At 70.0% G+C, this 57,671-nt stretch carries 45 protein-coding genes (2 of these 45 running past the window's edge); 39 read left to right on the forward strand and 6 right to left on the reverse strand.

Going from position 1 to position 57,671, the window contains the following annotated elements:
* From KGA65_RS03595 to KGA65_RS03735, 29 genes are all read left to right on the forward strand, one after another.
* On the forward strand, positions 1-255 hold the 3' end of the coding sequence (locus tag KGA65_RS03595; protein WP_225861779.1) for a ferritin family protein. It extends 741 nt beyond the left edge of the window; 255 of the gene's 996 nt are visible here — the last part of the coding sequence; its start codon lies beyond the left edge, outside the window; the stop codon is at positions 253-255.
* 28 nt (positions 256-283) lie between these two features.
* Positions 284-553 (forward strand): MmoB/DmpM family protein, encoded by a 270-nt coding sequence (locus KGA65_RS03600; protein ID WP_022979342.1) that lies wholly within the window; start codon positions 284-286, stop codon positions 551-553.
* Between the two features lie 38 nt (positions 554-591).
* Complete coding sequence (locus KGA65_RS03605; RefSeq protein ID WP_225861780.1) at positions 592-2,172, forward strand: aromatic/alkene/methane monooxygenase hydroxylase/oxygenase subunit alpha; 1,581 nt, start codon at positions 592-594, stop codon at positions 2,170-2,172.
* Positions 2,169-2,525 (forward strand): phenol hydroxylase subunit P4, encoded by a 357-nt coding sequence (locus tag KGA65_RS03610; RefSeq protein WP_225861781.1) that lies wholly within the window; start codon positions 2,169-2,171, stop codon positions 2,523-2,525. Before KGA65_RS03605 ends, KGA65_RS03610 begins: the two co-directional genes overlap by 4 nt.
* 8 nt (positions 2,526-2,533) lie before the next feature.
* Positions 2,534-3,595: an NADH:ubiquinone reductase (Na(+)-transporting) subunit F gene (locus KGA65_RS03615; protein WP_225861782.1), complete on the forward strand. Its 1,062-nt coding sequence runs from the start codon at positions 2,534-2,536 to the stop codon at positions 3,593-3,595.
* A gap of 13 nt (positions 3,596-3,608) precedes the next feature.
* Positions 3,609-3,980: a 2Fe-2S iron-sulfur cluster binding domain-containing protein gene (locus tag KGA65_RS03620; RefSeq protein ID WP_225861783.1), complete on the forward strand. Its 372-nt coding sequence runs from the start codon at positions 3,609-3,611 to the stop codon at positions 3,978-3,980.
* A gap of 20 nt (positions 3,981-4,000) precedes the next feature.
* Positions 4,001-4,945 carry a catechol 2,3-dioxygenase gene (locus KGA65_RS03625; protein ID WP_225861784.1) on the forward strand — a complete coding sequence of 315 codons (945 nt, stop codon included), beginning with the start codon at positions 4,001-4,003 and terminating at the stop codon, positions 4,943-4,945.
* Between the two features lie 77 nt (positions 4,946-5,022).
* Positions 5,023-5,919: a SphA family protein gene (locus KGA65_RS03630; protein WP_225861785.1), complete on the forward strand. Its 897-nt coding sequence runs from the start codon at positions 5,023-5,025 to the stop codon at positions 5,917-5,919.
* Between the two features lie 20 nt (positions 5,920-5,939).
* Entirely contained in the window at positions 5,940-6,407 is a 468-nt protein-coding gene (locus KGA65_RS03635) for a GlcG/HbpS family heme-binding protein (protein ID WP_225861786.1), read from the forward strand.
* A 42-nt stretch (positions 6,408-6,449) separates the two neighbouring features.
* Positions 6,450-7,904 (forward strand): 2-hydroxymuconic semialdehyde dehydrogenase, encoded by a 1,455-nt coding sequence (locus tag KGA65_RS03640; RefSeq protein ID WP_225861787.1) that lies wholly within the window; start codon positions 6,450-6,452, stop codon positions 7,902-7,904.
* Entirely contained in the window at positions 7,901-8,761 is an 861-nt protein-coding gene (locus KGA65_RS03645; RefSeq protein ID WP_225861788.1) for an alpha/beta fold hydrolase, read from the forward strand. Before KGA65_RS03640 ends, KGA65_RS03645 begins: the two co-directional genes overlap by 4 nt.
* A 42-nt stretch (positions 8,762-8,803) precedes the next feature.
* Positions 8,804-9,589, forward strand: a complete 786-nt coding sequence (gene dmpE / locus KGA65_RS03650) for a 2-oxopent-4-enoate hydratase (protein WP_225861789.1) — start codon at positions 8,804-8,806, stop codon at positions 9,587-9,589.
* A gap of 11 nt (positions 9,590-9,600) precedes the next feature.
* Positions 9,601-10,389 carry a 2-oxo-3-hexenedioate decarboxylase gene (gene dmpH, locus KGA65_RS03655; RefSeq protein WP_225861790.1) on the forward strand — a complete coding sequence of 263 codons (789 nt, stop codon included), beginning with the start codon at positions 9,601-9,603 and terminating at the stop codon, positions 10,387-10,389.
* A gap of 42 nt (positions 10,390-10,431) precedes the next feature.
* Entirely contained in the window at positions 10,432-11,361 is a 930-nt protein-coding gene (locus tag KGA65_RS03660) for an acetaldehyde dehydrogenase (acetylating) (RefSeq protein WP_225861791.1), read from the forward strand.
* Positions 11,362-11,377: 16 nt separating this feature from the next.
* Positions 11,378-12,418 carry a 4-hydroxy-2-oxovalerate aldolase gene (gene dmpG / locus KGA65_RS03665; RefSeq protein ID WP_225861792.1) on the forward strand — a complete coding sequence of 347 codons (1,041 nt, stop codon included), beginning with the start codon at positions 11,378-11,380 and terminating at the stop codon, positions 12,416-12,418.
* An 18-nt stretch (positions 12,419-12,436) separates the two neighbouring features.
* Positions 12,437-12,628, forward strand: coding sequence for a 2-hydroxymuconate tautomerase (gene thmT, locus KGA65_RS03670; protein ID WP_022979328.1), 192 nt, complete (start codon positions 12,437-12,439; stop codon positions 12,626-12,628).
* Between the two features lie 183 nt (positions 12,629-12,811).
* Positions 12,812-13,252, forward strand: a complete 441-nt coding sequence (locus KGA65_RS03675) for a hypothetical protein (RefSeq protein ID WP_225861793.1) — start codon at positions 12,812-12,814, stop codon at positions 13,250-13,252.
* 102 nt (positions 13,253-13,354) lie between these two features.
* Complete coding sequence (locus tag KGA65_RS03680) at positions 13,355-13,720, forward strand: hypothetical protein (protein WP_225861794.1); 366 nt, start codon at positions 13,355-13,357, stop codon at positions 13,718-13,720.
* Entirely contained in the window at positions 13,717-15,066 is a 1,350-nt protein-coding gene (locus KGA65_RS03685) for a TolC family protein (RefSeq protein ID WP_225861795.1), read from the forward strand. Before KGA65_RS03680 ends, KGA65_RS03685 begins: the two co-directional genes overlap by 4 nt.
* Positions 15,067-15,079: 13 nt before the next feature.
* Entirely contained in the window at positions 15,080-16,447 is a 1,368-nt protein-coding gene (locus tag KGA65_RS03690; protein WP_225861796.1) for a multicopper oxidase family protein, read from the forward strand.
* Positions 16,448-16,459: 12 nt separating this feature from the next.
* Positions 16,460-16,954: a cupredoxin domain-containing protein gene (locus KGA65_RS03695; RefSeq protein WP_225861797.1), complete on the forward strand. Its 495-nt coding sequence runs from the start codon at positions 16,460-16,462 to the stop codon at positions 16,952-16,954.
* On the forward strand, positions 16,951-17,424 hold the full coding sequence (locus tag KGA65_RS03700) for a DUF411 domain-containing protein (protein ID WP_225861798.1): 474 nt from the start codon (positions 16,951-16,953) through the stop codon (positions 17,422-17,424). The genes KGA65_RS03695 and KGA65_RS03700 overlap by 4 nt, the downstream gene beginning before the upstream one ends.
* 226 nt (positions 17,425-17,650) lie before the next feature.
* Positions 17,651-17,788 carry a copper-binding protein gene (locus KGA65_RS03705; RefSeq protein WP_255650427.1) on the forward strand — a complete coding sequence of 46 codons (138 nt, stop codon included), beginning with the start codon at positions 17,651-17,653 and terminating at the stop codon, positions 17,786-17,788.
* A gap of 156 nt (positions 17,789-17,944) precedes the next feature.
* Positions 17,945-18,580, forward strand: coding sequence for a class II glutamine amidotransferase (locus KGA65_RS03710; RefSeq protein WP_225861799.1), 636 nt, complete (start codon positions 17,945-17,947; stop codon positions 18,578-18,580).
* Positions 18,581-18,704: 124 nt separating this feature from the next.
* Positions 18,705-19,673, forward strand: a complete 969-nt coding sequence (locus KGA65_RS03715; RefSeq protein ID WP_225861800.1) for a helix-turn-helix domain-containing protein — start codon at positions 18,705-18,707, stop codon at positions 19,671-19,673.
* 150 nt (positions 19,674-19,823) lie between these two features.
* Positions 19,824-20,798 carry a SphA family protein gene (locus KGA65_RS03720; protein WP_225861801.1) on the forward strand — a complete coding sequence of 325 codons (975 nt, stop codon included), beginning with the start codon at positions 19,824-19,826 and terminating at the stop codon, positions 20,796-20,798.
* Positions 20,799-20,815: 17 nt separating this feature from the next.
* Complete coding sequence (locus KGA65_RS03725) at positions 20,816-22,270, forward strand: aldehyde dehydrogenase family protein (protein WP_225861802.1); 1,455 nt, start codon at positions 20,816-20,818, stop codon at positions 22,268-22,270.
* Between the two features lie 37 nt (positions 22,271-22,307).
* Positions 22,308-24,443: a PQQ-dependent dehydrogenase, methanol/ethanol family gene (locus KGA65_RS03730; protein ID WP_225861803.1), complete on the forward strand. Its 2,136-nt coding sequence runs from the start codon at positions 22,308-22,310 to the stop codon at positions 24,441-24,443.
* A 55-nt stretch (positions 24,444-24,498) separates the two neighbouring features.
* Complete coding sequence (locus KGA65_RS03735) at positions 24,499-26,658, forward strand: TonB-dependent receptor domain-containing protein (RefSeq protein WP_375142604.1); 2,160 nt, start codon at positions 24,499-24,501, stop codon at positions 26,656-26,658.
* A gap of 21 nt (positions 26,659-26,679) precedes the next feature.
* Here the strand turns inward: KGA65_RS03735 and KGA65_RS21015 are convergent, their stop codons facing one another.
* From KGA65_RS21015 to KGA65_RS03760, 3 genes are all read right to left on the reverse strand, one after another.
* The gene (locus tag KGA65_RS21015) at positions 26,680-28,563 is read right to left on the reverse strand and encodes a bifunctional diguanylate cyclase/phosphodiesterase (protein WP_225861805.1); all 1,884 of its coding nucleotides are present in this window, start codon (positions 28,561-28,563) and stop codon (positions 26,680-26,682) included.
* Between the two features lie 378 nt (positions 28,564-28,941).
* On the reverse strand, positions 28,942-34,476 hold the full coding sequence (locus KGA65_RS03755) for a YDG domain-containing protein (RefSeq protein ID WP_255650428.1): 5,535 nt from the start codon (positions 34,474-34,476) through the stop codon (positions 28,942-28,944).
* A gap of 59 nt (positions 34,477-34,535) precedes the next feature.
* Entirely contained in the window at positions 34,536-36,260 is a 1,725-nt protein-coding gene (locus tag KGA65_RS03760; RefSeq protein WP_225861806.1) for a ShlB/FhaC/HecB family hemolysin secretion/activation protein, read from the reverse strand.
* Between the two features lie 359 nt (positions 36,261-36,619).
* Between KGA65_RS03760 and KGA65_RS03765 the strand changes: the two genes are divergently transcribed.
* Positions 36,620-37,375, forward strand: a complete 756-nt coding sequence (locus KGA65_RS03765) for a helix-turn-helix domain-containing protein (protein WP_310740933.1) — start codon at positions 36,620-36,622, stop codon at positions 37,373-37,375.
* Positions 37,375-39,732, forward strand: a complete 2,358-nt coding sequence (locus KGA65_RS03770) for a sensor histidine kinase (RefSeq protein WP_225861808.1) — start codon at positions 37,375-37,377, stop codon at positions 39,730-39,732. The genes KGA65_RS03765 and KGA65_RS03770 overlap by 1 nt, the downstream gene beginning before the upstream one ends.
* Positions 39,733-39,769: 37 nt before the next feature.
* Here KGA65_RS03770 and KGA65_RS03775 read toward each other — a convergent pair whose 3' ends face one another.
* From KGA65_RS03775 to KGA65_RS03785, 3 genes are all read right to left on the reverse strand, one after another.
* Positions 39,770-41,698 (reverse strand): B12-binding domain-containing radical SAM protein, encoded by a 1,929-nt coding sequence (locus tag KGA65_RS03775; RefSeq protein ID WP_225861809.1) that lies wholly within the window; start codon positions 41,696-41,698, stop codon positions 39,770-39,772.
* A gap of 46 nt (positions 41,699-41,744) precedes the next feature.
* A complete protein-coding gene (locus KGA65_RS03780; protein ID WP_225861810.1) occupies positions 41,745-44,081 on the reverse strand; it encodes an ATP-binding response regulator in 2,337 nt (778 codons plus the stop codon).
* A gap of 122 nt (positions 44,082-44,203) precedes the next feature.
* Entirely contained in the window at positions 44,204-45,208 is a 1,005-nt protein-coding gene (locus KGA65_RS03785) for an LLM class flavin-dependent oxidoreductase (RefSeq protein ID WP_225861811.1), read from the reverse strand.
* Positions 45,209-45,253: 45 nt separating this feature from the next.
* Between KGA65_RS03785 and KGA65_RS03790 the strand changes: the two genes are divergently transcribed.
* The 8 genes from KGA65_RS03790 to KGA65_RS03825 all read left to right on the forward strand — a co-directional run.
* The gene (locus KGA65_RS03790) at positions 45,254-45,538 is read left to right on the forward strand and encodes a hypothetical protein (protein ID WP_225861812.1); all 285 of its coding nucleotides are present in this window, start codon (positions 45,254-45,256) and stop codon (positions 45,536-45,538) included.
* Positions 45,535-45,897, forward strand: a complete 363-nt coding sequence (locus tag KGA65_RS03795; RefSeq protein ID WP_225861813.1) for a hypothetical protein — start codon at positions 45,535-45,537, stop codon at positions 45,895-45,897. Before KGA65_RS03790 ends, KGA65_RS03795 begins: the two co-directional genes overlap by 4 nt.
* A 208-nt stretch (positions 45,898-46,105) precedes the next feature.
* Positions 46,106-49,258, forward strand: coding sequence for a PAS domain-containing sensor histidine kinase (locus KGA65_RS03800; RefSeq protein WP_225861814.1), 3,153 nt, complete (start codon positions 46,106-46,108; stop codon positions 49,256-49,258).
* A complete protein-coding gene (locus tag KGA65_RS03805) occupies positions 49,255-49,902 on the forward strand; it encodes a response regulator (protein ID WP_225861815.1) in 648 nt (215 codons plus the stop codon). The genes KGA65_RS03800 and KGA65_RS03805 overlap by 4 nt, the downstream gene beginning before the upstream one ends.
* Positions 49,903-49,945: 43 nt before the next feature.
* Positions 49,946-51,010 (forward strand): HD-GYP domain-containing protein, encoded by a 1,065-nt coding sequence (locus KGA65_RS03810; RefSeq protein ID WP_225861816.1) that lies wholly within the window; start codon positions 49,946-49,948, stop codon positions 51,008-51,010.
* Between the two features lie 34 nt (positions 51,011-51,044).
* Complete coding sequence (locus tag KGA65_RS03815; protein ID WP_225861817.1) at positions 51,045-54,950, forward strand: PAS domain S-box protein; 3,906 nt, start codon at positions 51,045-51,047, stop codon at positions 54,948-54,950.
* A gap of 149 nt (positions 54,951-55,099) precedes the next feature.
* Positions 55,100-55,924 carry a CheR family methyltransferase gene (locus KGA65_RS03820; protein WP_225861818.1) on the forward strand — a complete coding sequence of 275 codons (825 nt, stop codon included), beginning with the start codon at positions 55,100-55,102 and terminating at the stop codon, positions 55,922-55,924.
* A gap of 82 nt (positions 55,925-56,006) precedes the next feature.
* On the forward strand, positions 56,007-57,671 hold the beginning of the coding sequence (locus KGA65_RS03825) for a patatin-like protein (RefSeq protein ID WP_225861819.1). Its footprint extends 1,776 nt past the window's final position; 1,665 of the gene's 3,441 nt are visible here — the first part of the coding sequence; the start codon lies at positions 56,007-56,009; its stop codon lies off the right edge, out of view.

Below are 57,671 nucleotides of genomic sequence, written 5' to 3' on the forward strand. Positions count from 1 at the left end.
ATGCTCACCGCCTTCATGCCCGAGTGGCACGAGGAAAGTGCCCGCTGGGTCGATGCCGTGGTCAAGACCGCCGCGGCCGCCAGCGAGGACAACCGCCGCCTGCTGTCCGACTGGGCCCGCCAGTGGGGCGAACGCGCCAAGGGCGCGCTGGCGCCGGTGGCCGAGATGGTGCTGGGCGAGACCGCGCAGACCGTGATCGACGAGGTGTGGGAGGCCTGGCAGGCCCGCTGCGCCAAGGCCGGCCTGGCCGTCTGACCTTCGCCCACCCCCGACAGGAGTTCCCATGTCCAACGTGTTCATCGCCTTCCAGGCCAACGAGGAATCCCGTCCCGTCGTGGACGCCATCCTGGCCGACAACCCGCACGCCATCGTCAGCCACCCCACCGGCCTGGTGAAGATCGACGCCCCCGGCCACCTGACGATCCGGCGCGAAACCATCGAATCGCAGACCGGCCGCAGCTACGACCTGCAGCAGATCCAGGTGAACCTGGTGACGCTGTCCGGCCACGTCGACGAGGACGACGACCAGCTCACGCTGAGCTGGAAGCACTGAGTTCTCTTACCCGCGCCACCACACCGGAGACAAGCCCCATGGACACCCGTGTCGCCCGCAAGAAGCTGGGCCTGAAGGAACGCTACGCCGCCATGACCCGCGGTCTGGGCTGGGAAACCAGCTACCAGCCGATGGACAAGGTCTTCCCCTATGACCGCTACGAGGGTCTGAAGATCCACGACTGGGACCAGTGGCAGGACCCCTTCCGCCTGACGATGGACGCCTACTGGAAGTACCAGGGCGAGAAGGAGAAGAAGCTCTACGCGGTGATCGAGGCCTTCGCCCAGAACAACGGCCAGCTGGGCGTGGCGGACGCGCGCTACGTCAACGCGCTCAAGCTCTTCATCCAGGGCGTGACGCCGCTGGAGTATTACGCCCATCGCGGCTTCGCCCATGTGGGGCGTCAGTTCACCGGCGAGGGCGCCCGGGTGGCCGCGCAGATGCAGTCCATCGACGAGCTGCGCCACTACCAGACCGAGACGCATGCCATCTCGCACTACAACAAGTACTTCAACGGCATGCACAGCCCGAACCACTGGTTCGACCGTGTCTGGTACCTGTCCGTGCCCAAGTCCTTCTTCGAGGACGCCTGCACCGCCGGGCCCTTCGAGTTCCTGACCGCGGTCAGCTTCTCCTTCGAGTACGTGCTGACCAACCTGCTGTTCGTGCCCTTCATGTCGGGCGCGGCGCACAACGGCGACATGTCCACCGTGACCTTCGGCTTCTCGGCGCAGAGCGACGAGTCGCGCCACATGACCCTGGGCATCGAGTGCATCAAGTTCATGCTGGAGCAGGACCCGGACAACGTGCCCATCGTCCAGCGCTGGATCGACAAGTGGTTCTGGCGCGGCTGCCGCCTGCTGACCCTGGTGGCCATGATGCAGGACTACATGCTGCCCAAGCGGGTGATGAGCTGGAAGGAAGCCTGGGAGATGTACGCCGAGAGCAACGGCGGCGCGCTCTTCAAGGACCTGGCGCGCTACGGCATCCGCGAGCCCAAGGGTTGGAAGGACGCCTGCGAAGGCAAGGACCACATCAGCCACCAGGCCTGGAACACCTTCTACAACTACGCCGCCGCCGCGCCCTTCCACACCTGGGTGCCCAAGGACGACGAGCTGCAGTGGCTGTCGGAGAAGTACCCCAACACCTTCGACGCCCTGTACCGCCCGCGCCTGGAGTACTACCGCGGCCAGCAGGAGCAGGGCCAGCGCTTCTACAACAAGACGCTGCCGATGCTGTGCCAGACCTGCCAGATCCCCATGCTCTTCACCGAGCCGGGCGATGCCACGCAGATCGCCTACCGCGAGTCCAGCTACCTGGGCGACAAGTTCCACTTCTGCAGCGACCACTGCAAGGAGATCTTCGACCACGAGCCCGAGAAGTACGTCCAGGCCTGGCTGCCGGTGCACCAGATCTACCAGGGCCATTGCTTCAAGCCGGGCGTGGACCCGACGGCCCCGGGCTTCGACCCGCTGGCCGCGGTGCTCGACTACTACGAGCTCAACGTGGGCCGGGACAACTTCGACTTCGAAGGGTCCGAAGACCAGAAGAACTTCGCCGCCTGGCGTGGCGATGGCCGCAACACCACCACCGACACCGCATCCGGAGAACAGGCATGACCGTCGTTGCCGCCGCCCCCTACCGCTTCCCCGTGGCCGACGTGCGGGAGAACTTCCCCGCCCCGCTGCTCTACATCGGCTGGGACCAGCACCTGATGTTCTGCGCGCCGTTCTGCCTGCCGCTGCCGCCGGACCTGCCCTTCGACGCGCTGCTGACCCAGGTGCTGCCGGGCATCTACGGGGCCCACCCGGACTTCGCCCACATCGACTGGGACGAGGCCCTGTGGACCAAGGCCGGCCAGCCCTGGCGGCCGGACCGCGCCAAGAGCCTGGCCGAGAACGGCCTGGGCCACAAGGACGCGATCCACTTCCGCACGCCGGGCCTGAACGGCATCGCGGGCTCCTGCAGCTGAGGCCAGCCATGGGCTACATGCTCACCATCGAACCCCTGGGCGCCACGCTGGAGGTGGAGGAGGGCCAGACCCTGCTCGACGCCGCGCTGCGCCAGGGCATCTACCTGCCGCACGCCTGCGGCCACGGCCTGTGCGGCACCTGCAAGGTGCAGGTCTGCGATGGCGAGGTGGACCACGGCCCGGCCAACCCCTTCGCGCTGATGGAAGACGAGCGCCAGGACGGCAAGACCCTGGCCTGCTGCGCCACGCTGCAGAGCGATGCGGTGATCGAGGCCGACATCGACGAGGAGCCGGACGCCGAGATCATCCCCGTGCGGGACTTCCAGGCCACGGTGCAGGCCATCACCGCGCTCACGCCCACCATCAAGGGGCTGCGGCTGGCGCTGAACCAGCCCCTGCACTTCCAGGCCGGCCAGTACGTGCAGCTGGACATCCCGGGGGTGGGCACGCGGGCCTTCTCGATCGCCAATGCGCCGGCCGACGTGGAGCGCAGCCGCAGCATCGAGCTGCATGTGCGCCAGGTGCCGGGCGGCGCCGGCACCACCTGGCTGCACCAGTCGCTGCAGGTGGGCGATGCGCTCAAGCTCAGTGGGCCCTATGGCCGCTTCTTCGTGCGCAAGTCCTCGCCCGTGCCGATGGTCTTCATGGCCGGCGGCTCGGGCCTGTCGAGTCCGCGCTCGATGATCCTGGACCTGCTCGACGGTGGCTGCACGACGCCCATCACCCTGGTCTACGGCCAGCGCAGCCGCGAGGAGCTGTACGGGCACGAGGAGTTCCTGGCCCTGGCCGCGCAGCACCCCAATCTGCGCTACCTGCCGGTGCTGTCCAACGAGCCCGAGGGCTCCGACTGGACCGGCGCGCGCGGCTATGTGCACGAGGCCGCCAAGGCTGCCTTCCCGCAGGGCTTCGCCGGCCACAAGGCCTATCTGTGCGGCCCGCCGCCGATGGTGGAAGCCTGCATCGGCGCGCTGATGCAGGGCCGGCTGTTCGAGCGCGACATCCACACCGAGAAGTTCCTCTCGGCCGCCGATGCCGGCGCGGTGCGCAGCCCCTTGTTCAAGAACGTCTGAGGAGGTCCTGACCATGATCTTCGACACCCGACCCAAGGTCACGGTGGCCCTGACCCAGACCGGCGAGCACTACCCCTGTGCCCACGACGAGAGCCTGCTGGCGGGCATGTTGAAGCTGGGGCGCAAGGGCATCCCGGTGGGCTGTGCCAGCGGCGGCTGCGGCGTGTGCAAGGTGCGCGTCGTGGAAGGCGCCATCCATGCGCTGGGGCCGGTCAGCCGGGCCCATGTCAGCGCCGACGAGGAATGCCAGGGCGTGACCCTGGCCTGCCGTGTCGCCCCCAGCACCCCCGTGGTGCTGGAGGTGGTGGGCAAGTTCGAGAAGCCGTTTTTCAAGGGCTATACCGCTGCGGTGGCGGCGGGCCCCTCCCTGAACCAACCGCAGTGAACGACAACCAGGAGACAAGCATGGGTGTATTGAGAATCGGGCATGCCAGCCTGCGCGTGATGGACATGGCCGCGGCCCTGCGTCATTACGAGAAGGTGATCGGCATGAAGGTCACGATGCAGGACAAGGCCGGCAACGTGTACCTCAAGTGCTGGGACGAGTGGGACAAGTACTCGCTGATCCTGACCCCTTCGGACCAGGCGGGCATGAACCACATCGCCTACAAGGTCGAGAAGGACGCCGATCTCGACCAGCTGCGCGACAAGATCGAGACCTGGGGCATCCACACCGAGATGCTGCCCGAAGGTACCTTGCCGTCCACCGGCCGCATGCTGCAGTTCAAGCTGCCCAGCGGGCATGAGATGCGCCTGTACGCCATGAAGGAGTACGTGGGCACCGACGTCGGCACCGTCAACCCCGACCCTTGGCCGGACGACATCCGCGGTGCCGGCGCGCACTGGCTGGACCACGCGCTGCTGATGTGCGAGATGAACCCCGAGGCCGGCATCAACACGGTGGCGGACAACACCCGCTTCATGATGGAAGTGCTGGACTTCTTCCTGACCGAACAGGTCGTGGTCGGCCCGGGCGGCAGTGTTCAGGCCGCGACCTGGCTGGCGCGCACCACCACGCCGCACGACATCGCTTTCGTGGGTGGCGTGAAGAGTGGCCTGCACCACATCGCCTTCTTCCTGGACAGCTGGCACGACGTGCTGAAGTCGGCCGACGTGATGGCCAAGAACAAGACCAAGATCGATGTGGCGCCCACCCGCCACGGCATCACCCGCGGCGAGACGATCTACTTCTTCGACCCCAGCGGCAACCGCAACGAGACCTTTGCCGGCCTGGGCTACCTGGCCCAGCGCGACCGGCCGGTGACCACCTGGACCGAGGACCAGCTCTGGAACGGGATCTTCTATCACACCGGCGAAGCGGTGCCTTCCTTCACGGACGTCTACACCTGATCGGCCCACGGGGCCGCCTGACAGCGGCCCCGGACCGCATCCACAAGAACACGACCCACCGCGAAGGAACTCCATTCATGCGTTTTCCCACCTTTCTGAAGAACGCTCTGGCCCTGGCGGCCAGCCTGGGCGCGGGCCTGGGCGCCCAGGCCGCTGGCCACTATGTGCCGGGCGTTGAAGGCGTGCAGGCCGCCAGCGTGCCGCCGCCCGGCGTCTACTACCTGGGCTACCTGGCCGACTACAAGGCCGACAAGGTGCGCGCGCCCGGCACCAAGGAGGACCTGCCCGGCGACAACAGCATCCATGTGACGGCCCTGGCCAACCGCCTGGTCTGGATCACCGACCACAAGATCCTGGGCGCCGACTACGGCGTCGAGACCATCATCCCGCTGCAGCGCACCCAGCTGGACCTGGGCGTGGTGCCGCTGCATGACACCGACACCGACCTGGGCGACATCTACCTGGGCCCGGTGGTGCTGGGCTGGCACGGCGCCAACTGGGACGCGGTGGCGGCGGCCGGCTACTGGCTGGACAGTGGCTCGACCAACTCGCCCGCCTCGCCCGGCAAGGGCTACGGCTCCACCATGCTGACGGCCGGCGGCACCTACTACTTCGACGCCGGCAAGACCTGGACCGGTTCGGTGCTGGCGCGCTACGAGTTCAACCGCACGACCAGCAGCGGCTTCAAGCCGGGCCAGACCCTGTCGGTGGAATGGGGCCTGGGCAAGGTACTGGGGCCGGTGGTGGTGGGCCTGGTGGGCTACACCCAGCAGCAGATGACCCAGGACAGCGGCCCCGGCGCGCTGGACCAGAAGGCCTCGCGTTCCGCCGCGGGCGCCGAGCTGATCTACCCGATGCTGTCACAGGGCCTGTTCCTCAAGGGCGCCTTCTACCAGGAGTTTGCCTCCCAGGCCGCGACCAGCGTGGAGCCCAAAGGCCACCTGCTGCGCTTCACCCTGGTCAAGGCTTTCTGACTCCACCGAGGAATGCCGGCATGAACGCCATCGACACGAACCTGGCCACCCGCCCGGTCTGCACCGACCAGGCCGTGGTCAGCGCCGAGGCTGCCGCCCGCATGGTGGCCGCCGCGGTGGCCCATGCCGGCACGCTGGGCATCCGCATCAACGCCGCCGTCACCGATGCCGGGGGCACCCTGGCGGCCTTTCTGCGCATGCCCGGCGCCTTCCTCCATTCGGTCGACATCGCGATCGACAAGGCCTACACCGCCGCCAGCTTCGGCTTCCCGACGAGCCAGTGGATGTCCCTGCTGGCCGGGGACGAGGCGCTGCGCATCGGCATCGTGCAGCGGCCGCGCCTGGTCGTCTTCGGCGGCGGCCTGCCCATCCGGCGGGCTGCCGCCGAGGGCGGCGCGCTGATCGGCGGCATCGGCGTGTCCGGTGGCTCGGCCGAGCAGGACGAGGCCTGTGCCCGGGCCGGCCTGCAGGCCGTCGGCCTGGGCTGAGGCCCGACAACCATTTCTCTTCACTTCCCGCGGGACATCACCATGCACCAGTACCTGAACTTCATCAACGGCGAGTTCGTCGCCACCGGCAAGACCTTTGAGAACCACGCCCCCGTCGACAACCGGGTGCTGGGCCTGGTGCACGAGGCGGGCGAGCGCGAGGTGGACGCCGCGGTGGGCGCCGCACGGGCCGCGCTCAAGGGCGACTGGGGTCGCATGAGCGTGGTCAAGCGCGTGGAGCTGCTCTACGCCGTGGCCGACGAGATCAACCGCCGCTTCGACGACTTCCTGCAGGCTGAGGTGGCCGACACCGGCAAGCCGCTGTCGCTGGCCTCGCACATCGACATCCCGCGTGGCGCGGCCAACTTCAAGGTCTTCGCCGACATCGTCAAGAACGTGCCCACCGAGAGCTTCGAGATGGCCACGCCCGATGGCGGCACCGCGCTGAGCTACGCGCTGCGCTCGCCGCTGGGCGTGGTGGCGGTGGTCTGCCCCTGGAACCTGCCGCTGCTGCTGATGACCTGGAAGGTCGGCCCGGCCCTGGCCTGCGGCAACACCGTGATCGTCAAGCCTTCCGAGGAAACCCCCGCCACCGCCACGCTGCTGGGCGAGGTGATGAATGCGGTGGGCGTGCCCAAGGGCGTCTACAACGTGGTGCACGGCTTCGGCCCCGGCTCGGCCGGCGAGTTCCTGACCCGCCACCCCGGCGTCAACGGCATCACCTTCACCGGCGAAACCCGCACCGGCGAGGCCATCATGGCCGCCGCCGCCAAGGGCGTGCGCCCGGTCAGCTTCGAGCTCGGCGGCAAGAACGCCGGCATCGTGTTCGCCGATGCCGACTTCGACAAGGCGGTGGCCGGCATCACCCGCAGCGCCTTCGAGAACTGCGGCCAGGTCTGCCTGGGCACCGAGCGCGTCTATGTGCAGCGCCCCATCTTCGACCGCTTCGTCCAGGCCCTGAAGGAAAAGGCGCAGGCGCTCAAGGTCGGCCCGTCCGAAGAGCCCGGCGTGGGCCTGGGCCCGCTGATCTCGGCCGAGCACCGGGCCAAGGTGCTGGGCTATTACGAGAAGGCCAAGGCCGAGGGCGCCACCGTGGTGACTGGCGGCGGCGTGCCCGACATGCCCGGTGCGCTGGCCCAGGGCCACTGGGTGCAGCCCACCCTCTGGACGGGGCTGCCCGAGAGCTCGCCCATCGTGCGCGAGGAGATCTTCGGCCCCTGCTGCCACATCGCGCCCTTCGACACCGTGGACGAGGCCATCGCCCTGGCCAATGCCACCCACTACGGCCTGGCCACCACGGTGTGGACGCAGAACCTGGCCACCGCGCACCGCATGGCGCGCGAGGTCGAGGTGGGCCTGTGCTGGATCAACAGCTGGTTCCTGCGCGATCTGCGCACCGCCTTCGGCGGCGCCAAGGCCTCCGGCATCGGCCGCGAGGGCGGGGTGCATTCGCTGGAGTTCTACACCGAGCTGCGCAACGTGATGGTGAAGCTGTGAACGCCCCCGACCTGAAGGCCAATCCCGAGCTGGGCCGGCGCGTGCGCACCGGCGCCTTCGAGACCAATGTCCACGACCTGGGGGCCTCGGCGCCCGGCCAGCCGCCGGTGCTGTTCATCCACGGCTCCGGCCCCGGCGTCAGCGCCTGGGCCAACTGGCGCCTGGTGATGCCGGCGCTGGCCCAGCAGCGCCGCGTCATCGCGCCGGACATGGTGGGCTTCGGCGACAGCGACCGGCCCGCGGGCATCGCCTACAGCATGGACACCTGGGTGCAGCAGGCCCTGGACCTGCTGGACGCGCTGGACCTGCCCCAGGTGGACCTGGTGGGCAACAGCTTCGGCGGTGCGCTGGCGCTGGCCCTGGCCATCCGCGCGCCGCAGCGGGTGCGCCGTCTGGTGCTGATGGGCTCGGTGGGCGTGCCCTTCGCCATCACGCCGGGGCTGGATGCGGTGTGGGGCTACGAGCCTTCCATCCAGACCATGCGCGCGCTGATGGACACCTTCGCCTGGGACCGTTCGCTGGTCAACGACGAGCTGGCCAAGCTGCGCTACGAGGCCAGCATCCGCCCGGGCTTCCAGGAGTCCTTCTCGGCCATGTTCCCCGCCCCGCGCCAGCGCTGGGTGGATGCCATGGCCAGCCCCGAGGCCGCCATCCGCGCGCTGCCGCACGAGACCCTGATCCTGCACGGCCGCGAAGACCAGGTCATCCCGCTGCAGACCTCGCTGACGCTGTCGCAGTGGATTCCCAACAGCCAGTTGCATGTCTTCGGCCATTGCGGCCACTGGACGCAGATCGAGCACGCCGGGCGCTTCGCCCGCCTGGTCGGGGACTTCCTGGCCGAGGCCGACGCGGCCTGAAGCCCCTCTCATTCACCGATTCACCCTCCACACGGAACCGCCATGGACGCTGCACGCATTCAGCACTACGGCGACGAGCTCTACCAGGCGCTGCAAAGCCGCCAGCCCGTCGCCCCGCTCACCGAACGTGAGCCCGCCATCACCGTCGACGACGCCTACCAGATCCAGCTGCGCATGATCCAGCGCCGGCTGGACGCGGGCGAGACGGTGGTGGGCAAGAAGATTGGCGTCACCAGCCAGGTGGTAATGGACATGCTGGGCGTGAACCAGCCCGACTTCGGCCACCTGCTCTCGGGCATGGTCTTCAACGAGGGCGAGCCGGTGCGCGTGTCCTCGCTGATCGCCCCGCGGGCCGAGGCCGAGGTGGCCTTCATCCTGGGCCGCGACCTGACCGGCCCCGGCGTGACGGCGGCCGACGTGCTGCGCGCCACCGACTGCGTGATGCCCTGCTTCGAGATCGTCGATTCGCGCATCAAGGACTGGAAGATCAAGATCCAGGACACGGTGGCGGACAACGCCTCCTGCGGCGTGCTGACCCTGGGCGGCGTGCGCCGCAGCCCGCGCGACCTGGACCTGGCGCTGGCCGGCATGGTGCTGGAGAAGAACGGCGAGATCGTCAGCACCTCCTGCGGGGCCTCGGTGCAGGGCTCGCCGGTCAACGCGGTGGCCTGGCTGGCCAACACGCTGGGCCGCCTGGGCATTTCGCTCAGGGCGGGCGACGTGATCCTTTCGGGCTCGCAATCGCCGCTGGTGCCGGTCAAGGCCGGCGACGGCCTGTACTGCAGCGTCGGCGGCCTGGGCGGCACGTCGGTGCGTTTCGTGGAATGAGGGCAGGGACCATGGCACTCGACAAGAACACCATCCTCGGCCTGGCCGAGCACCTGGAGACCGCGGAGCTGCAGGCCCACGACGTCACCAAGATCACCGACGAGCACCCAGACATGGACTGGGCCGACGCCTACGCCATCCAGGACGAGATCCGCCGCCGCAAGGAAGCGCGCGGCCAGAAGACGGTGGGCCTCAAGTGCGGCCTGACCTCCTTCGCCAAGATGAAGCAGATGGGCGTGGACGTGCCGGTCTTCGGCTTCGTCAGCGACTACATGAGCCGGCCCGAGGGTGCGGCCATCGCGGTGAAGGAGCTGATCCATCCCAAGGTGGAAGCCGAGATCTGCGTGGTCACCAAGGCGCCGCTGCGCGGCCCCGGCTGCCATGTGGGCGCGGTGATGGCGGCCATCGACTTCGTGCTGCCGGGCGTCGAGGTGATCGACAGCCGCTACCGCGACTTCAAGTTCGACCTGAAGAGCGTGATCGCCGACAACACCTCGGCCTCGCGCTTCGTGGTGGGGGGGCGTCCGCGCAACGTCGAGGACGTGGACCTGCGCACCCTGGGCGTGGTGATGGAGAAGAACGGAAAGATCGTCGCCATGGCCGCCGGTGCCGCGGTGCTGGGCCACCCGGCCGCGGCGGTGGCGGCCCTGGCCAACCACCTGGGCGCACGCGGGCAGGAGATCCCGGCCGGCAGCTTCATCATGACCGGCGGGGTGACCGAGGCCATCGCGGTGCAGGCCGGCGACCACATCGCAGTGCGCTTCCAGGACCTGGGCACCGTGTCGCTGCGCTTCGCCTGAGGCGCGGCCGATCCGAATCCTCTTTTTGAAAGAAGGCATCCCATGAAGAAAGTCAAATGCGCCCTGATCGGGCCGGGCAACATCGGCACCGACCTGCTGGCCAAGCTGCAGCGCAGCCCGGTGCTGGAGCCGGTGTGGATGGTGGGCATCGACCCCGAGTCCGATGGCCTCAAGCGCGCCCGCGAGATGGGCCTGAAGACCACCGCCGAGGGTGTGGACGGCATGGTGCCGCACATGCAGGCCGACGGCGTGCAGATCGTCTTCGACGCCACCAGCGCCTATGTGCACGCCGAGAACAGCCGCAAGGTCAACGCCCAGGGCGCGTTGATGATCGACCTCACCCCCGCGGCCATCGGCCCCTACTGCGTGCCGCCGGTCAACCTGAAGCAGCACGTGGGCAAGAAGGAGATGAACGTCAACATGGTCACCTGCGGCGGCCAGGCCACCATCCCGATGGTGGCGGCCGTCAGCCGCGTGCAGCCGGTGGCCTATGGTGAGATCGTCGCCACCGTCTCCAGCCGCTCCGTCGGCCCGGGCACCCGCAAGAACATCGACGAGTTCACCCGCACCACCGCCGGGGCAGTGGAGAAGGTGGGCGGCGCCAAGAAGGGCAAGGCCATCATCATCATCAACCCGGCCGAGCCGCCGCTGATCATGCGCGACACCGTGCACTGCCTGGTCGACGAGAGCGCGGGCGAGCCCGACCGCGACGCCATCACCGCCTCCATCCACCAGATGCTGGCCGAGGTGCAGAAGTACGTGCCCGGCTACCGCCTGGTCAACGGCCCGGTCTTCGACGGCCAGCGCGTCTCGGTCTTCCTGGAGGTGGAAGGCCTGGGCGACTACCTGCCCAAGTACGCCGGCAACCTGGACATCATGACCGCCGCCGCCGCCCGCACCGCCGAGATGTTCGCCGAGGAGATCCTCAAGGGCGAACTGGTGCTGCAAGCCGTGGCCGAAGCCGTGGCCTGAACTCAGGAGAACAACGATGAACCTGCAAGGTAAGCGAATCACCGTCCACGACATGACCCTGCGTGACGGCATGCACCCCAAGCGCCACCAGATGACGCTCGAGCAGATGGCCTCCATCGCCTGCGGCCTGGATGCCGCGGGCGTGCCGCTGATCGAGGTCACCCATGGCGACGGTCTGGGCGGCAGCTCGGTCAACTACGGCTTCCCGGCCCACAGCGACGAGGAATACCTCTCCACCGTGATCCCGAAGATGAAGCAGGCCAAGGTCTCGGCCCTGCTGCTGCCGGGCATCGGCACCGTGGACCACCTGAAGATGGCCAAGGACCTGGGCGTGCACACCATCCGCGTGGCCACCCACTGCACCGAGGCCGATGTCTCCGAGCAGCACATCACCGCCGCGCGCAAGCTGGAGATGGACACCGTGGGCTTTCTGATGATGGCCCACATGGCCAGCCCGGAGAAGCTGGTGATCCAGGCCAGGCTGATGGAGAGCTACGGCGCCAACTGCGTCTACGTGACCGACTCGGCCGGCTACATGCTGCCCGACGACGTGACGGTGCGGCTGCAGGCGGTGCGCGCCGCACTCAAGCCCGAGACCGAGCTGGGTTTCCACGGCCACCACAACCTGGCCATGGGCGTGGCCAACTCGGTGGCCGCGGTGGCCGCCGGGGCCAAGCGCATCGACGCAGCCGCAGCCGGCCTGGGCGCTGGGGCGGGCAACACGCCGATGGAGGTCTTCATCGCCGTGTGCGACCGCATGGGCATCCAGACCGGGGTGGACGTCTTCAAGATCCAGGACGTGGCCGAGGACCTGGTGGTGCCCATCATGGACCACATCATCCGTGTGGACCGCGACTCGCTGACGCTGGGCTACGCCGGCGTGTACAGCAGCTTCCTCTTGTTCGCCAAGCGGGCCGAGAAGAAGTACGGCATCCCGGCGCGCGAGATCCTGGTCGAGCTGGGCCGGCGCGGCATGGTCGGCGGCCAGGAAGACATGATCGAGGACACTGCGTTGACGCTGTCCAAGCAACGCGCCGCCGTCGCCCAGGCGGCCTGAACGAAAGGAAGACCCACCATGCCCTTTGCACAGATCTACCTCATCGAAGGCCGCACCGAAGAACAGCGCGCCGCCGTGATCGAGAAGGTCACCGCCGCCCTGGTCGAGGCCGTGGGCGCGCCCAAGGAGAACGTGCGCGTCTGGATCACCGAGGTGCCCAAGGAGAACTGGGGCATCGCCGGGGTCAGCGCCAAGGCCCTGGGGCGCTAGACGCACCGCTGCCTCCGCCCTGAAACCTTGAAAAAAGGGGGGGCATGGGGCGCAGATTGCGGCCGTGAGGCCGCAATCTTCACTTGACATTCCCATGGGGGGAATCTTTAAAGTACCCCCTGTCCTGCATGCGGCTCTGCCGCCCTGCAGCGCTGTCTGGTGTCTTTTCGCGCCCCCTGTCCCTTGAAAGCCTTTCGCGTCTTCCTCCTGCTGCTGCTCTCGCTGCTGCTCCCCATCCGGGGGGGCTTGGCCGCGACCATGGCGTGCGGGGAGGGGGGCCATGGGCCAGGCGAGGCCGCGATGGCCCATGGCCATCCGGGCTGGCAGCCCGCGGGCCAGCCGCAGGCACCCGATCTGCACGGACAGGCCGCCGATGCACAGGGTGGCGCCACCTTGCACGACCACAGCCACCACGACCACAGCCACGACGACGACGGGCCTTCGGCCTCGGTCGGTGACGCATGCAGTGTCTGTGCCAGTGGCTGCCACGCCGCGGCCCTGGCGGGCCCGTCGCCAGCATTGCTGCAGGCCCGGGTCGTGGCCGTCGTCGCGTTCCCGGCACTGGACGTGCCGGTACCGGGCTTTCTGCCGGACGGGCTGGAGCGCCCTCCCAGAGGCTGCTGAGACCACCGTGCCGGCCCCAGCGTCGGCACCCCGTGGGTCCGCGCGCAATGCGTGCGGAGCAAGGTCCGGCCCCATGCCGGGCGTCTCGAACCTGTCTCGTCCATGAACAAGCAAATCCTGTGCGGGTGGGCCGTTGTCGCGGCCAGCCTGCCGGGGCTGGGCCTGGCCCAGCCCGCTGCGGCGCCGGCCTCGGCACCTGCGCTCGCCTACCACTCGGCGTTCTCCGGCTACACCCCCTATCGGGATGCCAGTCCCGGCGATTGGCGTGCGCTGAACCAGGCCGTGGGGACGGCGGCGCTCAAGCCGCCCCGTCTGCCGCAGCCCCAGCTGGCCGCCGAGCCTGCGCCGCAGGCCGCCTCCCGTCCGATGCCGCACCCCATGTCCCATCCCATGTCGCACCCGATGCCTGGGATGACACCGTCGACAAGCCGGCCACAACCCGGCCCCATGCACGGAGGTCAACCATGATCCGTCTGGCTTGCACGGGCCTCGTGGCCCTGGTCCTGAGCGGCTGCGCCTCGTTTTCCGAGGATGGCGGCTTCACCCCGGTGGCCCAGCTCACCCAGGAGCGCACCGGGCTCTCACCGTCCTATCCGCGCACCGCAGCGCAAGGCGATGCGGCCGCGGCCCGTGTCGCCGCCCTGCTGCAGCAGCCGCTGACGGCGGACAGCGCGGCCGAGATCGCCCTGCTGAACAACCGCGCGCTGCAGGCCAGCTATGCCGAACTGGGCATCGCCGAGGCCGATCGGGTCCGGGCGGGTCGTCTGGCCAACCCGTCTTTCAGCTTCGGACGCCTGAACGGTGCCGGCGCGGTGGAGATCGACCGGGGGGTCATGTTCGACCTGCTGGGCCTGCTCACCCTGCCGGTGGCCAGCCAGGTGGAGCAGGAGCGTCTGGTGCTGACCCAGCTGCAGGCGGCCGACGAGACCGTCGGGCTGGCCGCGCAGGCCCGCCAGGCCTTCTTCGAGGCGGTGGCGGCGCAGCAACTGGCCGGCTACCAGGCCCAGGTGAAGGAAGCGGCCGAGGCCTCCAATGCGCTGGCCCGCAAGATGGTGGCCGCGGGCAACTTCAGCGCGCTCGATCAGATGCGTGAGCAGGCCTTCAGCTCGGAGGCCACGGTGGGCCTGGCCCGGGCGCAGCACCAGGCGGTGGCCGCGCGGGAACAGCTCATCCGGGTGCTGGGCCTGGCGGGCCCGCAGCTGGACTTCACGCTGCCGGAGCGGCTGCCTGACCTGCCGGCGGCGCCGGTTGAGCCGCAGGATGCAGAGCAGACGGCGATGGACCAGCGCCTGGACATCCGGATGGCCCGGCGTTCGACCGAAGCCACGGCCCGCTCGCTGGGGCTCACCCAGGCCACCCGCTTCATCAATGTGCTGAACCTGGGCTACCAGAACAAGAGCACGACAGGTGAGCGGCTGGCCCAGGGCTATCAGGTGGAGCTGGAGCTGCCGTTGTTCGACTTCGGCGCCACCCGCGCGGCCCGGGCCGAAGCCACCTACACCCAGTCCCTGCACCGCACGGCCGCCATCGCCGTGCAGGCCCGCTCCGAGGTGCGCGAGGCCTACTCGGCCTACCGCACTGCCTACGACCTGGCCCGCCACTACCGTGACGAGGTGGTGCCGCTGCGCAAGCGCATCTCCGAGGAGAACCTGCTCCGCTACAACGGCATGCTGATCAGCGTGTTCGACCTGCTGGCCGATGCCAGAGACCAGATCGCCGGCGTGACCGGCGCCGTGGAGGCGCTGCGCGACCACTGGGTGGCCCAGACCCGACTGCAGACCGCCCTCACCGGGCGTTCGCCCAACGGCCTTTGAGGGAGACCCTTCCATGAGCAATCGCAGAACTTTTTTCAAGACCGCTGGCGCCAGCTTCCTGGGCGCCGCCGCGGTGAGCCGGGCCGGTGCGACCCTGCTGCCCGAGGCCGTGATCCAGACCTCGGCCGCCACCCAACCGCCGCCTGCACCGACCAATGGCCGGCCCTTCCAACCCATCGTGACGCTCAACGGCTGGTCGTTGCCCTGGCGCATGAAGGACGGCGTCAAGGAGTTCCACCTGGTGGCCGAACCCGTGGTGCGCGAGATCGCCCCCGGCATGAAAGCCAACCTGTGGGGTTACAACGGCGCCAGCCCCGGCCCGACGATCGAGGCGGTGGAGGGCGACCGGGTGCGCATCTTTGTCACCAACAAGCTGCCTGAGGTGACCACCGTGCACTGGCACGGCATCCTGCTGCCCAGCGGCATGGATGGCGTCTCGGGCCTGACGCAGCCGCCCATCGGCGTGGGCAAGACCTGGGTGTACGAGTTCGTGTTGCAACGCCCCGGCACCTTCATGTACCACCCGCATGCCGACGAGATGGTGCAGATGGCCATGGGCATGATGGGCCTGTTCATCGTCCACCCCAAGGACCCACGCCAGTTCAAGGTGGATCGGGACTTTGGCTTCCTCCTGAACGCCTACGACATCGAGCCCGGCAGCGCGACGCCCCGCATCAACACGATGCTGGATTTCAATCTCTGGACCTGGAACAGCCGGGCCTTTCCCGGCATCGACCCCTTCGTGGCCCGCACCGGGGACCGGGTGCGCATCCGCGTGGGCAACCTGACGATGACCAACCACCCGATCCACATGCACGGGCCCCACTTCGAGGTGACCGGCACCGATGGCGGCTGGGTGCCGAAGTCGGCCCGTTGGCCGGAAGTGACGACCGACATCGGCGTGGGCCAGATGCGGGCCATCGAGTTCGATGCGGTGGCCGGCGATTGGGCCATCCACTGCCACAAGAGCCACCACACCATGAACGCAATGGGCCATGCCGTGCCGACGATGATCGGCGTGGACCACCGCGAGGTGGCCAAGAAGATCACCGGCCTGGTGCCTGACTACATGGTCATGGGCGAGCGTGGCATGCACGACATGGCCGAGATGGAGATGCCCATCCCCGACAACACGCTGCCGATGATGACCGGCACCGGCCCCTTTGGCCCGGTGGGCATGGGCGGCATGTTCAGCGTGGTGAAGGTGCGGGACAACGTGGCCCGCGGCGACCACAAGGACCCGGGCTGGTACCGGCACCCGGCCGGCACGCTGGCCTCGGAGTACACGGCCGAACTGCCAACCGCGCCGCGCACCCAGGCCCCCGCGGCCGATGCCCAGACCCTGAACGTGCGCAAACCCGCCGGCCACGACGGCCATTGAAGGAACACATCCATGAAGCAGATTCTGAAATTGACCGCTCTGATGGTGTCGGTGCTCGGCCCGCTGGCCGCCCAAGCCCATGGCGACGAGGAACGCGCCAAGCCCCACGTCTACGACGCCAGCCAGGTCGAGGACACCGATTTCGGCCGCGAGGGCAACCCGGCCAAGGTGAACCGGACCCTCCATGTCAGCATGGCCGATTCGATGCGATTCACCCCGGACCAGGTGACGCTCCGGCGCGGCCAGACCGTGCGGTTCGTGATTCAGAACCAGGGCCAGGCACTGCACGAACTGGTGCTGGGCACCCCGGCGGCCCTCAAAGCACATGCCGAGCTGATGAAGCGCTTCCCGAACATGGAGCATTCGGACCCCAACATGGCCCACGTGAAGCCGGGCCAGCATGGCGAGATCGTCTGGCAGTTCACCCGGCCCGGCGAGTTCCAGTTCGCCTGCCTGCAACCCGGCCACTACGAGGCCGGCATGACCGGCAAGGTGGTGGTGAAATGAAGCGGCGTCAACTCCTCCGTCTGACCCTGGGCGGCGCGATCCTGCCAGTTCTGGCGGTTCATTCCGCCCGTGCCGCCGCAGCCCTGCCGTCCGTCGAGGTCTTCAAGAGCCCCTACTGTGGCTGCTGCGGCGCCTGGGCGGACCACATGAAGGCTGCCGGCTTTGCGGTGAAGGTGACCCTGGTCGAGGACACCTCGGCCATGCGCCGACGCGTCGGCCTGCCGGATCGCTTCGCCAGCTGCCACACCGCGCTGGTGGCTGGCTACGCGGTGGAAGGCCATGTGCCCGCCGACGAGGTCAAGCGTCTGCTGGCCCTGCGACCCCGGGCCATCGGCCTGGCGGTGCCCAGCATGCCGCCAGGCTCGCCCGGCATGGAGATGGGCAACCGGCACGACCCCTACCAGGTGTTCCTGATCAACCAGCAGGGGCGTGAAACCGTTTTCGCGTCCTACCCCAAGGCCCAGGCCTGAACCCCAGCCCGAGACCAACCATGAAGATCGCTCCGTTCCTTGCAGCCAGCCTCCTGGCCCTGCCCCTGCTGGCGCAGGCACAGGCCGTTCCCGAGACCGACCATGCGGCCCACCATGCGCCGGCCGCCGCCAGCGCCCCCGTACCGAACGCTGACGGCGAGGTGCGCAGATCGACCCCGCCCTGGGCAAGATCACGCTGCGCCACGGCCCCATCGCCAACCTCGACATGCCGGCCATGACGATGGTCTTCCGGGTCGCTGAGCCGAGCCTGCTCGAGGGCCTGAAGGTGGGCGACAAGGTGCAGTTCGCTGCCATGGATGCCAACGGGGTGCTGACGGTCACGACCATCAAGGTCCTGAGGTAAGGCCAGGCGGGGCCCCGGCCCGTGTTCTGAGGCATTGCACCGTTCGTCGGGATTGCCACCTTCGATCCCCGCAGTTCGACTCTTCACCCGCGGTGATGGCATGGATCATCAAGGCATCCAACTTGCTTGCACGATGGGTGGAGCCCGGTTCCGAACATGTGCCTGATCATCAAGAAACCCGCGGGGCGGCAGATCGCCGCCGATTTCCTGGAGAACGTCTGGCAGCGCAACAGCCACGGCTGGGGCGCCTTCCACCGCGACGGCGGTCAGCTCCGCTGGGTCAAGGGCATGGCGTTTGACGAGCTGCTGGCCTACAACCGCGCATTGCCGCTGGAGGCCGAGGCCTTCCTGCACCTGCGCAAGGCCACCTATGGCCGCATTTGCCATGAGCTGGCCCACCCCTATCTGGTGCGCGAGGGCCTGCTGCTGATGCACAACGGCAGCATCCACCATCTGGCGCCGCAGGACCCGGCCCTCAGCGACACGGCCGAGCTGGCCCATGCGTTGCGCGACATGCTGGCCGGTCTGGACGACACCCAGGCCCAGGCCCTGGTGCGCAGCGAAGGTTTTGCCCGCCTGATGGCGCCGCTGGTGCAGGGCTCCATGGTGGTGCTGTTCGACGCCCAGGGCGCGGTGCGCCTGGGGCGGGACTGGCACACGGTGCAGGCCCATGAATGGGACGGCGAGATGCCGGGCATCCAGGTGTCCAACACCCACGCCTGGGCGCCCAAGCCCGGGCTGCAGCGCCCGGGCGGCAACCGCTGGCGCTGGTTGTCCTGGGCATTGGGCTGAGCGTCGGTCGCGTGGGGTGTGCCCAGCAGGCATGTTAAATGCTTGAATTTTCCTATATCAAGACCGCCTGAAGTCCCGAGGGCTCCCTCGGAGGGCGGTCAGGGCCGTTCTGTCGGGGGTTGCCATGTCCATCGCTGCCACATTTCTTGGCGCACCGCGGCCCGCCGACCCGGTGCCGGCGCCGCTGTCCTGGGCGCGGCAGATCCACCAGGGCTTCTTCCCACTGGCGCTGGAAATGTCTCGCCCGGTGGAGCCCTGGGCCATCCAGACGGTGGCCAAGGTACGGCACGGCTGCCGCCTGGCCCGCATCCAGGCGCCGGCCCATGTGGCGCGCATGACCGAGCCGGCCTGCCTGAGCCTGCCGCGCCGCCAGGTCAAGGTGCTGTGGCTGCGCCAGGGCAGTGCGCAGTTCAGCCAGGGCCGGCAGGTGATCGATCTGCAGGCCGGCGAGTGGCTGCTCTACGAGGCCTCCCGCCCGTACGAGCTGGCCATGAGCGAAGGGGTGGATTTTTCCGTGATGTTTCACGCAGTGGATGAGGGCGATGCCTGGCTGCAAGCCTGTCAGCGCCTGCCCCAGTCGCCCCGCAGCACCACCGAGGCGGCCAAGCTGGCGCTGGACATGGTCAGCGCGGCCCTGGCCGAGGATGTGCACCTGGGCTCGGCCACCTGTTCGGCCTTTTCGCTGAGTGTGCGGGCGCTGCTGGACATCGCGATGCAGTTGCAGGGCCGCGAAGCCACCGAGCGGCGCGGCCAGGATGCCTGGATGAGCCTGCTCAACCAAGCCAAGGCCTATTTGCTGGCCCACCTGACCGAGCCAGACCTGACACCGGATCGGCTGGCCGCGGAGCTGGGGGTGTCGCGCCGTTCGCTCTACAAGGCCTTCGAGCAGGCCCAGGAGAAGCCGCAGGCCTTTCTGCTCCGGGCCCGGCTGCAACGCTGCCGCGAGCTGCTGATGGGGAACCTGGGGACGCACCGCAACCTGGCCGACCTGGCGCTGAGTTATGGCTTCAGCGATGCGGCCCATTTCAGCCGCACCTACAAGAAGGTCTTTGGCGAATCGCCCTCGCAGGCCCGCCAGCGTCGTTCGGCCTGAGGGTGCGGCGCACGCCTGGACAAGCGGTGTGCACGCAGGATCAAGCCGCCGCCGGCCCCGGTTCCTAGCATCGTTCCGTGCCCCTGCGGCTGCGCCGTCACCACGGTCAGCCCAGGCTCCAGCGATCCGCTTTGCGACACGGGACCCACGATGCCATCCACCTTTTCCTTGCGCCTGACCGCGGGCGTGCTGGCCGCGCTGATCAGCGCCGGTGCTGCCCAGGCTTATGAGTTGCCCTCCATCAACCTGGGCCTCACCGGCTTTGTCGATGGCGCGCCGCCCCCGGCCGGGCCGGGCCTGTACTGGATGAGCTACGTGCAGCCTTACCAGGCCAGCCACTTCAAGGACGCCAAGGGCCAGGACCTGCCTCTGCCCAACAGCGACATCAGCGTCACCCCCTGGGTGAACCAGTTCGTCTACCAGAGCGATGCGCGCTGGCTGGGCGGCAAGCTGGGCGGCATGCTGCTGCTGCCGTCCCTCCTGTCGGCCAGCCTGGACGACGGCGCGGGCGGCACCATCCTGGGCCAGACCCAGACCGGCATGGGCGACCCGGTGCTGGGCGCCTTCCTGCAATGGGACCCGGTGATGGGTGCCCAGGGGCCGGTTTTCGCCCATCGCGCGGAACTGGACCTGACCCTGCCCTGGGGCAGCTACGACAAGAGCAAGGGCCTGACGCCCGGCGCCCATGCCACCTCGGTCGAGGCCTACTGGAGCGGCACCTGGTGGGTGAAGCCCGAGTGGACCGTCTCCAGCCGGGTCTTCTACCTGTGGAACGGCGTGAATGGCGATCCGTCGCCCACCCGCTTCGCCAGCAGCGGCATCACCGAGGCGCACAGCTTCCAGGCTGGCCAGGCGGTGCACATGAACCTGGCCACCGACTACGCCATCACGCCCCAGCTGCGCCTGGGCCTGGCGGCCTACTGGCTGCAGCAGACCACCGACACCAAGGTCAACGGCCAGTCGCTGGCGGACACGAAGGAACGCGTCATCGGCTACGGACCGGGCGTGATGTACAGCTTCAGCGCCGACGACCACCTGAGCTTCAACTACTACACCGAGACCGGCGCGCGCAACCGCACCGAAGGCGAGCGCGCCACGCTGCGCTTCATCCACCACTTCCGCTGATCCCCAGGAGCTTTGCGATGAGCGACAACTTTTTCCGACTCAACCTGATCGACGGCGAGTGGCAGGCCTCGGCCGCGGGTCAATGGTTCGACAAGGCCGAGCCCGCCACCGGCGAGCGCCTGTGCCAGGTGACGGCCAGCACCCCGGCCGATGTGGACGCGGCAGTGGCCGCGGCGCGCCGCCAGTTCGACGGTGGCGCCTGGTCCCAGCTGCCCGGCGCGGCCCGGGGCCGCCTGCTCAACCGCCTGGCCGACCTGCTGGAAGCCAAGGCCGAGGACTTCGCCCAGTTGCTGGCCCGTGAGCAGGGCCGTGCGCTGATGGAGATGCGCATGCTGGACGTGCCGATGGCCATCGACACCTTGCGCTACTTCGCCGGTTGGGCCGACAAGCTCGAAGGCCGGCAGATCCCGACCGCCGGCTTCATGGGCCGGCCCACCTTCAACTACACCGTGCGCGAGGCGGTGGGCGTGGCCGCGCTGATCGTGCCCTGGAACGCGCCGCTGATGATCGGCGCCTGGAAGCTGGGCCCCGCGCTGGCGGCCGGCTGCACCGTGGTGGTGAAGCCCTCGGAGGACGCGCCGCTGGCGCTGTCCGCCCTGGCGGCGCTGGCGGCCGAGGCGGGCTTCCCGCCCGGGGTCATCAACGTGGTGCAGGGCCTGGGCCCGGCGGTGGGCCGGGCGCTCACCACCCACCCGGGCGTGGACAAGATCAGCTTCACCGGCAGCACCGTGGTGGGCCGGCAGATCGCGGCCGAGGCCGGTCCGCTGTTCAAGCGGCTGACGCTGGAGCTGGGTGGCAAGGCGCCGCAGATCATCCTGGAAGACGCGGTGCTGGAACAGGCCATCGGCGGCTGCGCCATGGGCCTGTTCGTGGACCAGGGCCAGACCTGTGCCGCGGGCACCCGCATCCTGGTGCACCGCTCGCGCTATGAGGCCGTGCTGCAGGCGCTGGCCGGCGCGGCGCGTTCGCTGCAGCTGGGCGACCCCTTCAACCCGGCCACTCAGATGGGCGCGCTGATCAGCGAGCGCCATGCGCAGCGGGTGCGGTCGCACATCGACGCGGCCCGCCAGGCCGGCGCGCAGATGCTGGCCGGCGACGAGGCCGTGCCCGAGCGCGGCTTCTTCGTGCGGCCCACCATCTTCGGTGGCGTCACGCCGGACATGGCGATCGCCCGCGAAGAGGTCTTCGGCCCGGTGGGCGTGGTCATCCCCTTCGACAGCGACGACGAGGCGGTGGCGCTGGCCAACGACTCGGCCTACGGCCTGTCGGCCACGCTGTGGACCCAGAACCTCACCAAGGCGCACAGCCTGGCGGCGCGTCTGAAGGTGGGGGCCGTGGCCATCAACGGCTGGAGCCCGCTGGACGCCCGCCTGCCCTGGGGCGGCGGCAAGGACAGCGGCGTGGGCCGTGATCTGTCGCGTGCCGCGCTCGACGGCTACCTCGAGGAAAAGGTCGTCACCGTCGTGATGTGAGCCGGCTCTGCAGACCCACTTTGATCTTGGAATTCGCATGAACACCTTCTTGCAACCCGCCCGGCGCGGCCTGGCCCTGGTGCTGGCCGCCAGCCTGGCCGCCCCGACGCTGGCCCGCCTGCCGGCCGATGTGAACGGCGCGCGCATCGTCCACGCCAACCAGGAACCCGGCAACTGGATGAGCCACGGCCGGACCTACGACGAGCAGCGCTACAGCCCGCTCACGCAGGTCAACGACCGCAACGTCCAGCAGCTCGGCGTGGCCTGGACCCAGAAGCTCGATTGGGACTTCGGCGTCGAGGCCACCCCGATCGTGGTCGATGGCGTGATGTACACGACGGGCGCCTACAGCATCGTCTACGCCTACGACGCCCGCACCGGCCAGCCGCTGTGGAAGTACGACCCCGAGGTGCCGCGCGACAAGGGCGGCGAGGGCTGCTGCAGCGTGGTCAACCGCGGCGTGGCGGTCTGGGAGGGCAAGGTCTATGTGGGCGCTTTCGACGGCCGGCTGATCGCGCTGGACGCACGCAACGGCAAGCCCGTCTGGTCGGTGGACACCCGGTTGGACAAGGCCAAGAGCTACACCATCACCGGCGCGCCGCGCATCGTGCACGGCAAGGTGCTGATCGGCAACGGCGGCGCCGAGTTCGGCGTGCGCGGCTACATCACCGCCTACGACGCCAAGACCGGGAAGCAGGCCTGGCGCTTCTTCACCGTGCCGGGCGACCCGGCCAAGCCGCCCGAGGACGAGGCCATGGCGATGGCCCTGCGCACCTGGTACGGCAACGGCTGGGTCAAGTGGGGCGGCGGCGGCACCGTGTGGGACTCGATGGCCTACGACCCCGAGCTGAACCTGCTCTACATCGGCGTGGGCAACGGCTCGCCCTTCAACTACAAGTTCCGCAGCGACGGCAAGGGCGACAACCTGTTCCTGTCGTCCATCGTGGCGTTGGACGCGGACACCGGCAAGTACCGCTGGCACTACCAGACCACGCCGGCCGAGATGTGGGACTACACCGCCACCCAGCACATCATCCTGGCCGAGTTGGAGATCGAGGGCAAGAAGCGCAAGGTGCTGATGCAGGCGCCCAAGAACGGCTTCTTCTACGTGCTGGACCGCAGCAACGGCCAGCTGCTGTCGGCCGAGAAGTTCGTGCCGGTCAACTGGGCCTCGCACATCGACATGAGCTCGGGCCGGCCGGTCAAGACCGGCGCGGCCGACTACCTGGACGGCAAGGGCATGAAGATCGTCGTGCCCAGCTTCCTGGGCGGGCACAACTGGCAGCCCATGTCCTTCCACCCTGGCACCGGCCTGGTCTACCTGCCGGCACAGGAGACGGCCGCCGGGCTGGAGCCGCAGCAGGAACCGATGTTCATGCCCATCCGCAATGTGGTGAACATCGGCCTGGATGTGCCGCAGCTGCCGGAGGATCCGAAGGTGGTCAAGCAGATCGCCGAGAGCTGGAAGGGCCGTCTGCTGGCTTGGGACCCGGTGGCGCAGAAGGCGCGCTGGTCGGTGGAGTACCCGACCGCCTGGAACGGCGGCACGCTGGCCACGGCCGGCAACCTGGTGTTCCAGGGCACGGCCGATGGCCGGGCCGTGGCCTACGCCGCCGACACCGGCAAGCTGCTGTGGCAGGCCCCGGTCAACTCCGGCGCGATGGCAGGGCCGGTGACCTACACCGTGGGTGGCGAGCAGTACGTGACCTTCATGGTGGGCTGGGGCGGTTCCTTCCCCAACATCACCGGGCCGCTGTCGCTCAACGCCAAGGTCAAGCCCGAGTCGCGCGTGGTGACCTTCAAGCTGGGCGGCAGCGCCCAACTGCCGCCGCCCAGGCATGAGGCCGCTGTGCTGCCGCCCCTGCCGCCGCTCAAGGCCAGCGAGGCAGAGCTGAAGATCGGCCGCACGATGTTCAACGGCCTGTGCGCCAACTGCCACGGCCTGAACGCGGTCAGCGGTGGCGTGGTGCCGGACCTGCGCTACCTCTCGCCCGAGAAGCACGGCTACTTCCTGGGCATCGTCTATGGCGGGCGCACCGAGCGGGGCATGCCGTCCTTCGCCAAAGGCATTGGCCCCGAGCAGGTCGAGCTGATCCGCCAGTACATCATCTCGCGCTCGCACGCGCTGAAGGCCGAGCTGGCGGCCGCCGCCGCGTCCGCCCCGGCCCCCTGAGTCTTTTCTTTGATCCTTTCACTGCCGCGGGCTGGGGCCTGCGGCCTTTTGCATCATGCGTTTTGACCGCGCTGTTTCTGTGGGGTGGTCCCTGCTGCCCGGGTGCCTCCCCTTGCTGTGGTTTGGCTTGGCCCGGGCCGCGGACGACCCGGCCACTGCGGTGACCCTGCCCGTGGTCCGGGTGACGGCCGAGCCGCTGGCCGCGCCGGTGCTGGCGCTGCCGGCCGCCGACGACACGGTGGGCGGGGAGGACCTGCGCCGGGACCGGCCGCAGGTCAGTGTCTCGGAGGGGCTGGGCTTCGTGCCCGGCCTGCAACTGCGTGAGCGGCAGAACTACGCGCAGGATCTGCAGATCTCGGTGCGCGGTTTTGGCGCCCGGGCCTCGTTCGGCATCCGGGGCATCCGGCTGGTGGTGGACGGCATTCCCGCCACGCTGCCGGATGGCCAGGGCCAGATCAGCCATGTCGAGCTGGGTTCGGTCGATCGGATCGAGGTGTTGCGCGGGCCCTTCTCGGCGCTGGACGGCAACGCCGCGGGCGGGGTCATCCGCGTCTTCACCGAGGACGGGCCCGACCGTCCCGAGATCAGCGTCGACGCCGGCGCGGGCAGCCACGATGCCGCCCGCGTGGGTGTGCAGGCCGGCGGTCGGGTGGGCGCATGGCGCTACCGCGTCGGCGCCAGCCACTTCCAGACCAACGGCTTTCGCGACCACAGCGCGGCCGAGCGCGACCTGGGCAATGCCAAGTTCAGCTGGCAGCCCGATGACGACCGGCGCCTGAGCCTGGTGCTCAACCACCTGGACCTGCCCGAGGCCCAGGACCCGCTGGGCCTGACCCGGGCCCAGATGACGGCCGATCCCTCCGGCGTGGACCCGGTGGCCGAGACCTTCAACACCCGCAAGCGCGTGGGCCAGACGCAGGGCGGGCTGACCTACCTGCAGCGCCTGGGGCCGCAGGACACGCTGCAGGCCCAGGCCTACCTGGGCCACCGCAGCACCACGCAGTACCAGTCCATCCCGGTGGCCACCCAGACCAACCCGCTGCACCCGGGCGGCGTGATCGACCTGGACCGCGACTACCAGGGCCTGGACCTGCGCTGGGTGCGCCAGACCACGCTGCTGGACCAGCCGCTGGCCTGGACGGCCGGCCTGGCCTGGGATGTGCTGATGGAGCAGCGCCGCGGCGCGCAGAACTTCACCGGCAGCGGCGACACCTGGGTCACGGGCGTGCGGGGCGCGCTGCGCCGCGACGAGGACAACCGCGTGGCCAACCTGGACCCGTACCTGCAGCTCAACTGGCGCTGGGCGCCGCAGTGGCTGCTGCAGGCCGGGCTGCGCTACAGCAACGTGCGCTTCACCTCCCGCGACCACTACATCGTGGGCAGCAACCCCGATGACAGCGGCCAGGTGCGCCAGGCGGCCTGGCTGCCGATGCTGGGGCTGTCCTACCAGATGGCCCCGGGCTGGAAGGCCTACGCTTCGCTGGGGCGCGGCGAGGAGACGCCCACGCTCAACGAGCTGGCCTACCGCGCGGGCGGGCAGACCGGGCTGAACTTCGCCCTGCGGTCGGCCAGCAGCACCAGCGCCGAGCTGGGGCTGCAGTGGGCCACGGCCGACTGGGGGCAGGGTGAGCTGGCGCTGTTCGAGACCCGCACCGCGCACGAGATCGTCACCCAGACCAATGCCGGCGGCCGGGCCACCTACCAGAACGCCGGCGGCACGCTGCGCCGCGGGCTGGAGCTGGGCTGGTCCGCGGCCTGGGCGTCGGCCGGGCGGGTGCGCCTGAACAGCAGCTTCCTGGACGCCCATTACCGCGACAGCTTCCTGGCCTGCAGCGGCACGCCCTGCACCGCGCCCAGCACCGTGATCCCGTCAGGGAACCGGTTGCCGGGACTGGCCCGCAGCACCGTGGCCCTGGGGCTGGACTGGCAACCGCCCACCGGCTGGCATGCCGGGGCCGAGTGGCGCTACGTGGGGCGCATCTTCGTCAACGACACCAACAGCGACGCGGCTGCGGCGGCCACCACCGTCGCGCTGAGCAGCGGCTACCAGTGGCGCGGCGAGGACTGGTCGGTCGACGCCTTCGCCCGGGTGGACAACCTGCTGGACCGTCGCTATGTCGGCTCGGTGATCGTCAACGATGGCAACGGCCGCTACTTTGAGCCCGCGCCGGGTCGCAGCTGGTGGGCCGGCATCCGCAGCCGCTGGCAGTTCTGAGGCCGGCGAGCCGCAGCGGGCTCAGGCCGCGTCGGCCGTTGCCCGGCCGGGCGCAAAGACAATGCGGCCCTTGCCGGCCCGCTTGGCCGCGTACATCGCGGCATCCGCCGCCGCCAGCAGTCCGTGGGGCGTGTCGGCCCGGGTCGTGCCAAAGGCCACCCCGACGCTGCTGCCGATCTGGACCGGCGTGCCGTCGGGCAGGGGGAAGGCCGCATGGAGCGCCTCCAGACAGCGCTGCAGGATGGGCTCCACTTCGGCCGGCTCGGCCGCGCCGGCCAGCACCAGTGCGAACTCGTCCCCCCCCAGGCGGGCCACCAGGTCGCTGGCGCGCACCTGGGCGGCCAGGCGTTCACCCACCTGGTACAGCACGGCATCGCCGGCGTCATGGCCGAAGCGGTCGTTGATGGCCTTGAAGCCATCCAGATCCATGTAGCAGACGGCCAGCCCCTGGCCTGTCTGGCCGGCGCGCTCCAGGGCGTGGCGCAGCTGGTCGTCGAAGGAGCGCCGGTTCGCCAGCCCGGTCAGCGCGTCGTGCAGGGCCAGGTGGTGGGCATGGGCTTCGCTGTGCTTCAGACCGTCGATGTCGACCAGCATCCAGACCGATTCATCCTCCGACAGCGCGGTGCCGCTGAGGTCCACCCAGATCCGTGCATCGTTCCCTGTGCGCATCAGCACCTGGGTGTGGAAGCCACCCCGCTCGCGCAGGGCGCGGTAGCCCTCCTCGCCGATGGCCTCGAAGGCCTGCTGATCGGGGTAGAGCACCCGGGTGCTGGCTTCCAGCAACACCGTGCGGTTGTGGCCGAGGATCCTGGCGGCCGCCTGGTTCAGCCACTCGATGCGGCGCTGGCGCACGCGCAGCATGCCCACCCACTCGTTCTCGATCATCAGGGCCTGCTGCCGGGCCAGGCGGGCGGTGTACTGGGCGGCCTCCCGTGCCCGAACGTGCTGGACATGGACGTAGACCGAGCCCCCCAGCACCAGCAGCATGACCAGGGCCGTGAAGCCCCAGTGGCGCCAGGCGGCCGCTTTCCAGGGGGCAACGACGTATTGCTCGCTGCTCAGACCGGCCACCAGCACCAGCGGAAAGCCCGGCACCGCGCGGTAGGCGTAGAGACGCTCCACCTTGTCCTGGCCCTCCTTGCTGGTGTAGCGGCCGAAGGCCGGGTACTGGCGCGAGGCGGCCCGCAGTTCGGGCGAGACATGGCTCTGCCCCATGCCATCGGTGGACGGCGGGCTGCCCACCGCATGCCGGGCGACCAGCTTGAAGTCTTGGGTGCGCAGCGCGATGACGCCACCGTCGCCCAACGCCAGTTTGGAGAACAGCGTGCTGAAATGACGGGCGACCAGCACGGCATACACCACGCCCCGGACCTGCCCATCGGGGCCGACCACCCGACGGGCCAGGATCACGCACCACTCGCTCAACACCCGGCTGACCAGTGGATCGGACAGCACCGGCCCATCGCTTTGGAGCACGCGCTGGAAGTAGGCCCGGTCGCCGATGCGGATTGGCGGCCCCCCGGTGCTGTCGGCGCCAACGGCACCGTCCACGCTGGCGAAGCGGATGGCGGCCACGAACGGCACCAGCGGGGCCTGTTCGCGGATGGCCGTGTTCAGCAGGGCCGCGGCGCTGTGGGGGTCGGCCCCGGCGTTGACCGGCAGGCGCTGGCCGACGCTCACCAGCGCGTTGTCCACCAACCGCAGTTCAGCCGCGAGCTCGATGCTGACACTGTGCGCCAGGTTGTCGGCCACCTCGGCCGCCCGGGCGTGGTCGGTGTCCCAGGTGGCATCCAGGTTCAAGAAGGTGGCGGTGCAGAGCAGCACGGCCACCAGGGCATTGCCCATGCCCAGCCACCAGCCCACCCGCGCCAGCGGCTGGGACGCCATCTTGGCGATGCGATCCACGAACCCTTGCTCCTGCAACAACAACCACGCCACCAGCCACCCGAACCAAGCTTGGAACACGCTGGCGTGTTCCGGTCCGGGCGACTGCTTCCCTCAAGGGCTTGGTCATGATGTTAGGGGGGTCTGCGGGGTCAGGCTTGATGGTGGTCAAGCGCGGATCGGCGACCGGGCCGTCGCGCTTCGCGCCGGAGGTCGCCTGGTTTTGTCAGGCCTTCGCCTCCCGACGTCCCCGGGACACCGCCCAAGGCCACTCCGGCGGGTTGGCAGAACCTGGCGCCCGCTGCGCCTTCGGAGCATGGCTGGTTGGCCTGCCGCAGGCGCGCGACCTGCGGCAGGAATGGGAGGATGCAGGCAAGGGACAGGCGACGGTCCCAGGCCTCAGCCCCGCGGCTGAAGCGCCTTGGCGTCCTCTCCCTTGAAGCGCAGCACCACGGCTTTCACCTTGTTGACGCTGACGTGCGCGCTGCGCTTGAGTGCGCTCAGCGCATAGGCGCTCAGGGTGTCGGGCGTCAGGGTCTTCAGACCGTCGTCGCCTTCCACGAGCAGGGTGCCATCGGCCAGCAGCGTGAGCTGCATCAGGGCGCTGCCACCATGGCTCAGCGCCAGTCTGGCCTGGCTGCGCGCGCTGATGTCACCGTCCAGGCGGGGTTCCGTGACCTCGTCGGTGCTGACCAGGGGCTTCAGCTCCAGGCTGCTGCCTTGGTCGATCACGTGGTTCCAGCCCTTGAAGTCGAGGCTGGTGCTCGCGGCCACGAAAACCGGCAGGTTGACCTCGGCGATGCCTTCGTCGACGCCGGTGCCTTCGGTGGCGATGCTGACACCGCCATCGGCCCGGACTTCCCCGTCGGTCGACAGCTGCATGATCGACGTGCCCGCGACCGCGCCGCTGACGCCCAGGCTGTAGAGCGTGGCCTGACCGGCCGCACCCGGCAGCAGCGCGACGGCGGCGCTGGCGCTGCCGGTGCTGTTGGCGCCCGGGTTGCCCTTGGCCTGCAGGCCGACCACGGCCGCCGAGGTGGCGGCGGTGATGTCGCCGCTGACCGTCGTCTGCGCCGGGTCGAGCTGATAGTTCGCCGCGTCGCTGCCGGTCAGGCCCAGCGTCACGGTCACAGCCTTGCCGGTGCCTGCCGTCGCGCTGTCGTAGGTGCCCGACAGCGTGACGTCCACCGTGTCGCCATCCACCAGGCCGGACACCGTGCCACCACTGACGTGGGCGGTGGTGTTGCCGTCATAGGTCTTGGTGGCGACGGTGACCGTGCCGGCCGAGACGGTTTTGGGGGTGATGTCGGCGGTGGTGCTGGCCGTGTTGCTGGCCAGTACGTAGTTGGTGGCATCCGCGCCCGTCAGGCCCAGGTCGACGCTGACCGTCTTGCCGGTGCCGGCATTCTTGGTGTCGAAGCTGCCGGCCAGGGTGGTGGACACGTTGTCGCCGGCGGCGATGCCGGACAGCGCACCGCCGCTGACGCTCGCCACGGTGTTGCCGTCATAGACCTTGTCCGCGGCGCTGACCGCACCGGCCGAAATCGTCTTGGCGGTGATGTCGGCCTGCGCCGTGGTGGAGGTCGTGGCCAGCGCGTAGTTGCCGGCTTCGGCCCCCGTCAGGGTCAGGCCATTGACCGTCACGGTCTTGCCGGTGCCGGCGTTCTTGTCGGCGAAGCTGGCGCTGGCCTCGTTCACGGCCACCTGGTCCGCATCGCTGGCCAGCACGCCGTCCAGGCTCAGACCCGACAGCGTGGCCGCCGTCGTGCCGTCGTAGACCTTGCCGTTGGCCGTGACGCTGGCCGTCACGGTCTTGGGCGTGATGTCGGCGGTGGTGCTGGCGGTGCTGCTGGCGAGCACGTAGTTGGCGGCATCGGCGCCGCTCAGGCCCAGGCCGACGTTGACCGTCTTGCCGGTACCGGCATTCTTGTCGTCGAACTGGCCGGCCAGCGTGGTGGACACCGTGTCGCCCGCCATCAGGCCGGACAGCGCACCGCCGCTGACGGCGGCGGCCGTCGTGCCGTCATAGACCTTGTTGGCCGCGCTCACCGCGCCGGCCGTCACGGTCTTGGCGGTGATGTCGGCGGTGGTGCTGGCGGTGCTGCTGGCGAGCACGTAGTTGGCCGCATCGGCGCCGGTCAGGCCCAGGTCGACGCTGACCGTCTTGCCGGTGCCGGCGTTCTTGTTGTCGAACTGGCCGGTCAGGCGAGTGGCCACGCTGTCGCCGCTGACCACGCCGGCCAGCAGGCCGCCGCCGACGCTGGCAGTGGTGGTGCCGTCGTAGACCTTGTTATCGGCCGTCACCGTGCCGGCCGAGATGGTCTTGGCGGTCACGGTGCCGATGTCGCCGCTGACGGTGTCGCTGCTCAGCCGGTAGCCGTAGACGTGCACGGTCTTGCTGTTGTCCGGGTTGGTGTTGTCACCCGGCACCGTGTCGGTGGTGCCACCGTTGGTGGCCACCCCCAGCCGCACGCCGGTGGCGGACACCGTCTTGCCGCTGCCGACGTTCTTGCTGTCGTATTGCGCCGCGCCGATGTTGGCCGCGTCAATGGACAGCTGCACGTTGTCGCCATCGATGCCGTTGGACAGCAGCCTGATGTTGTCCGCCGTCAGCGAGGTGCCACCGCTGGTGCCCGGGTTGTTCGGGTTGGTCGCCACGGTGCTCGTGGTGCTGGTGGCCGTGGTGCCGTCGTAGGTCTTGGTGACGGTACCGACCAGCGTCGCATCCACGAAGGCCGTGCGCTTGTACAGGTAGCCGTTGTTGCCCGCCTCGTCCACGTTGAGCACCTGGACCAGATCGGCCTTGGTGCCCACCGGGTTGGTGACCACGCCGTTGATGTTCTTTTGGCCGCGGTCATCGTAGGCGGCGATGTCGTTGCCGGTGCACACGCCGGCGGTGCAGGTGTAGCTGCCGTCGGATTCGCCGTAGGTGGCTTCGTAGATCTTGAAGTCCACGTCCAGGTTGCGGCCCTCGTCCTTGGACGGATCGGTGGAATAGACCAGCCAGCGGCCTCCCGCCTGGAGGGCGTCGCTGCCGCTGTCGTTGACGAAGTTGCCCTCGGCGGCGGCCACGATGTTGTTGTGGGCCGCGATCGTGCCATTGGCGGTGATGACGAGGTTGCCGGTGCCGATGCTCGTGCCCGTCTGGTCAACCGTCTGCGTGTTGGCGGCCTGCACAAAGACCGAGCCACTGTTGTTGGTCAGCGTGCCGTTGACGACGGCGTTGCCACCGATCAGGCCCAGGTTGCCGGGGGTGTTGAAGGTGAAGGTGTTGGGCGTGCCATCGGTGTTGCCCACCTCGACGGTGCCGGTGCTGTCCGTGCGGCCGATGATCAGGCCCTTGACACCCTGGGCTTCCAGATAGGCCAGGTCGCTCTGGGAGATGAAGGTGCTGGTGGTGGTCAGGCCGCTGACGCTGCCGTCACGAGCCACCGTGCCGTCACCCAGCATGGCGCCTTGCGTGTCATTGACGAACAGGTTGCTGCCCGCGTCGGCCGGCTTGAGCTGCAGCGAGACCGTGCCCAGGCTGGTGGCCAGGGTGCTGTCACTCTGGTTGATGGCGATGCTGCCGGCCTGCAGGCCGATCGGGCCGGTGGTGGTGGTGGTCGCGCCCGTGCGGTCGAGCACGTAAGGCTTCAGCGTCGTGCCGGTGTCCAGCGTGATGGTGCTGTCCTTGTCGGTCTCGATGCTGGCACCACCGTTGATGGTGTAGTCCCTCAGGTCGAGGTTGCCGCCGACGATCAGGGTGCCGCCCAGGATCACCTTGCCGGTCGATTCCCCCATCGATTGGCTTTCCGAGCCGCCGGCAGCGGTGATGTCCTTGCCGGTGTAGAGGTGGCCGCTGTCCGTGCAGGTGTTGCTGTTGTTGCAGGACAGGTCGACAGTGCTGCCATAGGTCAGCGTCGCGGTCGCACCGGTGCTGCCGAAGCTCATGTAGAAATTGCCGCCGTTGGTCGACACCGTCTTGCTGAGGACCAGGTTGCCCACGCCACCGCTGTCGGCGTCACCCGAGATGTGGATGTAGCCGCCGTTGGTGATCAGGTTCCCCGAGACGGCCAGGCCGTCTGCCCCCAGCACCGTGATGCTGCCGGCGCCCGGCAGGGTGCTGCCACCGGTCTGGTTCAGGACCTGGCCGAGGGTGTAGCCGCCGCCCACGTGGGCCGGCATCTGGCTCGGCGTCTTGTCCTCCGCGCCTTCGGCCAGCGTGCCATGGGCAACGAGGTTGAAGGTGCCCTGGTTGGTGTTGGCATCGGTGCCAACGTTGCTGCCATTGCTGAGGGCCTTGCCCACCGTGCCCGTGGCCGAGCCACCGGACTCGATGAAGATGTAGCCGGTCCCGAACACCTCCAGCGTGTTGTTGCGGTTCACGAAGGTGATCTGGGTTCTGTTCCCGACCGCCTCGGCGTAGAAACTCACATTGGGCTGCAGGGTGATGGTGCCGTCGCCGCCGTTCTTCGACAGGTCTTCGAAGACGATGCTGTTCGTCGCCAGCAGCGCGATGGTGCCGCTGGACTGGGCTTCCAGCGTGGCCTCGTTGATCACCGAGTAGCCGGTGGTTGACACGTCGCAGCCGCTGGCGCCGCCGCAGACCATGATGTCGGCCGGATCGAGCAGGAGCGTGCCACCGGTGCCCTGGGGCGCCAGCGTGTCGGTGTGCCCGCGGTAGTTCAAGGTCCCCTTGCCGGACACCTCGACGAAGCCGCCATCGCCACCGTTCGCGCCACCCCGGGCGGCGATGCTGCCCGCGAAGTCATTGCGGTGGTCGGCCCAGAACACGACCGCGCCGCCGTCACCGCGGTTGGTGGCGTTGGCGCTGACCGTCACATCGCCCGCGACCTGCACGTCCTGGGCATTGGCCAGGCTGCTGTCTTCACCACGCAGGCCGCCGCCCACGCGGATGGTGCCGCCGCCGGTGGCGCCATTGGCGTTCAGCGTGGCGCCACCGCCCAGCGCCAGGGTATGCCCGGTGACGGTGATGTCGCCGCCCTGGGCCTGGGCCGAGCTGGCGTCCAGCGTGCCGGCCACGTGCACCGCGCCGTTGTCGCCGCCGTCCAGCACGATGTGGCCCCCGTTCAGGCTCAGGCCGGTGGCTTCGATCACGCCCGCGTTGTTGACCACGGTGGCCACCGCCGCGTTGGCGCTGCGCGCGCTCAGGCTGACGGTGTCGCCGCTGAGGCGGCCGTCATTCTCGACCAGCGCGTCGAGGGCGGCCTTGTCGATGGTGTAGCCCAGCAGGCCATCGCCGCCGAAGTCCAGCGTCACCTGGTCGCCTGCGGCCAGCGCGATGCTGCCCGCGGCGATGCTGCCGGTGTTGCGCACCACCGGGGCCACCAGCGCGACCACGCTGCCGGCGGTGATGCTGCCGGCGTTGCTCACCGCGCCCGCGGCGCCGCTGTTCGTGAAGCTGTAGTTGCCGGCCAGGAAGTCGCTGTCAGACAGGTTCAGCGAGCTGGCCACCAGCCCACCGACGTTGACCTGTGCGGTCTTGCCGAAAGTCACGCCCGCGCTGTTCAGGATCCAGACGTTGCCGTTGGCCGTCAGCGCGCCGTCGATCTGGCTGGCCACGCCGCTGCCCACGCGGTTGAGCGCGATGGCGTTGTTGTTGGCCTGGTTGAAGTTCACGCTGGCGGAGGCTCCAACGTCGAAGCTGCCCCAGTTGATCACCAGCTTCTGCGAGGACTGCGTGACGTTGAGCGTGTTGCCGCTCTGCGTGAGCGTGGCGGTGCCGGTGGCGATGTGGCCGTTCCTGGGCAAGGTGCTGGCATCCAGCGCCGAGGCGGCGGGAGCGGTCAGCGCAAGTGCCAGGCCGGCCGCGGCCAGCACAGCGCCGGAGGCGCGTTTGCCGCGTGCGCGGGCGGTTTCCGCCACGGCCACATAGGCGCCGATGGCTTCGTTCCAGACCAGGCGGTAGGCGTGGTTGAGGGAATGGTTCATGGTGAGTGTCCTTGCGAATTCGGTCGGTGACGGCGGCGTCTCTGGGGACTCGGCCGGGCTCAGTAGGCGACGTTCAGCTGCACCCAGGCGCGTGATCGCGCGGCGCGGCCATCGGCGTCCAGCCCGGTGGCGCTGCGGCCGGGGTTGCGGCCGATCACGTGGGCCCAGGCGCTGCGCAGGTTCCAGCGCTCGCCCGCGAGGTTGAAGCCCAGGCCCGCGCCCGTCAGCGTGTAGCGGTTGGCCTGTCCTTCGGGCAGCGCGCCGCTCCACAGGTTGTGGTGCTGGGTGACCCAGCCGGCATCGAAGAAGACCAGGGCCTGGCCGCGCAGGTCGAAGGCGCGCACGTCACGCCGCAGTTCGAGGTTCAGCAACGTGCCTTCGTCGCCCGAGGCTTCGCCCACGGGGTAGGCGCGCACGCCGGACGGGCCGCCCAGGATGAATTTCTCGGAGGAGTCGAGGTTGGCGGTGGCGAACTGGCCGTTGGCCGCGAGCAGCACCGACCAGTCCGCCAGCCCCGGCAGGGTCTGGGTGCGGGCCAGGCGCCAGCTCAGCTTTTGATAGCTGCCTTGCGTGCCGGCCCCGAGGCGATCGGCCTCGTTGTCGTCGGCGTTGCCCGACAGGCCCACGGTGCCGGAGGTGATGCCGGCGCCGAAGTCGAAGGAGCCACCACCGCCCAGCTCGTCGTAGTGGTTGCCGGAAAGGCCCAGCGTCGCGCTGTCGACCACGCGGCGGTGCAGCGCCACGCCCAGCGTGTCGTCGTCCAGCCGGGTGTCGGCGGCGTCGAGCGTGGCCCACAGGTTGCGCTCACGGCCGCGTATCAGCGGGTAGCTCAGGCCGGCGCCGAGCGTGCGCGCGGTTCCGGTGAGGTCCAGCGGCGCCAGATCGAGGCCGACGCGGTAATGCATGTAGGACGCATTGACGTTGGCGCGCAGGCCTTCGGGCAGCACGCCCCAGGCATAGCTCAGCGCGGCCTGGTGGGTGCGGCTGGTCTCGCTGAGCGAGAGGTCGGCCACGTCCTCGTGCTCGAGCGGACGGAACCAGCTGCCATGGACGCCGACCCGCACGGAGCCGGTGTAGCGGTTGGTGAAGTTGTCGACCGAGGCCCCCAGACCCCAGGGCCGTTGCGTCTGCACCTGCGTCTGGATGCGGCTGGTGCCGGGCTGCTCTCCCTTGTCCAGCGCGGAGCGCACGCTGATGCCGGGCACGTCGCGCATCAGCAGCAGCGCGCGCTCCACGTCCTCGGCGCGGGCCGGCCCGTCGTGCAGGTTGGCATCGGCGATCGCGCGCAGACGCGCCTGCAGGGCTTCGTCACCACCGTTCAGGGTCAGCCGGCCGGGGCCCTCCTGCAGCCGTCCGGCGAGCACGGCGATCTGCAGCTCGCCGCCGCTCAGGTCCTGGCGCGGCAGGTAGGCGCGTGCCAGCAGGTAGCCCTTGGCCTGCAGCCGCGCGGTGACGCGCGCCGCCAGGGCCTGCAACTGGCCGTGGTTCAGGCGCTGGCCCAGCGCATCGGCCACCCAGGATTGCAGTTCGGCCTCGGTGGCCAGGTCCTCGGCGCCGGTGAAGCGCACGCGCGACACCAGGGCGCTCAGACCGGGGCCTGCCGGGGTGGCGGCCGGTGCGGCCTCCAGCCCGGGCTCGGCGGCGTGCTGACGCGGCGGCGTCTCGACGCGCTGGCGTTCATTGAGCAGCTGACCGGCATCCGGCGGTGCCGCCAGCACCAGCAGCGGTGACAGGCCCAGGAGCGCCGACGCCATGCGCAGGCGCTTGATTCGTTGCAACTTCATTGGTTCCCTTTTCTGCTCGTTCGTTCATCCATGGCGGACCCGCGGCTTGGTGGCGGATCCGTCGGTCCTGGCGCTTTATCGGTGAGTGGGTTGCACCGGGCTTTTGCGGAAACGGACGAAGCTTTTGGGGAACGGAATTAGGGGGGCGCGGCGTTTGGATTTCCGTGGATCAATCACAGCTGCGTTGGCGAACTGCAACGATTTGTGAACGGGCGGCGCTGCACAATGAAATCCACTTCAACCAATGCCAGCCCCACCGATTCGTGACGAGCGTCCCGTCGTTGGCAAGTGCCATGTCGACCCACTCGTTTGTTGAACCACTGCCGGAGTCCCTTTCCTCCCGCCCTCTGCTGCTGCTCGTGGACGATCAGCTCGCCGAGGTGCGCGAGCTCACGGAGTTGTTGCGTCCTCTCTACCGTCTGGCGCTGGTGGCCGAGGCCCGGTCGGCCCTGTACCGGGCCCAGGCCCTGCAGCCGTCGCTGGTGCTGCTGGACGTGGGCATGCCCGGACTGGACGGCTTCGCGCTGTGTCGGCTGCTGAAGACCGATCCGCTGACCCGCCACATCCCGGTGCTGTTCGTCAGCGCGTACGGTGCGCCGACGGAGCGCGTCCGGGGGCTCAGCCTGGGGGCGGTGGATTTCATCAGCAAGCCCATCTGCCCCGAGGAGGTGCTGGCGCGTATCCGCGTGCACCTGCGCCTGGCCGAACAGGCCCGTCACGGCCCCGAGGCGGCTGGGGAGGAGGCATCGCCAGCGGCCCTGAGCCGTGACCCGGAGGCGGTGCTGGTGCACAGCGCGGTCGCCTTCATCCGCGAGCACCTGGGCGAGGAGCTGTCGGTCAGCCAGATTGCGCGGGAGGTCGGGACCTACGAAAAACGCCTGCTGGCCTTGTTCAGTGCGCATGTCGGCCAGACGGTTTCCGGGTTTCTGCGCAGCGAGCGTTTGAACACGGGCTTGCGGCTGCTCACGGAGACCGAGATGCCGGTCCAGGAGATTGCGCGGCAGGTGGGCTACGGCAATCCGGGCAACTTCTCGACGGCCTTCCGGGACCGGCATGGCCTGAGCCCGCAGGCCTATCGGCAGGCGCATTGGCAGGGCCGGCGGAACACCTCTTGATGCGCCAGCTGCTCCTTTGTGGCTGCCTGCTGGTGCTGTCGGTGTTGTTCCCGGGGGGCGTGGCAGCCCAGCCGGTCCTGAATCTGAGCTCCAGCGATCAGGCGCCGATCGCCTTGGCTCCGCAGGGGCTGCTGTACGTGGACCCGACGGCCTCGCCCGATCCGCAGACCCTGTTCGCCCAGGGGGGGCCGACCTTCCAACCCGCCACGGCCGCTGCGCTCGCGCCGGGTTACAGCGCCTCCGCATTCTGGTTGCGCTGGGTGCTGCACAACCCGGAGGACCAGCGGCAGGTCCACATCCTGGTGCTGGAGCCGGCGCGCATGGAGTCTGTCGCGCTGTTCTGGCGCCGAGTGGGGGAGGGCGGGTGGCAGCATGCCCGTGCTGGCACCGATCAGCCGTTTTCCGCCCGCGAGATCCGGACACGTGCGAGTGCGTTTGCCATCCGCCTGGCACCCGGCGAGACCCGCGAGGTGTTGCTGCGCGTGGCCAGCCGCGGGGCCGTGTCCCTTCGGCCGACGCTGTGGCGGCCGACCCAGCTGTTGATCGCCTCCACGTGGGACAGCTGGGTCGAGAGCCTGATGCTGAGCCTGCCGCTGATGCTTGCGCTGCTGGCCGGTGGCCTGTATCTGGCGCAGCGTCAGCCGGTGTTCGGCCTCCTGGCCGTCTACCTGCTGCTGGCCTTGCTCTATGAGGCCGCAATGCGGGGGGCCGCCTTCGCGCTGCTGTGGCCCGATGCCACGGATTGGGCGCAGCGCTCCCTTGGTGTGCTGGGCACGGCGGCGACGGTGGCACAGGCGCTCACGATGCGCCAGGTGCTGGGAGGGCGACAGCGCCAGCCGCGGCTGGACCGGGTGTTGCTGGGGGTGATGGCCCTGAGCGGGCTGGTGGGTGGGTGGTGCCTCTGGGGTGACTACCGGCAGGCCACCCAGTGGAATGGGCGGGTTCTGCCCTTGTTGATCGCCACGACCCTGCTGGTCAGTGTGCGTGGGTTGAAGACCGGGGGAGCGCTGGGCCCGGCGTGGCTCTTTGCGATGTTCTGCCAGCAACTGGGCTTGTTGCCGCGTTACCTGGCCTTGCTGGGCGTGATGCCCAGCACAGCGCTCATTGAGAACAGCCCCCTGGTGGGCACGCTGGTGGGATCGATCACGATGATGGGCGCCGCGCTCTACCAGCTGGGCCGTGAACGTGCTCAGCAGGCCCAGAGGCTGGAGGCCACCGTGCGCCAGCGCACCGCCGAGCTGGTGGATGCGAATGCCCGTGCACGTGCCAGCGATGTGGCCAAGGGGCGGCTCCTGGGGTACATCGGCCATGATCTGCGCGGGCCGCTGGCGTCGATGGTGACGCTGACGCGCCGCCTGGGCCAGGGGCCCGCATTTGAAGCTGACCGGCGGGCCATCGAGCAGAGCGGGCAGATGCTGCTGGAGACCATCGACGACCTGCAGCGCTTTGCGCGCAGTCCCGAAGCCGGTGCCACGCCAGAGATCATCCCGGCACCGCTGTGTTTGCATGGCCTGCTGATCGAGGTCGTCGAGCAGGCGCAGGCGATGGCCCTCAGCGGTGGGAATGCGTTGCAGCTGGTGCGTGGCCCCGGTCTGCCGGGGGTCGTGGAGCTCGATGCCAGGCACCTGCGCCAGGTCTTGTTCAACCTGCTGTCGAACGCGGCCAAGTTCACGCGCAACGGCCGGATCGAGCTGGTGGCTCAGGCCGTGGACGGTCTGCTGAGGCTGGAGGTGATCGACACCGGGCGGGGTATCGCCGAGGCCGACCTGCCGCTGGTGTTTGAGCCCTTCGTCCGCGCCGCCAGCCAGGGGCGACTGCCGGGGCTGGGGCTGGGCTTGAGCATCGCGCGTCAGGCCGTGCGGGCCATGGGCGGGCGCATTTCCGTTCGCAGTCAGCTGGGGATGGGCAGCCGCTTCCGCGTGGAGTTGCCCTGCCTGGTGGCCAGCGAGGATCAGGTCCAGTGGCCCTTGCCGGAAGCCGAGCCAGGGGCCGGTCGGCTGGGCCAAGGCCGGCGGGCCCTGGTGCTCGATGCCTGTGCAACGGCCCGCGCCGCCCTGGCCGAACGGCTGGCCCTGGCTGGCTTTGACCGGATCCTGGAGGCCGCATCGCTGGATGAGGCACGTGCGTTGATGGCCACCGCACCGGAGGCTTTGCCGCTGTTGCTGGTGCTGGAGCCGCAGACCGTTCCGGTGGAGGTGGCGGTGCCGGCGCTGCGGCGGTGGCTGGGGGAGGCCCCGGCGACGCTTCGCTGCACGGTGCAGCCCGAGGGGCCGGAGGAGGTCGCCAAGCCGGCGCCGTCCACCCAGTGGTGGGCCGCATTGCAGTGCGTCCTGGCGGGGCGGGATCCCGGCGTCTGAGCGCGCAGCGCCTTTGGGGGGGACGGCCGACGCGGCCTCAGCCCTGCGACTGCAGCGCCTTGGCGATGCGCTGGCGGCCCACCGTGGGCCGCGGCAGCTTGCCGGGCAGGTGATCGAACCAGGCGCGCACGTCCTCGTCCAGGCCGATGCCGTGCATGTAGTTGTAGATGGCCTTCTTCAGGCCGCGGCCCAGCGCGTCGTGGTCGGTGCCGGTGGGGTCGATGAAGCCGACGTCGTTCTTGGCGAACTGGCCTTCGGGCAGCGGCAGCAGCGTGATGCCGTAGTCCGCAGGGTGCTGGCCCACCGGGGAATGCACGGTGCAGGCAAAGCGGTGGAAGAAGCCGCTGTGGATGCAGCCGTTGGCGAACAGCTGGCGCACGTACTCCAGGGCGTCGATCGTGTCCTGCAGCGTCTGGGTCGGGAAGCCATACATCAGGTAGGCGTGCACCAGCACGCCAGCGTCGGCAAAGCCCTGGGTCACGCGGGCCACCTGCTCGACCGAGACGCCCTTCTTCATCAACGCCAGCAGGCGGTCGGAGGCCACCTCCAGCCCGCCGCTGATGGCGATGCAGCCGCTCTCGGCCAGCAACTGGGCCAGCTCGGGGGTGAAGGTCTTCTCGAAGCGCACATTGCCCCACCAGCTCACCGGCAGCTGGCGGCGCAGCAGTTCCTCGGCCAGGGCGCGCAGCATCTTGGGCGGGGCGGCCTCATCCACGAAGTGAAAGCCCGTCTGCCCGGTCTCGGCGACGATGGCCTCCATGCGGTCGACCAGCACCTGGGCGGTGGTGGTCTCGTAGCGACCGATGTAGTCCAGCCCCACGTCGCAGAAGCTGCACTTCTTCCAGTAGCAGCCCTGGGCCACGGTCAGCTTGTTCCAGCGCCCGTCGCTCCACAGCCGGTTCATCGGGTTGAGCATGTCCAGCAGGGACAGGTAGTTCTGCAGCGGCAGGCCGTCCCAGGTGGGCGTGCCCACCTCGGCGAAGGGCACGTCGGGCTCGGGCCAGGCGATGCGCCGCACGGCGGCTTCGGGGCCAGCGCCTTCACGCACAAAAGTGCGCACCAGGCGCTCGCGGCCACGCTGGCCTTGCAGGTGCTCGATCAGGGCCAGCAGCGGGCGTTCGCCGCTGTCCAGCGTCACGTAGTCGACGAAGTCGAACAGGCGCGGTTCGGCCAGCTCGCGCAGCTCGGTGTTGACGAAGCCGCCACCCAGCACGATGGGCAGCGCCGGCTGCAAGGTCTTGGCCGCCTGGGCGATGCGCAGCGCGCCATAGACCGCGCCGGGGAAGGGCACCGACAGCAGCAGCAGCTGGGGCCGGTGGCGGGCCAGCGCCTCAGCCGTCAGCGTGGCCAGGGTGCGGTCCAGCAGGTGGGGCGGGGTGGCCAGGGCTTCGGCCAGCGGGTCGAAATGCGGCTGGGCGGTGGCCAGCTTCTCGGCGTAGCGGACGAACTCGAAGCGCGGGTCCACCGCCTCGCGCACCACGTCGGCCAGGTCGTTCAGGTACAGGGTGGCCAGGTGGCGGGCGCGGTCCTGCAGGCCCAGCGCGCCGAAGGCCCAGGCCAGCGGGTCTTCACCCTCTTCGGCGGGGTAGCTGTCCAGGGCCTGGAAGCGCGCGCCTTCGGGCAGGAAGCTGCGGGTGTTGATGCGGTGGGCCAGCGTGGGGTCGCGCCCCTGCAGGAAGGCGATCACCCGGGCCACGGTGACGCGGTAGGTCGGGAACTCGGCCAGGAAGTGGCTCACCTGCGGTGGGCGCTGGCGCTCGGGCAGGGCCAGCGCGGCCGTGCGCAGTTCGTCCAGGCCGGCGGGCGTGAACAGGCGCAGCACCAGGCCCAGGGCCAGGTCTTCCTGCTGCGCGTCAAAGCCGCGCGAGCGCAGAAAGCCGGTCAGGTAGGCGGTCGAGGGGTAGGGCGTGTTCAGCTGCGTCATCGGCGGGATGAGGCTGAGCACGCGGTACGGGGTCGGGGTCATGCAGGCGCGGCCGGAGGAGCGCGGCGGCCGGGCGCCGCCAGGGCGGTCATTGTGCCAGGGGGGCGGCGGAGACCCCGGCGGGCCGGGCGGGGGGCAGCTGCTGGCGCAGGCGCCGCAGCAGTTCGTCGCGGCCCATGGGCTTGACCCACAGATCCCGGAAGCCGGCCGCCAGGGCGTTGTCCCGCCGACAGGGCAGGGCATCGGCCGAGAACATCACCGCCCGCGGCAGGCGGCCCAGTTGCTGGCGCAGGCGGGCCAGCAGCTCCAGGCCGTCCACGTCCGGCAACTGACCGTCGATGATCCACAGGTCGCAGGCCGGGGGCTGGGCCAGTGCGCTGGCCCCATCGGGGAAGACCGAGAGCCGCAAGCCTGGCTCGGCCGCCAACATGGCCTCCAGCAGCAGCACATTGGTCTCGTCGTCCTCGACGTAGGCGATGTGGGCCTGCAGCGGCGGCAGGGGCTCGGCCGGCGGCACCGGCGTGGCCTGGGGCGGGGCGCTGCGCCGCAGCACGACGGTGAAGCAGGTGCCTTCGCCCAGCCGGCTCTCGACCGTGACATCGCCGCCCATGGCCTCCAGCAGGCGCTTGACGTTGGACAGGCCCAGACCGGTGCCCTCGACGGTGCGGTCGGTGGCCTCCAGTCGTTCATAGGGCCGGAACAGGCGGGGCAGATCGTCCTCGGCAATGCCGCAGCCGTTGTCCTCCACCGACAGACGCACCTTGTCGCTGTCCTGGATCCAGCGCAGCGCCACCTGCCCACCGGTGTCGTTGTACTTGATGGCGTTGCTGAGCAGGTTGGCGAGCACCTGCAGCAAGCGGGTGCGGTCGCCCCGCACCCACAGCGGCGTGTCCGGCTCGCCGTGGCGCGGCCACTGCAGCTGGACGCTGGCGGCGCGGGCCTGGGCCTGCACCAGATGCACGGCCGAGGCGACCAGCGGGGCGACCGCCACCGCCTCGTCCCTCTGGGGCACCCCGTGCGGCGCATTCAGGCTGGCCACGGCCAGCACGTCATTGACCAGGGCCAGCAGGTGCTCGCCGGCTTCGCGGATGTGCAGCACCTCGTCGCGCTGCGGACCGGACAGGGCGGGTGTCGGCCGTTCCAGCAGCATGTCGGCAAAGCCCAGCACCGCCGCCAGCGGGGTGCGCAGGTCGTGGCTCCAGCGGGCCAGGAATTCGGTCTTGGCCCGGGCCGAGGCATGGGCGGCCAGGGCTTCGGCCCGCTCGCTCACCGCGATCTGCAGGCGCTGGCGCATGTCGTCGAGCGCCCCGGACAGGCGGGCGATCTCGTCACTGCCATCGACCTGCACCCGCTCCTCGAACCGCCCGTCGGCCAGCCGGGCCGAGGCCCTCTGCAGGGCGCGCAGCCGCAGCACGGTGGAACGCTCGAAACCGCGGTACATCACCAGCAGCACGATGGCCACCAAGCCGACGCCCAGCAGGGAGATCGCCCGTCCGCGCTGGGCCTGGCGCAGATCGCGCTGGGCATCGGCCAGCAGCCGGGCCGAGAAGTGCTGGGCCAGGCCGTCCAGCCGGTTGATCGCCACGGTGCCGGCCTGGAAATGCCCGGCGGCGGCGGCGGTGCCGCCCTGGTGCGCGCTCACGGTGGCCAGGGACCGGGCGCTGAAGGCGTTGGCCTGGGCCAGCGCCTGGGTCAGTGGCTGGGGCTGGGACGGCCCGCCCAGCAGCCGGTCGGTCGCAGCCACGGCTTCCCGCGCGCTGCCCACCGCCTCCAGCTGCTGCATGGCGCCGCCGGTGTAGAGCATGTAGCGGTTCACGTCGGCCGGCTCGTATTCCTCCAGCGTTAGCACGGCGCTGCCCCAGCCGCGTTGCCGCCCCAGGGCTTCGAGCAGCATCGGCAACTGCTGGAAGGCCAGGTGCAGCAGCGCCGCGTCATTGCGATCGCCCGGATCGGCGTCGGGGCCGATGCCCACCCGGGCGTTCAGGTTCAGCAGCGCGTCGATGACCGCGTTGTGGCGCACGAAGTTGCGGTCGGGTCGCCCGGGGTCGCTCAGGCGCATCAGGTCGTGGACCTCGGTCACCAGCGGCGGGCCGCCCACCGCGTCGGCGGTGCGCCACTGGTCGGGCGGGATGGCGTCCCGGGCTTCGTAGAGCAGCCGGTCGACCCGCTTTTGCACCTGCACCAGCTCCGGGCTGACGGCCTCGCCGCCGGCCAGGATGCGGGCCGACAGGCCGCGGTGCACCGCCAGGGCGACCGCCAGCTCGCGCAGGCGGCTGCTGCGCAGCAGCGCGGTTTCACGGGCCTGGGCCTGCGCCACCCGCTGGTCGTAGCGCGAGGCGACAAAGCCGACCATCGTCGACAGCGGGCCGGCCAGCACCACGCCGATCACGACGAACTTGGTGCGGAAGCTGAGGTGGTCGAACAAATGCCGTGGACCCCGGATCCACCAGCGAATGCCTGAGAGAAGGGAAGTCAGCCGACCCATGACATGCGTTGTGCGCTGCACGGGCCATGGTAGCCGTCTCCCGGGGGCTGCGGGCCAGGCGCTTAGGAGAAATGCGTCACGCGGGCCAGCCCCTGGTAGGACGCCAGCCGGGCGGCCGGGTCGTGCACCGCGCAGGCCACGATCAGTTCGTCGGCCCGGGTGCGCGCCAGCAACTGCCCCAGCTGTTCGGTCACCCGGGCGGTGTCGCCGACGGCCCGCACGGCCAGCATGCGCTCCACCCCGGCCTGTTCCTCCGGCCGCCAGCGCCCGGCCAGCTCGGCCGGGTCGATCGGGCGTGGCAGCGGCCCGCGCTGGCCGCGCAGCATGCCCAGCACCCGCAGCTGGGCGGAGGTGAACAAGTGTTCGGCCTCGGCGGTGGTGTCGGCCAGCACCACGTTCACGCCCACCATGGTGTGCGGCCGGGGCCAGCGGGCGGAGGGGCGGTAGGTGCGGCGGTAGATGTCCAGCGCGTCGTCCAGCAGATCCGGCGCGAAATGAGAGGCGAAGGCGAACGGCAGGCCCAGCCAGGCCGCCAGCTGGGCCGAGAACAGGCTGGAGCCCAGCAGCCAGACCGGCACCTCAGTGCCCTGGCCAGGGATGGCGTGCACGGTCTGGCCGGGGCGCTCCTCACTGCCCAGGTAGCCCAGCAGCTCCTGCACGTCCTGCGGAAAGGCGTCTTCGCTGGCGGCCAGGGCCTGTCGGCGCAGGGCGCGGGCGGTGGCGCCATCGGTGCCGGGGGCGCGGCCCAGGCCCAGGTCGATGCGGTCTGGAAAGAGCGTGGCCAGGGTGCCGAACTGTTCGGCCACCACCAGCGGCGCGTGGTTGGGCAGCATGACGCCACCGGAGCCGACCCGGATGCGCGAGGTGGCCGCCGCCACCTGGCCGATCAGCACGGCCGTGGCCGAGCAGGCCAGGCCGTCCATGTTGTGGTGCTCGGCCAGCCAGTAGCGCTGGTAGCCCCAGGCTTCCGCCTGGCGGGCCAGCGTCAGCGTGTTCTGCAAGGCCTGGGCCGTGCTGCTGCCCTCCGGGATGGGCACGAGGTCGAGGATGGACAGGGGGATCGTCATGGCCCGCATCCTGCCCGAGCCGCCGCCAGCGTACACAATGACGGCATGAAGACCTTGTTCTCGTTGCTGGTCAAGGCAGTGGCAGCCGTGTTCGGGCTGGCGCTGATGGCCAGTCTGATGCTGGTGGGCCTGACAGCGGCCCTGGGGTTGCTGGTGTGGGCCAAGCTGCGCGGCCGTCCGGTGGTGGCGCCGCGCTTCACCTGGGTGCGCACGGGGGCCTTCTCGGCGGCCGGGGGACGCGCGGCCCCGGCCGATGTGGTGGACATCGACGCCCGCGAGGTGGCCGAGACCGTGACCGCCTTGCCGGCGGGGGAACGTCCCAAGCGATGAGCGAGCGGCTGCCACCGCCGGAGCGCTGGCAACAGGATGTCGCCGAAGGGGATGTGGCCCTGCTGGACATCCCGGCCGTGCTGGACCACGAGCGGGTGTTCGAGATCGATGTGCGCTTCGAGGTTGTCCACCCTGGCGAGGACACCACCGGCTGGCATGCCCTGCAGGTGGAGCTGGACGGCGCCCAGGCCTGGGCGCGCCGGCTGGAGACCCCGGCAGGCAGCGCCGATTCGCTGGACTACCACTGCCGCCGCCGGGTGCCTGCGGGGCAGCCGCTGCGCGTGAAGGCGCAGACCCGTGTCGGCCCCGGCGTGCGGCGCTGCCGCCTGCGGATCGAGGCGGAATCCGGCGGCGATTGACGTCGGCGCGAATACCGCCGGGAATATCCCGGTCATCCCGGGCTGTGTCGGGTCAGATTCCCCCTATGATCCCACGGTCTTTCATGAGCAGGAGCAGGCCGTTTTGAACGGGTGGGGTGACACCGAGCAGCGGCGGATCAGGTCGGGACGACCCTGGTTCGCGGGCGGTGCCTTGGCGGGGGGGCTGGGTCTGCTGTGGGGCGCCTTCTTGGGCGCCGGAACCTGGGCAGATCCTGGGCTGACCCTGGCCGGCCTCCTGGCGCCGGTGCTGCTCGCGTCGAGCCTGTTGGCCTGGCATTGGCGGCCGCGCTGGTCGGCGGTGTTGGCGCTGGCTGGCATCGCGCTGGCCCTGGTGCTGGGGCTCAAAGGGGCGATGGGCGCCGTCGCCGGCGCGGTGCCCAGCGGGCGCGGGATGCCGGGGGGGGCACTCGGGTGGGCGAGCTGGTTGGGGCTGACCGGTGCCACGGCCGTGGCACTGTCGCTGCGCGGCCGGCCGGCCCTGATCGGGGCGGTTGCCGGCGGGTTCCTGGCCGCGTTGCTGGCCCTGGCTCTGCTGGCCCGGGCCTTCTGGGCGGAGGTCGAGGCCGGGCTGTCGCCGTCTGCGCTGCTGGTCGGGGGGGCGCTGACCTTGGCCTGTATCGAGGCCGTGCATGCGCGGGTGCGGGCGCGGATGCGCACCCACCCCGACGAAGCGTTGTCCTGGCTGGTGGTGCAGTGGGCCGGCGCCGGCGCGCTGGGCATGGGGCTGGCCGGTCTGGCCGGTGCGCTGGCCGCCCACCAGGGCTTGTCCCTGGCCGGGCTCCTGGTCGGTGCGGTCCTGTTGGCGTTCGCCGGCTTGGGCGGCCTGGCCTGCGGGCTCTGGCGGGGCGTGCAACTCTGGCGGGTGCAGGCTACCCAGGACCGCCAGGGGTGGGCGGCGCTGCCCTTGCCGGCCATGCTCGTCGATGCGCGCGACCGCATTCTCCGCATCAACCGGGCGGCGGAGGCCCAGCTCGGGCTGGTGTCGGCCGAGGCCCAGGGAACCCCGCTGGCGCGCTGGTTGCCAGAGCTGGACCAGGCTGCCGAAGAGGACGGGGTGCGCCGGCTCGAGGCCGTCACCGCCTCGGGGGCGCGCATTCCGGTGGCCTGCCACACCACGCCGCTGACCGGCACCATGGCGGCCCGGGTGCTGCAGTGGCGGGATCTGCGGCCCGAACTGGCCCGCGCCAGCGCGCTGGCCCACAGCCAGTCCCTGGTGCGGACCGTGGCGTGGAGCATGGCCATCGGCTCGCTGGGGGAGGAGCCGCGGATCGAGACCGTGAATGCCGCCTATGCCCGGATGCTGGGCTACACGCCGGAGGAACTCCTGGGGGTGCCGGTCCGGCAATGCATCGCGGTGCGTTACTGGCCGGATCTGGCCGCCGCCCGGGAGCGGACCTGTGCCAGCGGCAGTGCCCAGGTGGAATTGCGCCATGTGCACCGCGATGGCCATGAGCTGCCCACGCTGGCCAGCCTGTCACTGGTGCGGGACGCGCTGGACCGCCCCCGGCATGTGCTGGTCAGCGTGCAGGACATCAGCGCCCTCAAGACCGCCGAGCAGCAGGCCACGCAGCTGGCCACCCGCCTGAATGCGGTGCTGGCGGCGATGCCGGTGGGGGTGTGGATCGGCGATGCCGACGGCCGGACCGCGCAGGTCAACCCGGCGGTGCAGGCGCTGGGGCTGGACGGTGACACGGTGCGCAGTCTGGGGCGGGGCGACCACGAGTCCCTGATGCGGCGGGCGGTGATCACCGGTGGACCGGTGCTGAGCGGCATCCGCCGGATGACCGGCTCCGAGGGCCAGCCCCGCGAGCTGCGGGTCACGGCCCAGCCGATCCGCGATGGCGAGGGCCGCGTGGTGGGAGCCCTGGCCATCGACGAGGATCTGACCGAGATCCACCGCCACATGCAGGCCCAGGGCCATGCGGCCGAGCTGCTCGAACGCATCTTCAACGCCTGCACGGTGGGCATGGCCCTGGCCGACCCGGACGGTCGCATCCTGCGCTGCAACGTGGCCTGGCAACTGCTGGTCGATGCGGCCCCGGGCCAGTCGCTGCTGGACACGCTGGACGAGGCCGATCGGCCGCCCCAGCGCGAGCTGCTGGGGCTGGTGGTGCAGGGCGAACACAGCGTGCGCCAGGGCGAGTACAAGCTGCGGCGACCCGGTGGCGCCGCGGGCTGGATGGCCCTGACCTTCAGCCGCCTGCCCGGCGGGCCGGGCCAGGCCGGCCAGGTGCTGGTGCAGGCCGCCGATGCCGAGCCCCGCCGCCGGGCCGCCGAGGAGATCGCCGCCGGCCACCTGCGCCTGGCGGCGGCACAGAAGATGGCCGGCATGGGCGAGTGGCAGCTCAATGTCGACACGGACGAGGTCACCTGTTCCAGCGAGCTGCTGCGTCTGGTGGGCTATGGCCTGGAGGACCGGGTGCTGCCGCGAGGCCGCTGGCCCCAGCGCCTACACCCCGAGGACCGGGCGGCCTTTGCCACGGCGGTGGATCAGGTGCTGCGCAGCGGGGACCGGCTGAGCGTGGATGTGCGGCTGCGCCGCCCCGAAGGGCGCGAGATGGTGGTGCACATCCACGGCGTGATGCAGCGCCATGGCCCGCACCGGCTGCTCACCGGCACATTGCAGGACGTGACCGAGCGCAAGCGCATCGAGGACGCGCTGCGCGACTCGCAGGAGCAGCTGCGGGCCCTGGTGACCTATGAGGACCACCTGATCGAGGACGAGCGCAAGCGCATCGCCCGCGAGGTCCACGACGAACTGGGGCAGTTGCTGACAGCCTTGCGCATGGACCTCTCGATGCTGCGCCAGGGCCTGCCGGCGGGCAGCGACCAGCTGCAGCGGGCCGAGCGCATGCGCGAGACCATGGCCACCATGGCCGATGTGGTGCGCCATGTGGCCTCGCATCTGCGGCCCGGCGCGCTGGACATGGGCCTGGTGGCCGCCATCGAGTGGCTGGCGGAGGACTTCTCGCTGCGCTGGGAAACCCATTGCGAGCTCGATCTGCCGCACGACCTGGAGCCGCGCCTGCCCGAGGCGGCCGCGCTGGCGCTGTTCCGCGCGGTGCAGGAATCGCTGACCAACATCGCCAAGCACGCCCGTGCCACCGAGGTCACGATCCGGCTGCAGCAGCATGGCACGACCCTGCACCTGTCCGTCTCGGACAATGGGCAGGGTTTCGATCCGCAGGCCGTGGCCGCGCGCCGGGGGGGGCTGGGGCTGCTGGGCATGCGTGAACGAATGCTGGCCATCGGGGCGGAATTTCACATCACCACCCGTCCCGGCGGTACCGTGGTGGATATCCTTTACGACATGGCCAAGACACCCACACCACAACCATGAATCCCATCCACGTCATCCTGGCGGACGATCACAGCATCGTCCGCAGCGGTCTGCGCCAGCTGCTGGACAGCACCGAGGGGCTGCAGGTGGCCGGCGAGGCCGCCCACGGGGAGGCCCTGCTGGCCCTGCTGGCCCAGACGCCGACCGACATCGTGCTGCTGGACCTCTCGATGCCCGGCCTGAGCGGGGTGGACCTGATCAACCGCATCCATCACAGCCACCCGAACCTGCCGATCCTGATCCTGTCGATGCACGTCGAGGCGCCCATCGTGGCCCGGGTGCTGCGCGCCGGCGCGTCGGGTTATGCCACCAAGGACTGCGACCCGCAGACGCTGGTGACCGCCGTGCGTCGTGTCGCCGAGGGCGGACGCTTCATCGATCCCTCGCTGGTCGACTCCGTCGTCTTCCAGCTCGATCGGCCGGACAGCGCGGGCGGCCTGCCGCACGAGACCCTGTCGCCGCGCGAGCGCGAGGTGCTCGAGCGCATTGCCTCCGGACAGGCCCTGGGACAGATTGCCGACGATCTGCACCTGAGCCCCAAGACCGTCAGCACGCACAAGATGCGGCTGATGCAGAAGCTCTGCCTGCAGACCAATGCCGATCTGCTCAAGTACGCCGTGCGCCACGGCATTACCAGCAGCTGAGCCGCGCAGGCTCCGGGCACCTGGGCGTTGGGAGAGCAAGACCATGGATTTCAATGAACGGATGCACCCCCAGGGGGACGACGCCCCGTTCCGGGTGCTGCTGGTGGACGACGAGCCGCTGCAGTGGTTGCTGGTGCGGGAGATCCTGGCGGCGCCGCGCTACATCGTCGACGTGGCCGCCAATGGCGAGCAGGGGTTGGCGCGGCTGGCCGAGGCCGAGTTCGACGTCGTGCTGACCGACCGCCGCATGCCGGGCATGGATGGCGACGAGTTCTGCCGCCAGGTGCGGCGCCAGCCGGGCCTGGCCATGCTGCCCATCCTGATGGTGACGGGCAGCAATGCCTCGGCCGACCTGCTGGCCGGCCTCAGCGCCGGGGCCGACGACTTCCTGGGCAAGCCCTACCACCCGGTGGAGCTGCAGGCCCGGGTGAACGTGGCGGTGCAGCGCAAGCGGGCCACCGACCAGCTCGACAGCACCGAATCCACCCTGTTCGCGCTGGCGCGCATGGTCGAGGCCAAGGACGAGAACACCGGCGACCACTGTTCGCGCCTCGCCCACAAGGCCATGGCGCTGGGCCGGGCGATGGGCCTGTCCCAACAGGAGCTGATCGCGCTGCGCCGCGGCGGCGTGCTGCACGACATCGGCAAGCTCGGCATCCCCGACCAGATCCTGCTCAAGCCCGGGCCGCTCACCGACGAGGAATGGGTGGTGATGCGCCAGCACACGACGATCGGCTACCACCTGGTCTCCAACCTGCGCAGCATGCGCTTGACGGCGCCCATCATCCGCCACCACCACGAGCGCTGGGATGGCAGCGGCTACCCCGACGGTCTGGCCGGCGAGGCCATTCCGCTGCTGGCCCGGGTGTTCCAGATCGTCGACATCCACGATGCGCTGACCTATGAACGCCCCTACAAGCCGGCCTTCAGCGCCGAACAGGCCCGGGCCATCCTGCTGGAAGAGGCCGCCCGGGGCTGGCGCGATCCGGCGCTGGTGAACCTGTTCCTGGCGCTGATCGACCGCGACCCGCAGTGGGGCTTCGAGCACCCATCGTCTGGCGACGACCTGGGGGCCCAGCTCTACACCGACATGTTCCAGGCCGGTTGAAGACCTGCCGTTTGCTTGCTGGACGCCCCCGCGCATGGCCGATCTGTCCCTGTTGAATCCGCAATCCCAGCCCCGTCTGCGTGAAGGGACGGCGCTGGAATGGCGGCGCGCGCTCACCCTGCTGCTGCCGATGCTGGCCGTGTGGATGCTGGAGCTGACGCCGATGGGTGAAAGCGTCCACTTCCCGCAACTGGGCTACCTGGGGGTGCACACGGTGTTCGAGGTGCTGGCCCTGTCGATGGGGCTGCTGTGCTTCGGGCTGCTCTGGCTCACCCCGTCCAGCGCCCGCCGCACGTCCACCGTGGCCCTGGCCAGTGCGGTGGCGGCCACCGCCGGTCTGGATCTGCTGCACCTGTTGTCCTATGCCAGCATGCCCGATCTGGTCACCCCGTCCAGCCCGGAGAAGGCGATCGCCTTCTGGCTGGCGGGGCGCATCTGTCTGAGCGTGGGGTTGCTGGTGGCCGCCTGGGTGCCCGCCGGCCAGCTCACCGGCGATGGGCAGCGTCTGGCCTGGCTGGGCGGCATGCTGGGCTTTGCAGCGCTGGCCACCGGGGTAATCCTGTGGCGGCCCGACTGGCTGCCGCGCACCTTCATCCCGGGGCAGGGGCTGACCGGCCTCAAGGCCGGGCTCGAACTGGCGCTGGCCCTGGCCAATCTGGGCGTGGTGGCGCGTCTGCGCTGGGTGGCCCGGCAGGCCGGCCTGCCGGCCACGACCCTGGCCGTGGCGGCGGCCTTTACCGCCGTGGCCGAGCTCTGCTTTGCCACCTATGGCAGCCCGTCCGATCTGCTCAACGGCCTGGGGCATGTGGCCAAGATCGCTTCCTATGTCTATCTGGTTCGCACTGCGTACCTGCTGGCGCTGTGGCAGCCGCTGGAGCGCGCGGGCGGCCTGGCCGACGCGCTGCAGGCCAGCGCCAGCCCCACGCTGATCTGCGATGCGCAGGGCCTGATCCGCTGGATCAACCCGGCGTTCGTGCGCTCCACCGGCTTCGCGCTGGAGGACCTCAAGGGGCAGGCCCTGGCCCGGCTGCAGCGGGAGGGCGATGGCCCGGCCTGGGCGGCCCTGACGGCGGCGCTGGCCGAGGGACGGCCCTGGCAGGGCCATGTGCGCATGCCCCGCCAGGATGGCGGCGAGTACCTGGACGACCGGCGCCTGACCCCCATCCGCGACGCGCAGGACCACCTCAAGGGCTTCGTGATGACCGGCGACGACATCACCGAGCGTGAGCGGCAGGCCCGCGCGCTGGCCACCGGCGAGGAGCGCATGCGTGCGCTGCTGGGCTCGGCCCCGGATGCGGTGGTGGTGATCGACCCGCAGGGCCAGATCCAGCTGGTGAACCAGACCACCGAGCGCATGTTCGGCTACGGCTGGTCCGAGCTGGTGGGCCAGAACGTGCGGCAGCTGATGCCGCCGCCCGAGGCCGCGCAGCACGACGAGCACCTGCGGTGGTTCCTGCAGACCGGCCAGGCCCGCATCATCGGAGCCGGCCGGGATGTGGAGGGCCGGCACCGCGATGGCCACGCCCTGCAGCTGCACCTGACGGTGAGCGAGGCGCTGCTGCCCGAAGGCCGCGTCTTCATCGGCTTCATGCGCGACACCAGCGAGCAACGCCGGGCCCAGCAGGCCTTGCGCGAACGTGAACAGCGCTACCGGGCCCTGATGGACACCGCGATGGACGGGGTCTTCATCTGCGATCTGGAAGGGCGCTTTCTGGAGGTGAATGACGCCTACGTGCAGCGTTCCGGGTATGCGCGCGAGGAACTGCTGCGGCTGCGGATCGCCGACCTGCAGGCCGAGCTGGGCACGTCCGAGGTGGCGGACCGCATCCGCGCGATCATCCAGCAGGGGCATCTGCAGTTCGAGACCTGGCACCGCAGCAAACAGGGTCAGCCCTGGCCGGTCGAGATCAGCGCCGCCCACTGGGCCGCCGGGGATGGCCAGCTGTTCGTCTTCGCCCGCGACCTGACCCCGCGCAAGGCGGCGGAACGCGCGTTGCGCGACAGCGAGGAGCGGCTGGCGCTGGCGCTGCGCGGTGCCAACGACGGGCTGTGGGACTACGGCTTTGCCGAGCGCTCGCTCTACCTGTCCAGCCGCTGGAAGGAGATCCTGGGCTGTCCCGAGACGGAACTGCCCAGCACGGTCGAGCGGGTGCGCCAGCGGCTGCATCCGGAAGATGCCCTGCGCGCCCATGCCGCGGTGGCCGATGTGCTCTCGGGCCGCGACGGCGACCGCTTCGAGGTCGAGCTGCGCATGCGCCACCAGGATGGGCACTGGGTGCCCGTGCTGCTGCGCGGCCAGCTGGTGCGGGGGGAGGATGGCGCCGCGGTCCGCATGATCGGCACGCTGCAGGACCTGACCGAGCGCCGCCGGGCCGAGCAGGCCCTGCGCGAGAACGAGGACAAGCTGCGCAACCTGTTCGAGCTCTCGCCACTGGGCATCGCCCTGTGCACGATGGACGGGCGGCTGGTCGAGTTCAACGAGGCCTTCCGGCGCCTGACCGGCTATGACAGCCAGGCCCTCAAGGCCCTGTCGTACTGGGACCTGACCCCGGCCGAATACGCCCGTGCCGAGGCCGAACAGCTCCAGGCCGTGGCCCACACCGGCCGCTATGGCCCGTACGACAAGGAATACATCCGCGCCGATGGCAGCCGGGTGCCCCTGCGCTTCAACGGGGTGCGCATTGAGCTGGCCGGCCAGGCCTACCTCTGGTCCATCGTCGAGGACCTGAGCATCCAGCGCCGCATGGAAGCCGAGCGCGAGGTGCTGCAGCAGCAGATGCAGTCGCAGAAGCTGGAGGCCCTGGGGCACCTGACCGGCGGCATCGCGCACGACTTCAACAACATGCTGGCCGGCATCATGGGCCTGGCCAGCCTGGGGCTGGAGCGCCATGTGGCGGACACCGACGGCAAGCTGGCCCAGTACCTGCGCGAGATCGTGCGCACCAGCGAGCGCGGCCGCGACCTGGTGGCCAAGATGCTGGCCTATGTGCGCACCGAGGAGGCGGGGCCGGTCCAGGCCCGCGACCTGAGCCCGGTGGTGGCCGAGATCTGCGAGCTGCTGCGCTCCTCGCTGCCCAGCAGCATCCACTTCAGCCCGCGCTGTGACAGCGGGGTGCCCCCGGTCAGCATGTCGGCGGTGGACATGCACCAGATCGTCATGAACCTGGTGGTCAATGCGCGCGACGCGATCGGTCCGCACGGCCACATCGAGCTGAGCTTCTCGGTGCAGGACCTGGGCGACACCGTCTGCACCAACTGCCACCAGCATCTGCAAGGGCCCTGCGTGGTGCTGGAGGTGCGCGACGACGGCCCGGGCATTCCCCCGGACGTGCTGCCCAAGATCTTCGACCCCTTCTTCACCACCAAGGAGGTGGGCAAGGGCACCGGGCTGGGCCTGGCCTCGGTGATCGGCCTGGTGCACCGCGCCGGAGGCCACATGCGGGTGCTGACGCCGCCCGAGGGCGGCACGGTCATGCAGGTGATGCTGCCGCCGGCCACGTCCGCGCCGGTGCCCGAGCCCGCGCCGCTGCGGCCGGTGCAGTTGCACGGCGGAGAGTCGGTCTGGGTGGTCGATGACGACGCGGCGGTGCTGGTGTTCCTGACCGAGTTGCTGCGTGAGCGTGGTTTCGAGGTCACCGCGTTCGCCGACCCCCGCCAGGCCCTGGACGCCTTGCAGGCGCTGGGCCGTGATGGCACCGGCGCCCCGCATCCGGTGGCCCTGATCACCGACCAGACCATGCCGGGCATGAGCGGCGCCGAGCTGAGCCGGGCGGTGCTGGCCATGCTGCCCGGTCTGCCGGTGGTGCTGTGCACCGGCTACAGCGAGCACATCGACGCCGAGTCGGCACGGACCCTGGGCGTGCGCTGCTTCCTGCGCAAGCCCTTCGACTCCCAGGAACTGTTGGCGGCACTGGCCGACGTGCTGCCGACGCAGCCCTGAGCGGCCTGTCAGGCTCCGCCGAGGGCGGGCTCAGGAAGCGCTGAGCATCGGGACAGCCTTTATCCGATGGCCGATCCCCGGGGGGCTTTCTAGCATGCCGGGATGCTGCCCCCACTGCGTCTGTCCCACTGCCTGCCTGGCCTTTGGCCATGACCGGGGCCCGCATGCCCGCGCTGGTGCTGGACGAGGCGGATTTCTGCCTCTGCCGGGACTGGCTGCGCGCGGCCGCAGGGGTCGAACTGCCGCCGTCGCGCAAGCCCTTCGTGGCCGGGCGGCTGGCGCGGCGGGTTGCCGAGCTGGGGCTGGCGGGCTTCGGCCCCTACCTGCACCGGTTGCGGGAAGACCCGGCCGAGCATGCGCGGGCGCTGGACCTGCTGCTCTCCCATGAAACCCGCTTCTTCCGCGACCCGGGGCCGCTGCTGTGGCTGCGCGACCGGCTGCGTGCCCGGGTGGTCAGGGCGGCGCCGGCGCGGGTCTGGAGCGCCGGCTGCTCGACCGGGCAGGAGGCCTACAGCATTGCGATGGTGCTGGACGACGCGCTGGGGCCAGCCGGCTGGGAGGTGCTGGGCAGCGACCTGTCGCTGCGGGTGCTGCAGCGGGCCCGAGAGGCCGCCTACGACCTGCCCGCCTGCAGCGAGCTGCCGCCGGCCTGGTTCCAGCGCTATGCCCGCATCGGCCACGGCGAGCAGGCCGGGCGGTTCCGAATGGTGCCGACCCTGGTGAGTCGGGTCCGCTTCGAGCCGCTGAACCTGATCGGCCCTTGGCCGGCGCTGGGCCGGTTCGATGCGATCTTCCTGTGCAACGTGCTGTGCCACCTGACGGCCGATGTCCGGCGCAGCCTGGTGCCGCGCCTGCTGGGTTGCCTGGGCCCGGGCGGCGCGCTGGTGCTGGGGGCGGCCGAAACCCTGCCGGAGCCACTGCCACCGCTGATGCGGGCGGTGCCTTCGGTGTACGTCCTGCGGCCCGGCGGGTGACGCGGAGGGCGCCGGCGCTGGCATGATGCACCCGCCAGACCGGACCGCCGGGGCCGGTGGCGCAGCACAGGGGGAACGGAACATGGGCCCTTCGAGCCTTCAGCCGGATTACGCCAGCGAGGTGCGCTTCGGCGTCGTCATGTACGGCGGCGTGGCGCTGGCCATCTACATCAACGGGGTGGCCAACGAGCTCTACGAGCTGGCCTGCGCCACCCCCAAGCGCGGCGATGTGCCGGCGCCCGAGGGCAGCACCCGGGCGGTCTACCGGCGGCTGTCCTGGCTGCTGCACGACCCAGCCCTGCGGGCGGCCTATCTGCAGCACCTGGACGGCCAGGGGCCCGACCCGTTCGCCCAGGGTGAGCCGGCCGAGCACGGCCAGCGGGTGCGTTTCGTGGTCGATGTCATCTCCGGCACCTCGGCCGGCGGCATCAACGGCATCTTCCTGGCCAAGGCGCTGGCCCAGGGCCAGGCTTTTGCCCCGCTCAAGCAGCTGTGGGTGGACGAAGGGGACATCGCCCGCCTGATCAACGACAAGGCCTCCTATGCCGGCATCGAATACGCCCAGCGCGAAGGGGCGCCGCAGTCGCTGCTCAACAGCGACCGCATGTACCTCAAGCTGCTGGACGCGATGGAGGCCATGGCGCCGGCCGTACCGCCGGTGGGGCGGGACGAGTCGGCCCTGTCCGACGAGTTGGACCTCTTCGTCACCACCACCGACATCCGCGGCGCGGTGGTGCCGCTGCGCCTGGCCGACAAGGTGGTCCATGAGAAGCGGCACAAGCAGGTGCTGCAGCTGCAGTACCGCGGGGCGGGTGGCCAGACGCTCTACAGCGACTTCCGCACCGAGCTCACCCCCTTTCTGGCGTTCGCCGCGCGCTGCACCTCCTCCTTCCCTTTCGCCTTCGAGCCGATGACGGTGGAAGATGCGCTGCGCCTGGCCCGGCTGCGCCCCGGCGGCGGTGCGGTGGAGCCCAGCGCCTGGCGCGGCTATCTCAAGGGCCTGTCGGCCGATGACCTGGCCAGCGGGCAGTGGCAGCGCCGGGCCTTCGGCGATGGTGGCTATCTGGACAACAAGCCCTTCAGCTACGCGGTGGAGGCGCTGTCCTGGCGGCTGTCGGCGCTGCCGATGGAGCGCAAGCTGCTCTACGTCGAGCCCACGCCCGAGCATCCCGAGCGGGAGCGCCAGGTCTTCGACGCCAAACCCGACGCCTTGCAGAACGCGGTGGATGCGCTGGCCCGCATCCCGCAGTACGAGACCATCCGCGAGGACCTGGAGGCGGTGCTCAAGCGCAACCGGCGCATCGAGCGGGTCGAGCGCATCGTGCGCCGGGTCGAGCTGGATGTGGAGACGCTGGCCGAGGAGCCTTTTGCCCGCGTGCTGCTGGACCAGAACGGCGAGGTGCCCGACTGGTCCGCGCTCGACCTGGGCGACATGATCCGCTACTACGGCGCGGCCTTCCTGCCTTACCGGCGGCTGCGGCTGGAGACCGTGAGCGACGACCTGGCCGACCGCCTGGCCATGCGCTGGGGCGTGGACCGCCACGCCGACCTGCAATACGCCATGCGGGCCCTGGTGCGGGCCTGGCGCGAGGCGCGCTACTTCGAGCACCGGGACGAGGCCAACGCGCAGCACCGCGCCTCCGTCAATGCCTTCCTGGAAGCCTACGACCTGGGCTACCGCTTGCGGCGGGTGGGCTTTCTGCTGCGCAAGACGCACCAGCTCGGGCGCCTGCTGCAGGGCCTGCGC

The organism is Ideonella benzenivorans (genome assembly GCF_020387415.1).
GTDB lineage: Bacteria > Pseudomonadota > Gammaproteobacteria > Burkholderiales > Burkholderiaceae_C > Ideonella > Ideonella benzenivorans.

Bases quoted from the DNA above. Each gene is read 5' to 3' on its own strand.
- KGA65_RS03600 (WP_022979342.1), top strand. From the start codon at position 284: ATGTCCAACGTGTTCATCGCCTTCCAGGCCAACGAGGAATCCCGTCCC.
- KGA65_RS03605 (WP_225861780.1), top strand. From the start codon at position 592: ATGGACACCCGTGTCGCCCGCAAGAAGCTGGGCCTGAAGGAACGCTAC.
- KGA65_RS03610 (WP_225861781.1), top strand. From the start codon at position 2,169: ATGACCGTCGTTGCCGCCGCCCCCTACCGCTTCCCCGTGGCCGACGTG.
- KGA65_RS03615 (WP_225861782.1), top strand. From the start codon at position 2,534: ATGGGCTACATGCTCACCATCGAACCCCTGGGCGCCACGCTGGAGGTG.
- KGA65_RS03620 (WP_225861783.1), top strand. From the start codon at position 3,609: ATGATCTTCGACACCCGACCCAAGGTCACGGTGGCCCTGACCCAGACC.
- KGA65_RS03625 (WP_225861784.1), top strand. From the start codon at position 4,001: ATGGGTGTATTGAGAATCGGGCATGCCAGCCTGCGCGTGATGGACATG.
- KGA65_RS03630 (WP_225861785.1), top strand. From the start codon at position 5,023: ATGCGTTTTCCCACCTTTCTGAAGAACGCTCTGGCCCTGGCGGCCAGC.
- KGA65_RS03635 (WP_225861786.1), top strand. From the start codon at position 5,940: ATGAACGCCATCGACACGAACCTGGCCACCCGCCCGGTCTGCACCGAC.
- KGA65_RS03640 (WP_225861787.1), top strand. From the start codon at position 6,450: ATGCACCAGTACCTGAACTTCATCAACGGCGAGTTCGTCGCCACCGGC.
- dmpE (WP_225861789.1), top strand. From the start codon at position 8,804: ATGGACGCTGCACGCATTCAGCACTACGGCGACGAGCTCTACCAGGCG.
- dmpH (WP_225861790.1), top strand. From the start codon at position 9,601: ATGGCACTCGACAAGAACACCATCCTCGGCCTGGCCGAGCACCTGGAG.
- KGA65_RS03660 (WP_225861791.1), top strand. From the start codon at position 10,432: ATGAAGAAAGTCAAATGCGCCCTGATCGGGCCGGGCAACATCGGCACC.
- dmpG (WP_225861792.1), top strand. From the start codon at position 11,378: ATGAACCTGCAAGGTAAGCGAATCACCGTCCACGACATGACCCTGCGT.
- thmT (WP_022979328.1), top strand. From the start codon at position 12,437: ATGCCCTTTGCACAGATCTACCTCATCGAAGGCCGCACCGAAGAACAG.
- KGA65_RS03680 (WP_225861794.1), top strand. From the start codon at position 13,355: ATGAACAAGCAAATCCTGTGCGGGTGGGCCGTTGTCGCGGCCAGCCTG.
- KGA65_RS03685 (WP_225861795.1), top strand. From the start codon at position 13,717: ATGATCCGTCTGGCTTGCACGGGCCTCGTGGCCCTGGTCCTGAGCGGC.
- KGA65_RS03690 (WP_225861796.1), top strand. From the start codon at position 15,080: ATGAGCAATCGCAGAACTTTTTTCAAGACCGCTGGCGCCAGCTTCCTG.
- KGA65_RS03695 (WP_225861797.1), top strand. From the start codon at position 16,460: ATGAAGCAGATTCTGAAATTGACCGCTCTGATGGTGTCGGTGCTCGGC.
- KGA65_RS03700 (WP_225861798.1), top strand. From the start codon at position 16,951: ATGAAGCGGCGTCAACTCCTCCGTCTGACCCTGGGCGGCGCGATCCTG.
- KGA65_RS03705 (WP_255650427.1), top strand. From the start codon at position 17,651: ATGCCGGCCATGACGATGGTCTTCCGGGTCGCTGAGCCGAGCCTGCTC.
- KGA65_RS03710 (WP_225861799.1), top strand. From the start codon at position 17,945: ATGTGCCTGATCATCAAGAAACCCGCGGGGCGGCAGATCGCCGCCGAT.
- KGA65_RS03715 (WP_225861800.1), top strand. From the start codon at position 18,705: ATGTCCATCGCTGCCACATTTCTTGGCGCACCGCGGCCCGCCGACCCG.
- KGA65_RS03720 (WP_225861801.1), top strand. From the start codon at position 19,824: ATGCCATCCACCTTTTCCTTGCGCCTGACCGCGGGCGTGCTGGCCGCG.
- KGA65_RS03725 (WP_225861802.1), top strand. From the start codon at position 20,816: ATGAGCGACAACTTTTTCCGACTCAACCTGATCGACGGCGAGTGGCAG.
- KGA65_RS03730 (WP_225861803.1), top strand. From the start codon at position 22,308: ATGAACACCTTCTTGCAACCCGCCCGGCGCGGCCTGGCCCTGGTGCTG.
- KGA65_RS03735 (WP_375142604.1), top strand. From the start codon at position 24,499: ATGCGTTTTGACCGCGCTGTTTCTGTGGGGTGGTCCCTGCTGCCCGGG.
- KGA65_RS03755 (WP_255650428.1), bottom strand. From the start codon at position 34,476: ATGAACCATTCCCTCAACCACGCCTACCGCCTGGTCTGGAACGAAGCC.
- KGA65_RS03760 (WP_225861806.1), bottom strand. From the start codon at position 36,260: ATGAAGTTGCAACGAATCAAGCGCCTGCGCATGGCGTCGGCGCTCCTG.
- KGA65_RS03770 (WP_225861808.1), top strand. From the start codon at position 37,375: ATGCGCCAGCTGCTCCTTTGTGGCTGCCTGCTGGTGCTGTCGGTGTTG.
- KGA65_RS03775 (WP_225861809.1), bottom strand. From the start codon at position 41,698: ATGACCCCGACCCCGTACCGCGTGCTCAGCCTCATCCCGCCGATGACG.
- KGA65_RS03785 (WP_225861811.1), bottom strand. From the start codon at position 45,208: ATGACGATCCCCCTGTCCATCCTCGACCTCGTGCCCATCCCGGAGGGC.
- KGA65_RS03790 (WP_225861812.1), top strand. From the start codon at position 45,254: ATGAAGACCTTGTTCTCGTTGCTGGTCAAGGCAGTGGCAGCCGTGTTC.
- KGA65_RS03795 (WP_225861813.1), top strand. From the start codon at position 45,535: ATGAGCGAGCGGCTGCCACCGCCGGAGCGCTGGCAACAGGATGTCGCC.
- KGA65_RS03805 (WP_225861815.1), top strand. From the start codon at position 49,255: ATGAATCCCATCCACGTCATCCTGGCGGACGATCACAGCATCGTCCGC.
- KGA65_RS03810 (WP_225861816.1), top strand. From the start codon at position 49,946: ATGGATTTCAATGAACGGATGCACCCCCAGGGGGACGACGCCCCGTTC.
- KGA65_RS03815 (WP_225861817.1), top strand. From the start codon at position 51,045: ATGGCCGATCTGTCCCTGTTGAATCCGCAATCCCAGCCCCGTCTGCGT.
- KGA65_RS03820 (WP_225861818.1), top strand. From the start codon at position 55,100: ATGACCGGGGCCCGCATGCCCGCGCTGGTGCTGGACGAGGCGGATTTC.